Genomic DNA, 56,696 nt, shown 5'->3' with positions numbered 1-56,696 from the left:
GCTTCGGGGGCGCGGTCTTCGTCGGCGCGCGCTGATCGCGCTTTCTCTCGCGCCGCTCGCCGCCTGTCAGGCGACGGCGCCCGAGCGCGCCGAATTCGCCGATCCCCCCGCCATGGATCGCACGCTCGCGCAGGCCGGCGCCTCGTCTCGCGCCGGCTGGCCGGAAGAAAACTGGTGGCGCCGCTTCCGCAACGCGGAACTCGACCGCGTCGTCGACAAGGCTCTCGCCGACAGTCCCGGCCTGCACAAGGCCGCCGACCGGCTGCGGCAGACCGAAGCCGTCTCCGAGGTCGAGGGCGCGCGCCTTTTGCCGCTGCTCGATTTCGACATGGGCATGCGGCAGACCCGCATCCCCACGCATGGCGTCGTCGCCTCCTATAATCGCGCGCTCGCGGGAACCGAGCGGACGATGGCTTTCATCAATCCGCTGTCTTTCCGCTACGAATTCGACTTCTGGGGGAAGAACCGCGCGGCGCTCGACGCGGCGCTCGGCGAAACCGCCGCGCAGGAGGCCGAATATGCGCAGACGCGTCTGCTGCTGTCGGCGGGCGTCGCGCGCGCCTATTTCCGCGGCCGCGCGGCGGCGCGCCAGCTCGCCATCGCGCAGGCGATGACGAAGCTTCGCCGCGAGCTGGTCGCCATTGCGCAGAACCGCTTCCGCACCGGCGTCGACACGCAGGACGCGATTGCGCAGGCCACGGCCGAAGTCGAGGCGGCGATCAAGCGCGAAGCCGGCGCGAGCGCCCTGCTCGCCTTTCAACAGGATCTTCTCGCGCGGTTGATGGGCGAAGGGCCCGACGCCGCGCGCGACCTCTTCGCCGGCAAACATCTCGTCGCCTCTGTCCGTCTCGCGCCGCCGGCGAAACTTCCCGTGGAGATGCTCGCCCATCGCCCCGATCTTTCCGCCGCCATGCATCGCGCCGAGGCCGCGGCCGAACGCATTCACGCCGCCAAGGCGGAATTTCTCCCCTCGATCGACCTCGTCGGCTTCGCGGGGCTCGAGGCTTCTCGCAACAGCACGCAGATCAGCGAACTCGGGAAATTCCTCTTTCGCTCCTCGGCGTTCAGCTACGCCGTCACACCGGGTTTTCACCTTCCGATCTTTCAGGGCGGGCGACTCTCGGGGAGGCTCGAAGGACGGCGCGCGGAATATGACGAGGCGGTCGACTCATACAATGAAACATTGCTCGCGGCGGCGCAGCAGGTCGCCGACGCGCTCGCCAATGTGAAGCAGACGCGCACGGCGCTCGACGCGCAGAACCGGCTCGTCGCCGCGCGGCGCACGGAGCTCGACATGGCGCGTTCGCGCTGGCGCAACGGAATCAGGGATCGCCGCGAGATCGTGCTGCTGGCGCTCGGCGTGCTCGACCAGAGCTATGCGCAGGCGGCGCTCGAGGGCGACAATCAGGCCGCCACGGTGGATCTTTTTCAGGCGCTCGGCGGCGGCTATACGGAAGGCCCCATGCAGGCGCCGATCAACCCGGAGAAAGACAATATCACGCCTGTCGTCGACGTCATCCAATCCCTCGGCGGGGGCTGATGCAAACGCCCTTCGCCCGTAAATCCATTCGCGCGCGCCGCAACTTGCTGCTTGCGGGCGTCGGAGTCGTCGTTGCTCTCGCTGGACTCTTCTTCGGCGGGAAATGGCTCGTGAAGGATCGTTTTTTCGTATCCACCGACAACGCCTTCGTGACCGGCAATCTCATTCCGGTCTATGCCGACGCCACCGGCATCGTCTCCGACGTGCGGGTCGAGGAAACGCAGAGCGTGAAGAAAGGCGACGTTCTCATGCTGCTCGACAGGCAGCGCGCGGAAGCCTCGCTGCTTCAGGCCGCGGGCGATCTCGCGCGCACGACGCGCAATGTGGGCGCGCTCTTCGCCACGCGGCGGCAGGTCTGCGAGAAGATCGCCTCGCGCGCCGCGCTGCGCGACCGCGCGCGCCATGACCTTGCGCGCTACCAGCAGGCGGCGACGACGGGCTCGGTCTCCCAGCAGCAGGTGCAGAACACGCGAGACCAACTCGCCGCGCTCGAAGCCGATCTGCGCGAGTCGCGCGCCGAGCTTCACGCAATCGAAGCGCGCGTGAACGGCGTCACGCCCGCGACCCACCCGGATGTCGAAGCGGCTCGCGCGAAATATCTCGACGCGCATATCGAATATGTGCGCCAGCAGGTGCGGGCGCCGGCCTCGGGCTTCATCGCCAAGCGCAAGGCGCAGGTCGGCCAGCGCGTGAAGCCCGGCGACCAGCTGATGACCATCGTGCCGCTCGATCATCTGTGGATCGAGGCCAATCTCTGGGAGAACCGTCTCGAGCGGGTGCGGCCGGGGCAGCCGGTGGACATCAGGGTCGATCTCTATGGCGACAGCCCGCGCTTCCATGGGACGGTGGACGGCATCGTGCCGGGCTCCGGCAGCGTCTTCGCGCTCCTGCCGCCCGACAACGCCACGGGCAATTTCATCCGCATCGTGCAGCGCGTGCCCGTGCGCATCGCGCTGCGCCCGGATGAAATTGAAAAACATCCGCTGCGGCCGGGCCTTTCGACCAACATCACGATCGACGTGACGAACACCGAGACGCAGCCCAACGCCTCGAAAACGAAAACCGCCTCGCCCGAATACGCCACCGACGTCTACAGCAACGATCTGGCGCAGGGCAAAGCGACGGCGGCGTCGATCGTGAAGGAAAATCTTCCCGTCGCGATCGAAACATCCGAATGCGCCGCCGGCAATTGAAGTAAATCTATGAACGCACTTCGGACGCGTCGATGGCCTCCTGCGCCTCTGCGTCATGCGCGGCGAGCGCCTGCTCGATTTCATCCTTGGGCAGGTGATGGCGCGGCAGATAGAATCTGTTGGCGATCAGCGTCGGGACGACGGCCGTCGCGATGATCGCGGCGACGAGCGTCGAATATTGCGATTCGTCGATGATCCTGTTGGAAAGACCGAAGAGCGCGGAGATCGTGCCGAAGGTCAGGCCCGACGCCATCAGCAGCGTCGTATACATCGCATCCTTGTGCGGCGACCTGAAAGCGCGCGCGACGGGATAGACGCTGACGACCTTGCTCGCCATCTCCACCAGCAGAAAGACGATGACGCCGACAGGCGCCATGACAACCGCGGGCAGCGAGACGAAATAGCCGGCGCGGATGAAATAGAAGGGCGTCAGCAGGCCGATGGTGATGGTGCGCAGTCTGCGAACCAGCGCGCTGTCGCGCCCGACGCCGCCCGCGAGCGCCATTCCGACAAGATAGGCCGGCAGCACGGCTTCGCTCCCCGCCCATGTCGCGAGCGCGCCGAGCAGCATGAGCGCGAACAGGAGGAATTTCGCCTCGAACTCCGACGGGCGCCCGCCGAATTTTTCGAACGCGACGGGCGTGATCTTCGGAAGACCGACAAAGGCGGCGCCGAGCGCGGCGACGAAGATGAGCGTCTTCCATGTGAAAGGCGCGAAGACGAGGCCGAGCGTCACCACCGTGCCGAGATCGGTGATGAAACAGGCGGCGAGGATCGTCTTGCCGTAATCGGTGCGGTTGAAGCCATATTCCATCATCACCGTGTAGACGACGGCGACCGAAGTGGCGGCGAGCGCAATGCCGGCGAGGATCGCGGGCGACGACTCCCAGCCGAGAAGATAGTGCGCGGCGGCCCAGCACGCGACCGAGGGAACGAGGAAGCTCGCGCCGCCGATGGCCGCGGCCTCCTTCCATTTCATCTTGAAGACGTCGGGATCGAGCTCGGCCCCGGCGAGGAAGGTGAGGAAGATCGCGCCAATGCCGGCGAGCGTCTTCACCCATGGCTCGTTGACGGCGAAGACCTCCGCGCCCAGCGTCAGCCCCAGCACGGTCCGCGCGAGAAGGCCGATGATGATTTCAACGAGCGCGGTCGAGAGACGGAAGCGATGCGCGAAGAGGCTCGCGATCAATGCGAGCCCGAAAACCAGAGCGGCCTGCGCCCAGATCGGGGTCATTTCGCAGCCCTCCGCGAGAAGGCGGCCAGCTCTGTCCTACTCACCCGTCCGAAAGACGAGCGTGGCGCGAGCGTCGATTTCAAAAGGGCAAAGTTTATCGTTTTCATGCAGACTCCCGCCGTGCAGACATATGCAGGAGTCATCAGCCCCGAGGGCGGTTACAAGGCGAACCCCATCGCCTGCTTGCATTAAATCAAGCCGCAGCGAACATTGTCAACCGGCTCGGGGAGCCGGTTGACGAAGGCTCTTACTTCACGCCGACGAGTTCGACGTCGAACATCAGCGTCGCGCCCGGCGGGATCACGCCGCCTGCGCCGCGCGCGCCATAGCCGAGCTCCGGCGGAATGATGAGCGTGCGCTTGCCGCCCACCTTCATGCCGGCGACGCCCTCGTCCCAGCCCGCGATGACCTGCCCGCCGCCGAGCGGAAACTCGAAAGGCTCGCCGCGATCGCGCGAGCTGTCGAACTTCTTGCCCTTGGCTCCGTTATTGTAGAGCCAGCCCGTGTAATGCACCGAAACGGTCTGGCCGGACTTCGCGGCGGCGCCGGTTCCAACCTTGTTGTCGATGATCTTCAGGCCGCTCGCGGTGAGCGTCGTTTCGGGTTCGGCGCGGACCATGGTCGGCGCAAGCGCCAGTCCAGCCGAGGCGGCGACGAGCGCGACCGCCAGTGTCTTCGTGAAAGAACGCATCCTTTTCCTCCGATTATTGGTCTGATCGCTCAAGCCAGAACGCCATTGTCGCGCGCGAGCTGCAGAAGATCCTTCTGCGGGCGCGCGCCAACATGAGAGATGATTTCCGCCGCCGCAAGGGCGCCGAGCGCGGCGCTGCGCTCATGCGGCAGGCCCCGCGTGTAGCCGGCGAGGAAGCCGGCGGCGAAAAGATCGCCGGCGCCTGTCGTGTCGACGACTTCCTCGACCGGGAAAGCCGGGGCGGACAGCAGATTCGCGCTGTCGGCGACGATGCAGCCCTTTTCCGAACGCGTCACGACGCCGAGCAGATCCTTCTCCGCGCGCAGCGCGGCGATCGCCGTTTCGAAATCGGCGGTCTCGTAGAGCGCGTGCAATTCGCTCTCATTGGCGAAGACGATGTCGACGACGCGGTCGCGGATGAGCGAAAGGAACTCGCCGCGATAGCGATCGACGCAGAAGCTGTCGGAAAGGGTCAGCGCCACCTTGCGGCCCTTTGCGCGCGAAACCTTCGCGGCCTTCAGGAAGGCCTCCTTGGCGCCCGGCGGATCCCACAGATAGCCTTCCATATAGAGAACTTTCGCATCGGCGACGCGCGCCTCGTCGATGTCCTCCGGCGCCAGCGCCTGACAGGCGCCGAGGAAAGTGTTCATCGTGCGCTGGCCGTCGGGCGTGACGAAGATGAGGCAGCGCGCGGTCGCGGCGCCGTCGGCCGCCGGCGGCGTGTCGAAGGCGACGCCCGCCTTGCGGATGTCGTGCGTGAACTCGCGGCCGGCGTCGTCGTTCTTCACCTTCCCGACGAACCCGGCCCTGGCGCCCAGACTCGCGAGCCCCGCCATGGTGTTGGCGGCGGAACCGCCGGAAATGACCGTCGTCGGACCCATCTTTTCATAGAGCGCAGCAGCGCGCGCCTCGTCCACGAGCGCCATGGAGCCCTTGTTGAGGCCCGAGGCGACGAGGAGGTCGTCGTCGGCGCGGGAAATGGTGTCGACGATGGCGTTGCCAATGCCGAGGACATCGAGAGAAGTCATGAGGCGGCGATCCGGTTCAAGGGCGCATGCGCGAAAAACGAAACCGGCCGATCACGTACGGATCGGCCGGCCGGTTGTTTAACATTGCGTGGCGGGCGCGCCTAGAGCGGCGGCGCGCGTCAGTCGATCACGTAACGGAAGCCCAGACGCAACTGGTGGCTGGTCATGTCCCGCGAGATGCGCTGATTGTAGATGTCGAAGCCCTGCAGCTGACCGAGATTGATGAAGCGGTAGCCGAGGTCGATCTTCCAGTGCGAATCGATGTCGTAGCTCACGCCCGCCATGCCGGCGTAGGCGAAGCGCAGATAATCGCTCGAAACGCCGGTCGCGGGCGCGAAATTGACGTAAGGGTAGAAGGCCGGCGACCACATCACATTGTGCCGCTGGATGAAGAGATTGGCGCCGACGCCGGCGCCCACGTAAGGCGTGAACCCCCACCAGTTGCCGAGATCCAGATAGGCGTTCGCCATGAAGGAGATCGATTCGGCGCGATTCTTGACGCCGGGCGTGCAGATAGCGGGATAGGGCGCATTCACCACGATTCCGCCGGGACCGTAGATATCCATGCCGACGCAGGGCTGGCCGAACTGGAGGCCGTTGCGATCCCACAGCTCCTGATAATCGACCGTCGCATCGGCGCGCAGCCAGTTGGTGAACTGGTAGCCGCCGCCAAGGCCGATGGTCCAGTTCGACGGCCAGCTCGTCGACAGCCTCATGCCGTCGACGGTCGAGATATTGTGGTCTGCGGCGCCGACCTGGCCACGCAGATACCAGTTCGAACCCCATTCCACCGGACCCTCGTTCACGGGCGTGGGAGTCTCGACCGGGAACGGCATGTCGGCGGCCTGCGCCGCGGACGCGACGAGCGCGGCGGCCATCGCGGTGAAAATTGTCGCGCGGGCGCGCAAGAACGGGCGGACCATGGACTTCTTCCTTGCTATGCGCCGGCCGGTCGCGAGGGGCCCGGCGCGGGAATGAAGGAAGAGTGAACTGTTAAGCTTAATGCCCGCTTAATATGGCCACGCTTTAGACAATATTTGTACGCGCGTCAGGCAAAAAAAGACCGGCGCCCGTTGTCGCGGACGCCGGTTCGTTCAAGGGCCCTTGCGCTGCGGCGCGTCAGAACTTGATCGCCGAGAGCACGATCTCGATGACGAGGACGTAGAGCGCCGCAGTCACGAAGGCCGGGATCGGCCGCAGCGCGACATGGCGGAAGAGGAACGCGTACATGAAAGCCGTCCAGACGATGATCGGGAACAGCAGGAAGCGCGCAAGGCGATCCGTCGGCAGCGGCGGCGGGAGCGCGACGCCGACGATGAGGTGGAGGATGATGTAGGCGAGCGCGGCGACGGCGCCCATGGCGGCGAGCGCCGTCAGCGTGCGGACGAACTTTTCCTCCTGCTTGAGATAACGCAGCAGGTAGACGGTCGCGCCATAGAGAAAGGCGGCGCTGGCGACGCCATAGAAGATGCTGACCAGCAGCGAATGGCTGAAGAATTGCGCGCCGGTCTGCAACACCACATAGGCGACCAGCATTCCCTGCATCAGCTGCTTCGATTCCGGCAGCGACAGCTGCGACGCCTCCAGATTGAGCATCTTGAAAAATGTCTTGGGCGTCTGCTCGTTGATGAACGGAATATTGAGCGCCATGAATGCGGTCCCTTGATCGGCGCGCCGGGGCGGCGCGAGCGTCTTCAGTCAAAAGCCGCAGCCTCCGGAGCCCGAGAGCCCCGAAGGCGCGACCGATTGACGCCTCTCTAACATGCTTTCCCGAGCGGCGAAAACAGCGAAACCCGCCAAGTTGCGGCGCGCCGCCGGCCAGAGCGGAGGTCAAGGCTCACGGAAGGCGCCGCAGCCAGTCCTCATGCGCCACGACCTCGACAATGCGCCGCGCCGCCTCGCCCCAGGATGCGCCGAGCGCGCGGCCGGGATCGGCCGAAAGATCGCCGGCGAGAACGCCGCGGATCGTGCGCGCGAGCGCATGCGGGTCATTAACCCGGAAATAGATCGCGCCTTCCCGCCCCACCTCCCGAAACACCGGGATGTCGCTGCAGATCACCATGCGCCCGCGCAGCGCCGCCTCGACGATCGGCAGGCCGAAGCCCTCGGCGTAGGAGGGGAAGACGAGCGCTTCGGCGCGATCGTAAAGATAGGACAATTCGCCGTCGTCGACGTCGTCGAACCAGAACAGCCGCTTGCCGAATTCCGGGTGGCCGGCGATGGAGGCGGCCAGCGCCTCCTCGAACCAGCCGCGCCGTCCGACGACAACGAGTCTCGCGTCGACCCCCTGCTCCCAGAGTTCGTCGAAGGCGGCGAGCGCGACGCGATGGCCCTTGCGCGGCTCGAGGGTGCCGACCGCGAGAAAGGCGGGCGTCTCTCCCGCGACGGCGGCGGCGATCTTTTCCCGGGGCGTCGCGGTTGCAGGCGCAGCGATGTCGGCGCCGCAATGAAACCATCCGATCTTCAGATCGGGGCGATGCGGCAGGCCCGTCTCGACGACAAAATCGGCGAGTTCTCCGGCGACCGTGCGGGATATGGCGAGAAAGGCGTCGCTCTCGAGCAGCGCCTTGCGCAACCATGCGCGATAGCGCGGAACGGTCACTTCGTGACAGGCGTGCGGGTAAAGCTCGGGGATGAGATCGAAGATGCAGGTGACGATCTCGCCGCCCTGCGCGCGGATGCGCCCGAAGACCGGCGCAAGCTCCTCGAAGGCGTTCCAGCTGTCGGAGAGCATGAGAAAGCGGTCGCCGGGCGCGACGTCGACTTCCGTGTCGGGCCCCGTCTCCCCGCCCCCGAGCGACGCGGTGAAGGCGTTGGCGGTGTAGAGCCTGCCGTTCTCGCAGCGGACGGCGAAGGCCGGGATCTCGAAACGCGCGCCGCCGTGACAAGCGCGCACGACCTCCTTCACCACGCGCTGAATGCCGGTGCCGGCGTCGCGCTTGATCGTGCCCGTCACGTCGATGAGGAGACGGCGCGCCGGCAGGCGCAGGGCCGCGATCGGCGGGGGCGGCGCCTCGACGGGAGCCGGCGCGTCGGCGCGACTTGGGCGAAATTTCGCAAATAGCGCCGCGGCGGCGTCCGCGATCCGCTGTTCGATCGGGCGAAGGAAGCGATAGACATGGCCGGAGACCGAATAGATCATCCGGTAGCGCTCATGCGTCAGATGCAGCAGTTCCGCGCGCAGATAGTCGAGCTGGAATTCGAGCAGACGGATTCGTTCGCGCTCGGCCTCCCTAGCGGACGGATCCTCGCCGCTCATGCGCGGCCGCTCGCCTGCGCCGCACGCCATTGGTCGAGCAGCGCCTGCGCCATTTCTTCGAGCGGATGCTGCGGGCTCCAGCCGGTCGCCGCGCGCAGCTTAGAGGCGTCGCAGGCGACGCTGGGAATGTCGATCGCCGACGGGCGCAGCAACTGCTCTTCGACCTCGACCTCGAAAGGCTTGCGCGCCCGCGCCCGCAACACGTCGAGCAGCGACGCGATGCTGCGCGGCTGGCCCGAGGCGACGTTGAAGACCGACGCGCGGTCGGGCAGATCGCCCGCGGCCGCGATCAGCCGCATATAGGCGTCGATCACGTCGCGCACGTCGAGAAAGTCCCGCGCCTTGGAGAGATCGCCGACCCTGAGGCGCGGTTCGGCCCGCCCGGCCTCGATCGCGGCGATCTGCGCCGCGAAGGAGGCCAGGACGAAACTCCGGTTGCGCTGGCCGGGGCCCGAATGATTGACCGGACGCACGACGATCAGCCGAGCATCCTTCCCCAGCACGTCGGCGAGCGCGCCCTCCGCGGCGACTTTCGAACGGGCGTAGACGTCGAGCGGCCGCAGCGGCGCTTCTTCCGTCAGCACGCCCTCGCGAAAGCTCGCGCCATAGACCTGCGCGGTGGAGGCGAAGAGAAAGACCGCCTGCGGCGCATAGCGCGCCACCGCCGCTCCCAGCGCGAAAGAGCCGTGAAAATTCACCCGCCAGGTCTGTTCGGCGGATTTGGCGGCTTCCGTGATCGAGGCCTGTCCGGCGAGATGGACCACAAGGTCCGGCCGCCTTTTCTCGACCAGCCGGTCGAGAGCGGCTTCATCGAGGAGATCGGCCGTGAAGGTCTCGAAGGCCGGATGTCCGCCGCTCTCGCCGGGACGCATCAGCATTGCCCGGGCGGCCTGCGGATAGGCTTCAGCCAGAGCCGCGGACATGTGGGAGCCCACGAAGCCGGAGCCGCCCGTCACGAGAATGCTCTGGAAGGCCGCCATCGCCGCGCCCTGTCGAAACTAGACCGCCGCCTCGCGCCGCAGCCTTTCGAGATCCGCATCGACCATTTCGCGGATCATCTGATCGAGATTGATTTGCGGCTCCCAGCCCAGCACGCGCCGCGCCTTGCTGGAGTCGCCAAGCAGGACGTCGACCTCGGCCGGCCGGTAGAAGGCGGGGTCGATGATGAGATATTTGTCCATGTCGAGCCCGGCGTGGTCGAAGGCGATGCGGCACATGTCGCGCACCGTCGTGGTGACGCCCGTCGCCACGACATAGTCGTCCGGCGTCTCCTGCTGCAGCATCAGCCACATGGCGCGGACGTAATCCCTGGCGTGGCCCCAGTCGCGTTTCGCGTCGATATTGCCGAGACGCAGCTCTTTCGCCAGACCGAGCTTGATGCCCGCGACGCCATGCGTGACCTTGCGCGTGACGAATTCGACGCCGCGCAGCGGGCTCTCGTGATTGAACAGAATGCCCGATGAAGCGTGCAGGCCGAAGCTCTCGCGGTAGTTCACCGTTATCCAGTGGCCGTAGAGCTTGGCGACGGCGTAGGGGCTGCGCGGATAGAAGGGCGTCTTCTCGCTCTGCATCGGCTCCTGGATGAGGCCGTACATTTCCGAGGAGGAAGCCTGGTAGAAACGCGCGCCGGGCGCGCCGAGACGCATCGCTTCGAGCATGTTGGTCACGCCCGTGGCGGTGACATTCGCCGTCAGGATCGGCTGGCGCCAGGAAGAAGCGACATAGGACTGCGCCGCGAGATTGTATATCTCGTCCGGCTGGACGTCCTGAACCGTGCGCAGCAGGCTCGAAAGGTCGATCAGATCGGCGTCGTGCAGATGCACCTTCCCGCTAATGCCGAGCCAGCGCAGGCGATGGTCCTCGACGCCGCGATGCGAGGAGCGGCGAATCACGCCATGAACCTCGTAGCCCTTGTCGAGCAGAAACTGCGACAGATAAGCGCCGTCCTGTCCCGTGACGCCTGTCACCAGCGCGCGTTTGGCCATCTATCGTCCTTGTCGAATGCGCGCTTACATACGCCGGTCTTGCGCAGTGCGGGCGGTTGGAGCGCTATGAATTTATTTTCGCGATGCGCGTCTTGGCCGCTCGGGCCCGGAAGCCTCGCCGAGCCCCGGCGCGCCACCGGCCTTACAAAATCGTCGCGGCGGTGGCAAGGGCGCGCGAGGCGCCGTCCCGCCCTGTAAGACAAAGACCGCCGGCCCGAAATCACGGACCGGCGGCCAGGACACAGCTACGCGAACGCTACCCGAATGAAAATATGACCGGCGGTTTAAGCCTGATCCTTCGGCGGCAGCTTGCCCTCGGGCGTCGACTTGTCGATCGCGATCGGCAGATATTCGGCGAGGAGATCGCGCGCCTTGTCGTAATCGACGCCAGTGGCTTCCGCGAGTTTCTTCAGTTTTTCGACGCCGATCGCCTGTCCGACCTCGATGGCGTTGATCGCCTCGTTCTTGCCGGTGGAGACCCAGGAGTCGACCTGGCGCTTGAAGCCGCCTTCCTGAAAATTCTTGACGACGGCGTCGAGCCCGCCCTGCTTCTCGACATATTCCTTGATGAGGCTCAGGGCCTCGGCGCCGATCACGCCGCCGGCGATCGCTTTAAACCAACTCATTTTCGATTCTCCTTCCGAACTCATTTCGAATCCTCCGCATGAAAACTCGAGCGGCGCGGCGCCACCGCTGAAAAGATAGGGGGCGCCCGGAAGACTCTCAATGGCGCAGGCGGGGAATATTGTCGCAGAGCGGCAAAAGCGCTGTGACGATCGAAGCATAGCTTGTGAATTTCTCAACAGATCAGCGGCTCGCCGGCCTTTTCGCACCAGCTCAGAACGCCTTCCCAAATCTGTGACGCCGTCTCCGCGTACCAGAAAAGGTCACGATCCTCCGGATCGATGACGCCTTCGTCGACGAGGAAGTCGACGTCGAAGGCGCGCCGCCAGAAGGCCTCGCCGACGAGCACGACCGGAAGCGGCGCGATCTTGCGCGTCTGCACCAGCGTCAGCGTCTCGAACAATTCGTCGAAGGTGCCATAGCCGCCGGGAAAGGCGACGAGCGCACGCGCCCGCAGCAGGAAATGCAGCTTTCGCATCGCGAAATAGTGAAAACGGAAGCACAGGCCCGGCGTGACATACGGGTTGGGGAACTGCTCGCGCGGCAGGGCGATATTCAACCCCACCGAGGGCGCACCGACGTCGAAGGCCCCGCGATTGGCCGCCTCCATCGCCCCGGGGCCGCCGCCGGTGACGATGGCGATCCGACGTCCCGCGCCGCAGTCGCAGGCGGCGCCGACGAGCGCTCCGAACTCCCGCGCGACGTCGTAATAGCGCGCCTTTTCGAGAAGGCGCTCCTCGACGGCCAGCCTCTCGCGGGCCGCCGGGTCGTCGGGCGCGACCTTGCAGGCCTCGCGCGCCTCCAGGACGCGCATGCGCGCGGCGCTCGGCTCCCTGAGCCGGGTCGAGCCGAAGACCACGATGGCGTCGGTCAGCCCCTCGCGCTCCATGATCGTCTGGGGCTTGAGATAGTCGAGCTGGAGACGCGGACCGCGCGCCCTGTCGGCGTTGAGAAAATCGACGTCGGAATCCGCCTCGCGATAAGCGGGGTTCTCTATGATCGCCCGCACCCGCTCCGAGGCGGCGGGATCCTCGTGATCCGGCTTTGGCCGGGTTCCCGGCAGCGGCGTTCTCCGCTCGACGGGGTCGGGCGGCTCGGGGACGCATCGGCTCCGGGCGGACGTATCGTTTTCTGCGCTCATGGAAGAATGTGGTCCTTTTCTTTATTTCCGTTCCGCCCCGGCGTATATGACGCGCCGGAAAGCCTTCGGGGCGAATTCGAGAGGACATAGGGCGAAGCGAGATGGCCGGGCACAGTCAGTTCAAGAACATCATGCACAAGAAGGGCAAGCAGGACGCGATCCGCTCCAAGCTCTTCTCCAAGCTCGCCCGCGAAATCACCGTCGCCGCCAAGGCGGGCCTGCCCGACCCCAACATGAACGCCCGCCTGCGCGCCGCTGTTCTCGCCGCCAAGGCCGAGAACATGCCCAAGGACAATATAGACCGCGCGATCAAGAAGGCGTCGGGCGCCGACTCGGAGAACTACGACGAGGTGCGCTACGAGGGCTACGCCCCCGGCGGCGTCGCGGTCATCATCGAGGCGCTGACCGACAACCGCAACCGCACGGCCGGCGAAGTGCGCTCCTATTTCACCAAGGCGGGCGGATCGCTCGCCGAGACGGGCGCGGTCTCGTTCATGTTCGACCGCGTGGGCCTCGTCGAATTCGACAAGAAGGTCGCCTCCGAGGACGCGATGATGGAAGCGGCCATCGAGGCCGGCGCGGACGACGTCTCCACCACCGACGAAGCCCATGAAATCATCACTTCCGTCGAGTCCCTGCGCGACGTCGCCAAGGCTCTGGAAGAGAAATTCGGGGAGCCGCGCAAGGCGGCGCTCGTCTGGCGGCCGCAGAACACGATCAAGGTCGACGACGAGGCGGGCGAAAAAATTCTCAAGCTCGTCGGCGCGCTCGAGGACAATGACGACGTGCAGAACGTCTACGCCAATTTCGAAATCTCCGACGCGCTGATGGCCAAGCTCGCCGGCTGATTCTCTCACCAGGCGCTGATGATGACGGCGCTGGCGAAGGCGAAGGCGGCGAGGACGGCGACGAGATCGAGGATCTGGGTCTTTGCCATGGCGGCGCTCCTGTCGGCGGCGCCCGTGACGACGGGCGTAGACGGCGCGGTGTCGATGCAAGGTTAACGCCATTCGGCGCGTCCGCAACCCTGTTCTTCTGATCGGGGCGGCGGGATGACGCCGGCGCCCGGGGAAGAGGCGGCCAGTGCATCAGAAACGGCGCTATCATCACGGATCGCTCAAGCAGGCGCTCGTCGACGCGGCGATCGAGCTTCTCGCCGAGGGCGGCCCCTCGGCGCTCACGCTCGCGGAGGCGGCGCGCCGCGCCGGAGTCACGCCCGCCGCGCCCTACCGGCATTTCAGCGGCCGCGACGCTCTATTGGCCGAACTGGCGCGGCAGGGATTCGAGATCTTCGGCGAGCGCATCGAGGCCGCCTGGAACGAGGGGCGACCCGACGCAAAAAGCGCCATGCGCGCCATGTGCGGAGCCTATCTCAAATTCGCCCGCGAGGAGACGGGCCTCTACACGGCGATGTTCGGACAGGCGGCGACGCTGGCCGATCCACAGGCCGGCGGCGCGGCCGACCATGCGCTCGAAATTCTTTGGCGCGCCGTGGTCGCATGGCTGCAGGAGGCCCGCGCGCCTGCGCAGGGCGCGCGTCATGTCGCCTTGCAGGTCTGGGCGCTGGCCCATGGTGTCGCCATGCTCACGGTCTCCGGACATTTCGACCCCGCCCGCACCGCCGACCCCGCGCTGGTTCTCGAAGGCGCCGTGCAGGGCGTCATGGAAGCCGCCGTCGCAAGAGCCCGCGCCGCTCCGGCTTGAACCGCTCCTGCGCAGTGACGATATCGATCGGGCCGGCGAGAGACTTGCCGGACGCGATGTTAATGTTTATAACATTCACATCGCCGGACTGGCCCGAGGGTCCGCCCCGGCGTAATCGCAACGGAGCCGAACATGAGCTGCCATCGTTATTCCCGCATGTCGTCCTCGTCCGGGGACTCCCCTTGGGGACGCCAGGGGTGCGCGCATTGGAAGCCTTACGAAATCGCCGCGGTTGTCCTCGGCTTCTTCATCTTCTGGCCGCTCGGCCTCGCGATCCTGTGCTGGAAGGTCTGGCAGCGCGGCTGGGGCTATGAGGGCGACCTCTTTTCCTTCGCCAGCGAACAGGGGGCGCGGATGAAATCCGCCTTCGGAGACGTCTCCCGCGACGCCTCGCGCGGCTGGGGCGGCCCGTCCTTCATGCGCTCGTCGGGCAACGCCGCTTTCGACGAATGGCGCGAGAGCGAACTCGCCCGGCTCGAGGAAGAGCGCCGCAAGCTGGCGGAGGCCGAGCGCGAATTCGCCGAACATATCGAGGAGCTGCGCCGCGCCCGCGACCGGGCGGAGTTCGACTCCTTCATGCGCGCCCGCAAGGGCGGGACGCAGTAAAGATGCGTTCCACTGTGGCCGGGGCTCCCCGGCCACAGTCATGAAATATCTCACTATTAACTAAATTTTTCGACTTCGCATTAACGCCCGCGCCGCAGACTTCGCGGCATGGCCCGCCGCGTCTCGCTCCCCCTCCTCCTCGCGTTCCTTGCGACGCTCGCCGGCTGCTCCGCGCCCTTCAGGCCCCAGCGCCCCGCCTGGCGGACCCATGCCGAAAACGCCTGTATCGCGCAGAGAAAAGTCCACCCTTCCGAATTCATCGCCCTCGCCAATGAGGTCGACGGCCCCGGCATTTGCGGGCTGACCAAACCCTTCAAGGTGACCGCGCTGCAGGGCGGGGCGGTGACGTTCAACGCCACTGCGACGCTCGACTGCCCCATGGTGGCGGAGCTCGACCAATGGCTCGCCGATACCGTGCAGCCCGCGGCCCAGGCGCGCTTCGGCCAGAATGTCGTGCAGATCAACTCGATGGGCTCCTACGCCTGCCGGGGCATGAACAATATGCGCGGCGCGCAGCTCTCGGAACATTCCTTCGGCAATGCGCTCGACATCGGCGGCTTCGTGCTCGCCGACGGACGTCAGATCACGCTTGTGCGCGACTGGTGGCGCGGCGACGAGCAGACCCGCGCCTTTCTGATGGATGTGCATCGCGGCTCCTGCGGCCATTTCTCGACCGTCTTGTCGCCGGGATCCAACGCCTTCCACTACAATCATATTCATGTGGATCTGGCGCAGCACGGCCGCTCGGGCCGCACCATCTGCAAGCCCGCGCCGCAGGAAACCCTGCCGCCGCCGGATCAGTCGCCGCTCGTCGCGATGCAGAATGCAAAGGCCGGCGCCGGCGAGGAGACGGACAACGACACGACCGGCAAGCCGCCGCTCGCCGCCTTCGAGGGCGGAGGAGACGGGTTGGGCCCGATCAACGCGGCCGCGACGCCGGTTCCGCCGCGCCGGGATGCGCTCGAGGAAACGCCCGACGATCAACCCGATCTGACGTCGAGCATCAGAAGGCGGCGCTAGACCAACTTCGGCGAATTCCAATTCGTCGAATTTGGTCTCGCTTCATATCTTGTCTCGCGTTCGAACGGAAAACCGCCGACACTTTTCCTGAACGCGCTCTATGGCGGGATGAGCGCCCGTTCAGCGCTTGAATGCGGAAGTCGCTTCCGCCTTCTCACTCCGCTTGTCGAAGACGCAGACAACCTCTTGTTGCGACTTGTCGTATTTCGACGGGCCCTTGGCGATGGCGACGCCATAGCTTTCTGTGCCGAAGGGGTCGACCCAGATCGAGGGATTTTCCAGCTCCACGGCCGCAAGTTTCGCGCAGGCCTTCTTCACATTGGCGCGAAATTCTTCCCACGCGTCGGGGCTCGCCGCGACGGCGGGCGAGCCAGCGAGAACAAGTGAAAGAAAAACAGCGCGTTTCACCGCTTGCCTCCGCCGATATTCAGCAGTCGCAACACGAACCACGCCGGCACGACGAAGACGGCGCCGGCCAGCACATAGCTCGCGACCTCCTTCACCGCGCCGAAGCCCAATTGATAGATGCGGTCGAAGAAGGCCTGCACGCCGCGCAGAATGTCGATCGGCCGCAGCTCCAGCCACATCAGCAGCGCGCCGACGACGAGCGAGATGAAGAACAGCCGCACGAAGACGTTGAGCGGCGAGCCGCCGAGGAAATTTTCGAGCGCGTTGTTGTTCGACGCCATGGGTTCGGGTTCCGTTTCCGTAGAGCCGGGAAGGACGAGAAATTCGCGCTCCGGACGCGGCGGTTTTGGCTTGTCCAGATGCGGCCAGTTGGCGAAGGGTCCCTGATCCGTCACAGCCCGCCTCCCGCCGGCGCTTCCTCGCGGAAGAGTCGCATTATGCGTCGCAGAAACCGCTCGGTAAAGGAGAGCGCGCGCTCGAACTCCTCTTCGCCCGGCAGCGTCGAGGGACGGCCCGGCGCGGCGCTAGCCGCAGCCTTCAGTTGCGCGTTTTCCGCGCGCAGCCTCGCGATCTCGGCCTCCAGCGCCGCGCGTTCGTCGGCGCCCAGCCGGCACACGGAGACGCCGTCCTTCACCGAGCAATAGGAGATCGCCCCCGTGTCCTTGTTGAGCCGCAGGAAGCCGCCGTCGGCGGGGGTGAGCGTAAAGCGGTCGCCCTCGGGCGCGACGACGGGCGGCGGCTCCTCGGCGCGGGCGCTCCCGGCGAGAAACATCGCCGCAAGGACGAAAGAAACGGCAAGGCCCAGCCGCTGTTGCATGAGGACTCTTCGGGGCGCGAGAAACGATTGTCCGCAGATGGGCGCTCCGCGCCGCGCCGTCAATGGCGGCAATCTTGAACCGGCGCGCCCGCTCGGCCATATAAGTCGGGGCCGGGACGCCTGAAGGGTTCCGGGATTTGAGGCGCCAGAAGGGCTTCGCGACATGTCACGTCCGCCGCTTAATTCGCCATTTCTTTTGGGTTTCGACGAAATCGAACGCGCTCTGGACCGCGTCGCGCGCAGCGGCTCGGACGGTTATCCGCCCTACAACATCGAGCGCCTGCCGAGGAGCGAGAGCGAGCCGGAGCGGTTGCGCATCACGCTCGCCGTCGCCGGCTTCACCCGCGATCAGCTCGACGTCTCGCTCGAAGAGAACCAGCTCGTCATCCGAGGCCGGCAGGCGGAGGAGCGCGAGAGGCACTTCCTGCATCGCGGCATCGCCGCGCGCCAGTTCCAGCGCGCCTTCCTCCTCGCCGAGGGCATGCAGGTGCTGGGCGCCGATCTGGTGAACGGGCTGCTGTCGGTCGACCTCGTGAGGCCGGAGCCCGAGCGTGTGATCAAGAAGATCAATATTGCGACGCGGGACTGAACCTCGCCCTCACTCCGCCGGCGCCCGCACGGCTGCAGGCGGGCGCAGCGCCGTGAGTTTCGTCGCGGCGACGATCGCGACGATGGTCGCCACATAGATCACGACCTGCATTTGCGACGGCTGGTCCGCATAGCCGATCAGCGTGTGCAGAACGCGGCCTGCGATGCTCTTGTCCGAGAGAATCCAGGACGTGTCCCACAGCGTGTCGGAAAGCGCGGTGACGATCCCCGCCTGCTGCAGGAAGGCGACGCATTGCGCCGCGAGGCCCGCCGCGAGCAGCGTGATCAGCGTCGTGGTGACGGCGAAGAGATGGCGCGGCGGAATGGTGACGAGGCCATAGAAGGTCGCGACGCTGGTGACGGCGCCGAGGCCGAGGCCCGCGAGCCCGCCGGCGAAAACATCCCACGCCGACTCGCCCGAGGCGAGAACCCCATAGAGAAACAAGGCGACTTCCGCGCCCTCGCGCAGCACGGCGAGCCCCACGACCGTTGCGAGCGCAAACAGCGTGCGGTCGCCGCGCGCCACGGCGCGGCCGACGTCCGAAAGCTCCTGCGCAAGCTCGCGGCCGTGGCGGGACATCCAGATGTTGTGCCAGGCGAGCATGACGACGGCGAGCGCGAGCACCGCGGCGTTGAACAGCTCCTGACCGCTGCCGGCGAAGGATTGCGACAGGCGGTCGGCGAAGAAGGCGACAATCATCGCGCCGATGACGCCGGCCCCGACGCCGCCCGCGATGAAGCCGCGCGAACCGGCGACGCCGCGCGTCACGGCCGCGACGATGCCGATGATGAGGCCCGCTTCAATGGCCTCGCGGAAGACGATGATGAGCGCGCCGAGCATGGATTATTCCGCGACGATCTCGCCCTTGGCGCTGTCCTCGTGGAACTCTCCGAAGAATTTGTAGCGGCCGGCTTTCAGCGCGCGAATCTGGAAGGTCGCCTCGCTGTTCGCGGGCACGACCTTCTCGATGCGGAGCGGCTTCGATTCGAATTCTTCCGGCGTCGCGTCGAGATTCTTCACGACGAGCGTCGCCGCCTTGTCGGCGGGGATGCGCAGCTCCGCAGGATCGAAGCGATGGTCCTTGATGGTCAGCGTATAGGTCTCGGCGGCCGCGGCCCCTGCAAAACCCGCCGCGAAAAACGCCGCCGAAGCGACGCGCAAAAAAGACGCCTTTCCCGAATTACGCATCTTGGTTCCTTGTTGAGGCTGGCAACATCAACGTAGGCGCCGGAATCGCAAACGTCAAAGGGCCCAGTCTGGATTGTTTCCAGACTGTATTGATTGGCCTTTTTCTTACTTTCGACTGTCTTTTTTCCGACAAAAGCCTGTCAGCCCGGATAGCCGTGACGCGACTTCGAGGCGCGAACGAGCGAGAGGGCCTTGGCGTCCTGCCCCCCCGAACACGCGGAAGACGCTTCCGAAATCTCACCCTGGATCTGGTTGTAGACGCTCTGGTTCACATGGCCCATCGAATGATCGTTCTCGATGACCGAGCGATAGCGGCTGATCGCGCCGGCGCAGCCCGAGCCTTCCGGCGACTGGAAATCCGCCGCCGACGGCGCGCGCAACGGAGGGCCCGGCGGGATCGTCGCAACCTGCGGCGAGCGGCCGGCGTTGCAGCCGGCGAGCGCTACTGCGGCGAGTCCGGCGACGAAAAGCGGGTGAGCGCGCATGAAAATCCTCCACTGCTGCGTGCGAAGCCCTGTTTTCATAGCGGCTGAGACCCGCGCCCGGCAATGGCTTGCCGCCGCCCGGGAACGGCGCCACCATTGTCGACGCGCCGGCATAAGCCCAAGACCTTTTGTTCGCTCCCGAATTTGTTCTTCCGCGCGGCGCCGATTGGAGGGACCATGATCCGCAATGTCATTCTGCTCGACGGCACCTGGAACACGCCGCGCGACCACACCAATATTTCCACGCTCGCAGCGGCGAAACAGACCTTCGCCCGGCTCATTCTGCGCGAGAGCGGCGGGGTCGAGCAGCGCCTTCATTATTTCGACGGCGTCGGCTCGGACGGGCTCGTGCTCGAGCGGCTCCTCGGCGGCGCGATCGGCATCGGCCTGCGCAAGATCGTGCAGGACGCCTATGAATGCGTGATCGACAATTATCAGGACGATCAGGAGCTTTACATCTTCGGATTTTCCCGCGGCGCCTACGCCGCACGGGCGCTTGCCGGCTTGATTGGCGCGGCCGGCATCCCGAAGAGAAAGGACAAGAAGCTTCTCGACATCGCCTGGACCAATTTCCGCGCGCGCAGGGGAACGACCCCTCGCGGCCCCGACTACCAGACCAACAATCGCATCAAGCTGCTCGGCGTCTTCGACACGGTCGGCTCCTATGGCGTTCCGGCGGGCGTCGGCCTCGCGCCGCTCGCGCGCTACCTCTCGCTCGCGGTCTTCGGTTTTCAGGACACGAAATTCTGCCCCCAGGTCGACCATGGCCTTCACGCCATCGGCGTCGACGAACATCGCCGGCCCTTCACGCCGACCTTCTGGACGATCGAGAAGGACGCGCCCATGCCGGACAATGTCGAGCAGAACTGGTTCCCCGGCGTCCATTGCAATGTCGGCGGCGGCTATCCCAATCCGGGCCTCTCGGACATCGCGCTGCTGTGGATGATCGCCAGGACGCGCGCTCTCACCGGCCTCGCCTTCGACCTCGACGAGGTCCGCAATCTCGTGAAGCCCGACATCGACGGCGAAATCTACAATTCCTCCAGGGGCTGGGTGATCGACACGATGTTCCCGCGCTACCGCCGGATGTTCTCGCCCGACGCCCTCGGCCACAGCTATTTCACCAACGCCGGCGACGCGAAGGAGAAGCATATCAACGAGCGCCTGCACTGGAGCGTGCTCGCCAAGCTCGGCCGCCCCTGCCGCATCGACGACAAGGACGGCGTGGCCTATGATCCGAAGAACCTTCCGGCCGAGTTCAGGAGCGCCGCCGCGACCGGGCTCGCGGCGAAAATCGCGCCGCCGACCCGCGAGGAGCTGGAGATGCTGCCGGCGGAACTCGCAAAGCTCGCCCGCGCGGTCGCCTGAAGCGCGACCCGGCGGGACCTCTCGCTTTTCCACTTGGCGTATGGGGGCCGAGCAGCTATAAGCGTGTCCGAATACGTGGCGCGCGTCCGACAGGGCCCGCGCCGCGACTGTTTTGCGGCAGGCGTCGCCTGAAGGTTCAGGCGCAGGCGTCGGCGGCAGCTAGCGACCGGTTGAGCCAATGGTGAATCCGTTTCAATTCATGCAGGAAGTCCGCGCCGAGGCGAGAAAAGTCACCTGGCCGTCGCGCCGCGAGACGATGATCACCACCGGCCTCGTCATCCTCATGGTGCTCTTCGCCAGCCTTTTCTTCGTCATCGTCGACTCGGCGCTGCGCTTCGGCGTCGGCCTGATGCTGCGCGTCGGTCAGTAAGGTTTCATCTGGAGCTGATGTCGCCCTCATGAGCATGCGCTGGTATATCGTCCACGCCTATTCGAACTTCGAAAAGAAGGTCGCGGAGTCGATTCGCGAGGGCGCCGCGCAGCGGGGTCTGACCGACGCTTTCGAAGAGATCCTCGTGCCGACCGAGCAGGTGGTCGAGGTGCGCCGCGGCCGCAAGGTCTCGACCGAGCGCAAGTTCTTTCCCGGCTATGTGCTGGTGAAGTGCAATCTCACCGACCCGGTCTTCTCGCTCATCAAGAACACGCCGAAGGTCACGGGCTTCCTGGGCGCCGACAACAAGCCGATGCCGATCTCCGAAGAGGAGGCCATGCGCATCAAGGGTCAGGTCGCCGAGGGCGTCGAGCGCCCCAAGCCCACGATCAGCTTCGAGGTTGGCGAGACCGTGCGCGTCGCGGACGGGCCCTTCGCCTCCTTCAACGGCCTCGTCGAGGAAGTCGACGAGGCGCGCTCCCGCCTCAAGGTCGCAGTGTCGATCTTCGGCCGACCCACGCCTGTGGAGCTGGAGTTCGGACAGGTCGAGAAGGTTTAAAGGAATTCGGCGCGGTTCGCCGCGCCGGACAAACGTGGCGGGTCCGCCCCGACGCCATCGGGGGAACCGGACCGGACCACGAACTGCAACCGATGGTCCGCGTGCGTGAGCGCGCGGCGCCGTTATTCGTTGGAGAAAGCAAATGGCGAAGAAAATTGCCGGCTACATAAAGCTGCAAGTGCCGGCCGGCGCGGCGAACCCCTCGCCGCCGATCGGTCCCGCGCTGGGTCAGCGCGGCCTGAACATCATGGAATTCTGCAAGGCGTTCAACGCCAAGACCGCGCAGGTGGAGAAGGGGACGCCCATCCCCGTCATCATCACCGCCTATCAGGACCGCTCCTTCACCTTCGAGATGAAGCAGCCGCCGGTCAGCTTCTTCCTGAAGAAGGCCGCCGGTCTGAAGATCGGCAAGAAGCCGGCCTCCGGCTCCAAGACCCCCGGCCGCAACGTCGTCGGCAAGGTGACAAAGGCGCAGGTCAAGGAGATCGCCGAGAAGAAGATCGTCGATCTGAATTGCTCGTCGATCGAATCCGCGATGTCGATGATCGAAGGCTCGGCCCGCGCGATGGGCCTCCAGGTGGTGGAGTAAGACGATGGCCCATATCGGAAAACGCATCGCCAAGTCGCGCGAGGGCATCGAGCGCACGAAGCTCTACCCGATCGACGACGCCGTGAAGCTCGTGCGTGAGCGCGCCAAGGCTAAGTTCGACGAATCCGTCGAGATCGCCATGAACCTCGGCGTCGATCCCAAGCATGCGGACCAGATGGTGCGCGGCGTGGTCAATCTGCCGAACGGCACCGGCCGCGTTCTGCGCGTCGGCGTCTTCGCCCGCGGTCCGAAGGCCGACGAAGCCAAGGCCGCCGGCGCCGACGTCGTGGGCGCGGAGGATCTGGTCAATACGGTTCTCGCCGGCACGATCGAGTTCGACCGCTGCATCGCGACGCCGGACATGATGCCGCTCGTCGGCCGCCTCGGCAAGGTTCTCGGCCCGCGCGGCATGATGCCGAACCCCAAGGTCGGCACGGTGACGATGGACGTCGCCGGCGCGGTCAAGGCCTCGAAGGGCGGCGCGGTCGAGTTCCGCGTCGAAAAGGCCGGCATCGTGCAGGGCACGGTCGGCAAGGCCTCCTTCGACGACGGCAAGCTCGTCGAGAACATCAAGGCCTTCGTCGACGCGGTGGCCAAGGCCAAGCCGCAGGGCGCCAAGGGCACCTACATCCAGCGCGTCGCCATCTGCTCGACCCAGGGTCCGGGCGTGAAGGTCGACGTCTCGAGCCTCGGCGCGACGACGGCATAAGCCGGCCGACAGTCCGAAATACGAAAAGCCGGCGGGTGACCGCCGGCTTTTTTGTTTATGCGGCCGTATCTTGGCCTGCGCGCTGCGCGGCAATTTTTGTCGGCGCCCGGAACCACGATCATTGGCGCGCGTTTACCGTCCGCGGCAAGTTTATCGGCGCGCCGTCCGGGAAGAACCAGATCGAGGCTTCGCTCCCGGACGAGATTTTTCGCAGCCAGTATTTATTGGGACGGTTTGACATGAGCATTAGAAAGCATTTTCGAGTTGCGTCCGTCGCGGGCGTTGCGATCGTGGCGGCCCTCGTTTCTCCATCCGCAGGGGTTCAGGCGCTCGAACGGGTCGATCAGGGGATCGGCTGGACCGAAGGGGCGTGGAACGACTTTTACAGCCGCGGCCAGGGTTCGCGCCTCATCCCCTGGGACTGGATCAAGGCGCTGAAACAGCCCAACGGCCAGTCCTTCACGGCCGACGGACTCGCCCGTTACGGCTACCTGCCCAATCCGGCGAGCCCGACGCCGGGCCTGCCCGTCGGCTTCGTCGTCGCGGACGGCTACCTCGGCCCGACCTGCGCCGCGTGCCACACCCGCGAAATCGAGGTGGACGGGAAATCCTGGCGGATCGACGGCGGCCCCGCGCTCGCGGACATCGGCGCCCTGTGGGCCGACCTCGATACGGCCGTCGGCAAGATTCTGGGCGATGGCGCCGCCTTCACCGACTTTGCGAAGGCGGTTCTCGGCGCCTCTTACTCGCCGCAAAGGGAAACGGCGCTTCACAGCGATGTGGATGCTTGGTTCGCGCGTCACAACGCCATCACCAAGGGCGGACTTCCCACGGACAAGCCCTGGGGGCCGGGCCGTCTCGACGCCGTCGGCATGATCCTCAACCGCGTGACGGGCCTCGACATTGGTCCGCCGCCCTCGCACATGATCCCGGAGAATATCAGACGGGCCGATGCGCCGGTTCGCCCGCCCTTCCTGTGGAACGCGCCGAAGCAGGACCACACCCAATGGCCCGGCTTCGCCGACAATGGCGACCGCATCCTCGCCATGGCGCGCAATCTCGGACAGGTCTATGGCGTGTTCGGCGAGTTCTTCCCGAGGAAAGACGCCTCGCATCTGCTCGGCTTCAATTACGTCGACAATAACTCCGCGGATTTCATGGGGCTGATCGCGCTGGAGCATCTGGTCGAGAAAATGGGTCCGCCGAAATGGCCGTGGCCGGTGGACAAGGCGCTCGCCGAAAGAGGCAAGGAAATCTTCGAGCGCAGCGTCGAGGACGACGGCTGCGCCGATTGTCACGGAATCAAGCCCGGGCAACCGCGCGTCCTGAACAAGGACACCTGGTGCACGCCCGTTCAGGACGTCGGAACGGATTCGCGGGAATATAAATATCTGGCTCCCGAATATACGGCGAAGACAGGCGCGCTGACCGGCGCGGCGATCCCCTTTATCTCCCCGCCGCTGAAGCCGGTCGATTCCGCGGTCGCGGTGCTGTCGACTTCCGTCAAGGGCGCGATCCTTCAGCATTTCCTTCCGGTCACGCTGAATCCGGCGGAGCGTCTGAAGGCCGATCTGACGCTGAAGCTGCTGCAGCCGGTGATCGAGGAGCTGAAGGGTGTCTACAAGCTGCCCGACCAGTCCTCGGGCGCCAAATGGACCTGCGCGGCGCCGCAGACGGAGGGCAAAATCAGATATGAAGCGCGCGTTCTCGAGGGGATATGGGCCGCCGCGCCTTACCTCCACAATGGTTCGGCGCCCAGTCTCGCCGAATTGCTGAAGCCGGCGAAGGACAGGGTCGCGAGCTTCAAGGTCGGACCGGCCTATGACGTGGTGAATGTCGGACTGGCGGCGGATCAGCCGAAGTCCGCTTACACCATGAAGACCACGGATTGCTCGGACCGGAACTCCGGCGACAGCCGTTGCGGCCATGAATACGGGACCACGAAGCTGACGACGGAAGAGAGGAAGGCGCTGCTCGAGTATTTGAAGACGCTTTAGCGCGCGCCGGAAAAAACCGGCGCGGAGAACTTTGATCTTTTGGCGCGGCCCCTACGGCGCGCCGAACTTTTCGAGAGCGAAACCCATGAAAAAGACGCTTGCATTCGTTGCTATCGCCGCGACGACCGCCGTGGGCGGCGCCCGCGCCGCAGAATTCACGCCCACGAAATTCGAGGCGGTTCCGCCCGGCGAAAGCGCGCAGATCGCCGAGATCGTCGATCTCACCGGAAAGCTGCTGGAGCAGCGCTACGGGACCCTTTCGGGCCAGAGCGCGGGCGACACGATGGCGCGACGCGCCGTGCATCCCAAGGCGCATGGCTGCGTCAAGGCGGATTTCGTCGTCAACGCCAACATTCCCGAGAATTACAGGGTCGGCGTCTTCGCGACTCCGGGAAAGAAATACGAGGCCTGGATCCGCTTCTCCAACGCGACGGGCACGGTGACGGCCGACGTCGGGAAGCTCGGCGCGTCGAGCCGCGGCATGGCGATCAAGCTCATGGGCGTGGAGGGCGAGACGCTGCTCGGCGAACCCGGCGCGAAAACCCAGGATTTCCTGCTGATCAACCAGCCGATGTTCGCCTTTCCGGATGTCCCGGAATATCTCGCCGGCACGAAAGTCCAGTTCGAGAACAAGGAAAACCTTCTGCCGTTCCTTGCCAACCCGGCGCACAAGACGACCGCGGAGATCGTGACCAAAATCATCGCGCCGACGCAACTGGCCAATCCGCTCGACGCGACCTATCATTCCGGTTCGCCGTTCCTTTTCGGCGCGGACAAGGTCGCCAAATTCGCCGCCCAGCCAAGAAACCCGGCGAATCCCTCGCTGACGCCGAAGAATCCCTCTCCCGACTATCTGCGCGAGGCGATGAAAAAAAGCCTTGAGCTCTATAGCGGACGCCCCGTCACCTTCGATTTCCAGGTGCAGTTGCGGCCCGACGGGCTGCAGCCGATGGACAGCGACTACCCCATCGAGAACGCCGCGAAGAAATGGGAGCCGAAAAGCGACGGAACGGCGAAATTCCAGAATGTCGCCGAGATCACGATCAAGCCGCAGGATTTCGACCATCCGCTGCAGGCGACCGAATGCGAACATCTCGTGTTCACCCCCTGGCACGGCCTGACCGTCCATCAACCGTTGGGCGGCATCAACCGCCTGCGCCGCGACGTCTACATCGCCTCATCGAAGCGCCGCGCGCAGACCACGGAGCCGTCGGGTTATCCGCAATGGCCTAAATAGGCGCTCCCGCGGCGCGGCGTTGACGAGCCGGCGGGGAACCGCCGGCTTTTCCGTCCGGGGCCGGGTTTTGACGCGTAAATGGACAGGAATGCTCCCGCGCCTCTTTTTTCATCGCGGCGGCCTGTCGCATGGGCGCTTTCCGCCTTGTAAGGCGGCGCTCTTCTAAATAATTTGGCCGCGCGCGAATAATCGCCGCGATGACGCCTGAACGCCGCTTCGGCGAGGGTCTCGTCGCTTTTCCGCCGCCGTCGTTTCCTTAGGATTTCGCTTCATGTCCGTGCTGATCGACAAGAACACCAAAGTCATCACCCAGGGTTTCACTGGCAAGACCGCTACTTTCCATTCCGTGCAGGCGATGGACTACGGCACCAAGATGGTCGGCGGCGTGTCCCCGGGCAAAGGCGGCTCGACCCATCTCGATCTCCCCGTCTTCGACACGGTCGCCGAGGCCCGCGAAAAGACGGGCGCCGACGCCTCCGTCGTCTATGTGCCGCCGCCGGGCGCGGCCGACGCCATCTGCGAGGCCATCGAAGCCGAGATCCCGCTGATCGTCTGCATCACCGAGGGCGTTCCGGTGCAGGACATGATCCGCGTCAAGCGCGCGCTCTGCGGCTCCAAATCGCGCCTCATCGGCCCGAACTGCCCGGGCGTCGTCACGGCTGGCGAAAGCAAGATCGGCATCATGCCGGGCAACATCTTCTCGCGCGGGTCGGTGGGCGTCGTGTCGCGCTCCGGCACGCTGACCTATGAGGCGGTGTTCCAGACGACCCGTGAAGGTCTCGGTCAGACCAGCGCCGTCGGCATCGGCGGCGATCCGGTCAAGGGCACGGATTTTATCGAGGTGCTGGAGTTGTTTTTGGCCGACGAGGCGACCAAATCCATCATCATGATTGGCGAGATCGGCGGCTCGGCCGAGGAGGAAGCGGCCCAATTCTTGAAAGATGAAGCAAAGCGCGGCCGCAAGAAGCCCATGGTGGGCTTCATCGCCGGCCGCACGGCGCCTCCCGGGCGTCGCATGGGTCACGCGGGCGCGATCATTTCCGGCGGCAAGGGCGACGCCGAAAGCAAGATCGCGGCGATGGAGTCGGCGGGGATCAGGGTTTCCCCTTCTCCCGCGCGGCTCGGCAAAACGCTGGTCGAGGTGCTGAAGGGCTAGGCGCTGGGGCGCCTTCTCTCCCGCCTCGACGAATTTGAATCCGAAGGGCGGCGCCGTGATTGGCGGCGGCGCTCCAACGAGCTTCCGGCGGCGGGCTTTTTCCGGGCGAACGCGCTGTCGGCGGCTTTGAGAGAAGCGAGAAAATGGCGCGTCTTGAAACCAATGGCGGCGCGGGGCCTGCGGCCCCCGTCGTCACCCGAACTGCTCAAAACGACTCTTTCGCAAACACTTCTTTCCTCCAGGGCGCAAACGCAGCCTATATCGAGGCATTGCTTTCGGCCTATGAGGCCGATCCCGCCTCGGTAAGCGCCGACTGGCGCAAGTTCTTCTCCGAGATGGGCGTAACCCGCCGGCCCGATGGCGCCGGCGAGGGCCCGTCATGGGCGCGGCGCGACTGGCCGCCCGCCGCCAACGGCGACTGGGTGAGCGCGCTCACCGCCGACTATCCCGCGCCCGCCCCGGGCGCGAAAGCGCCGATCGCCGCGCCGACCGCAGCAACCTCGGAAGACGTGGTCCGCGCCACGCGCGATTCGGTGCGCGCGCTGATGATGATCCGCGCCTATCGCATGCGCGGACATCTCCACGCCAATCTCGATCCGCTCGGCCTCGAGCAGCGCCACGACCATGGCGAGCTGCATCCCGAGACCTATGGCTTCAGTGACGAGGACTACGACCGCAAGATCTTCATCGACGGCGTGCTCGGCCTGCAATACGCCAGCGTCTTCGAGATGGTGACGATCCTTCGCCGCACCTATTGCGGCTCGATCGGCTTCGAATTCATGCACATCTCCAACCCCGAGGAGAAGGCCTGGCTGCAGGCGCGCATCGAGGGCCCCAAGAAGGAGATCGTCTTCACCCGCGAGGGCAAGCGCGCGATCCTCAACAAGCTCGTCGAGGCCGAAGGCTTCGAGAAATTCCTCGACGTCAAATACACGGGCACCAAGCGCTTCGGCCTCGACGGCGGCGAATCCATCGTCCCGGCGCTGGAGCAGATCATCAAGCGCGGCGGCGCCCTCGGCGTTCAGGAGATCGTGCTCGGCATGGCCCATCGCGGCCGCCTGAACGTGCTCTGTCAGGTTATGGGCAAGCCCCATCGCGCCCTCTTCCACGAGTTCAAGGGCGGCTCCTTCCTGCCCGACGAGGTGGAAGGCTCGGGCGACGTGAAATATCACCTCGGCGCCTCCTCGGACCGCGAGTTCGACAACAACAAGGTGCATCTCTCGCTCACCGCCAATCCGTCGCATCTGGAGATCGTGGACCCGGTCGTTCTCGGAAAGGTCCGCGCCAAGCAGGACCAACATGGCGGCGACCGCCGCGCGGTTCTGCCGCTGCTCATCCATGGCGATGCGGCCTTCGCGGGCCAGGGCGTGGTGGCGGAATGCTTCGGCCTCTCGGGGCTCAAGGGCCATCGCACCGGCGGCTCGCTGCATTTCATCATCAACAACCAGATCGGATTCACTACATATCCACGCTATTCGCGCTCCTCGCCCTATCCGTCGGATGTCGCGAAAATGGTCGAGGCGCCGATCCTCCATGTTAACGGCGACGATCCGGAAGCGGTGGTTTTCGCGGCCCGCGTCGCAACCGAATTCCGCCAGCAGTTCCAGAAGCCTGTCGTCATCGACATGTGGTGCTACCGCCGCTTCGGCCACAATGAGGGCGACGAGCCGGGCTTCACCCAGCCGCTGATGTATAAAAAAATCCGCGCGCACAAGACGACGCTCGATCTTTATGGCGAGAAGCTGATCGCGGAGGGTCAGGTTACCCGCGCCGACGTCGACAAAATGAAAGAGGACTGGCGCTCCCGTCTCGAGCAGGAGTTCGAGGCCGGCCAGACCTACAAGCCGAACAAGGCCGACTGGCTCGACGGCCGCTGGTCGGGCATGAAGCCCGGCTATCAGGTTTCCGAGGACGAGCGCCGCGGAAAGACGGGCGCGCCGCTGGAGACGCTGCGCGAGATCGGCGCGAAGCTCACCACGACGCCGCCGGATTTTCATCTTCACCGCACCATCCAGCGTTTCCTCGACAATCGCAGGAACGCGATCGAGGAAGGTCTCGCGATCGACTGGGCGACCGCCGAGGCGCTGGCCTTCGGCACGCTGCTCAAGGAAGGGCATGGCGTGCGCCTGTCCGGCCAGGATTGCGAACGCGGCACCTTCTCGCAGCGCCATAGCGTGCTGATCGATCAGGACACGGAAGCGCGTTACGTTCCTTTCGATCACATTTCGCAGGGACAGGGCCGTTTCGAGGTCATCAATTCGATGCTCTCGGAAGAGGCGGTGCTGGGTTTCGAATACGGCTATTCGCTCGCCGAGCCCGACACGCTCGTGCTGTGGGAGGCGCAGTTCGGCGATTTCGCCAATGGCGCGCAGGTCGTCTTCGACCAGTTCCTCTCCGCCGGCGAACGCAAATGGCTGCGCATGTCGGGCCTCGTCTGCCTGCTGCCGCATGGCTATGAGGGACAGGGACCGGAGCACTCGTCCGCCCGCCTCGAGCGCTTCCTGCAGCTTTGCGCGGAAGACAACATGCAGGTCGCGAACTGTTCGACGCCAGCCAATTATTTCCACGTCCTGCGCCGCCAGCTGCATCGCAACGTGCGCAAGCCGCTCGTGCTGATGTCGCCGAAGTCGCTGCTGCGCCACAAGCGCTGCGTCTCGCGGCTCGGCGAGATGGGCATGGCGTCGAGCTTCCAGCGCCTTCTTCTCGACGACGCCGAGACCGCGCCGACGGAAAAGCCGGCGCTGCAAGGGGACGAGAACATCCGCCGCGTGATCCTGTGCTCCGGCAAGGTCTATTACGACCTTCTGGAAGAGCGCGAGAAACGCGGGATCGACGACGTCTATCTGCTGCGCGTCGAACAGCTTTATCCCTTCCCGCTCAAGGGCCTCGTCACCGCTCTGGCGCGTTTCAGGACCGCCGACGTCGTCTGGTGTCAGGAGGAGCCCAAGAACATGGGCGCCTGGTTCTTTGTCGAGCCCTATCTCGAATGGGTGCTGACGCAGGTCGGCGGCAAGGCGAAACGCGCGCGCTATGTCGGCCGCCCCGCTTCGGCCTCCACCGCCGCGGGCACGATGTCGAAACATCTCGCGCAGCTGAAGGCCTTCCTCGAAGACGCCTTCGCCGTCTGACCGCCATTCTCCGTCGCGGCCCGGGCCGCGGCCTCCATTCGACGAAATGAGACGCCAATGACTGATATTCGCGTTCCGACGCTGGGCGAATCGGTGAGCGAGGCCACTGTCGGCCGCTGGTTCAAGAAGGCCGGCGAGGCGGTGCGGGCGGACGAAACCCTCGCCGAACTCGAAACGGACAAGGTGACGCTGGAAGTCAACGCGCCCGCTACGGGCGTTCTGGCTGAAATCGTCGCGAAGGAGGGCGAGACCGTCACGCCGGGCGCGCTGCTCGGACAGATCGCCGAAGGCGTCGCGGCCCCTGCGCCCGTCGCGGAGGCGCCCGCGCCAAAACCGGCTGCGCCGCCGGCGGCCGCGGCGCCCGCGACCGCCATGCCGCCCTCCCCCGCCGCGGCCAAGATCGCCGCCGAGCAGGGCATCGACCTTTCGCAGGTGACGGGCAGCGGCAAGCGCGGACAGGCGCTGAAGTCCGACGTGCTGGAGTTCGCCGCCCGCGCCCCGGCTGCTCCCGCGCCCGCCCCTGCGCCTGTCGAGGCCCGCGTCGAGCCGCCGCCGCCCGCCCCGCGGGCGCCCGTTCCGCAAGAGGATGGCGCGCGTGAAGAACGCGTGAAGATGACGCGGCTGCGCCAGACCATCGCGCGCCGGCTGAAGGAGGCGCAGAACACCGCGGCCATGCTCACGACCTTCAACGAGGTCGACATGTCCGCGCTGATCGCGCTGCGCGCGCGCTACAAGGATCTTTTCGAGAAGAAGCACGGCGTGAAGCTCGGCTTCATGGGCTTCTTCGTGAAGGCCTGCTGCGGGGCGCTGGAGGAAATTCCCGCCGTCAACGCGGAGATCGACGGAACCGACATCGTCTACAAGCATTTCTGCCATGTCGGCGTAGCGGTCGGCACGGACAAAGGCCTCGTGGTGCCGGTGGTGCGCGACGCCGACCGCATGTCGATCGCCGAGATCGAAAAGGCCATCGCCGCGCTCGGCAAGAAGGCGCGCGACGGCGCGCTCGACATCGCCGATCTGCAAGGCGGAACCTTCACCATATCGAACGGCGGCGTCTACGGCTCCCTGATGTCGACGCCGATCCTCAACGCCCCGCAGTCGGGCATACTCGGCATGCACAAGATCCAGGAGCGGCCGGTCGCCGTGGACGGCAAGATCGAAATCCGCCCGATGATGTATCTCGCGCTCTCCTACGACCATCGCATCGTCGACGGCAAGGAGGCGGTGACCTTCCTTGTGCGGGTGAAGGAAACGCTGGAGGACCCGGCGCGGCTCGCCCTTGCCCTGTAACGGCGAGCCCCTTCAAATTCCACGAAACATGCACATCTAATCTTTCAGACGGCGCGCTCCCGAGGGGAGGCGCACGGCAGGCGGGTCGAGTTGAACGCCTCAGGAGGGATGTCATGGACGCGAAAAACACTTTTGAAGCCAAGGCGCCGGCGCTGACGCCGGAGCAGTTCGCCCATCTCGGCGACGGCGTGATCGCCTATGTGCGGCCGATGCGCTCGGAAGACATCAACCGTCTTTATCCGCAGGCGCCGGAAATCGCGCCCGGCCTGACGATCTTCGCGCTGATCGGCGCGGATGGCGCGCCCATTCTGCTCGCCGACTCGGCCGACGCAGCGATCGGCAATGCGCGGGAGAACGATCTTCAGATGGTGAGCCTGCATTAAGGCAGGGATCTTGCTTCCATCGCGAGGGCGCCGCGCGCGCCCCGCGATGGAGCCGCCATGTCCACGACCGAAATCTTCGCCGTCTGTCATGTCAATGACGTCGCCAAGCGCGGCGCTGTCGGATTCGTTCTTGCGCGCCGCGACGGCGACAGCACTGTCCCCTTCCCGGTCGTGATTGTCCGCCAGGGCAGGAACTACCACGCCTATCTCAACCGCTGCCCGCATCAGGGGACGCGGCTCGACTTCCAGCCGGGCCAGTTTCTCGACCAGGGTCATCGCGCCATCGTCTGCGGGAAGCATGGCGCGCTTTTCGACATCGCCACCGGCCATTGCCACGACGGCCCCTGCGCCGGCGCGGCGCTGGAGAAGATCGAGGTGGTGGTGGACGGCGACGACATCTGCCTCGCGGGCGTCGAACTCGCCGAGGAAGACGGGCTCGACCGGCCGGAGAACGACGAGATGCCGCAGATCGTCATCCAGCCGGACTGAAACTCAGCCGCCGCCGAAAAGCTTCTCGACGAAATTTCGCTCGTCTTCCTCCACCGAGGGAGGCGACGGCGCGCGCTCTCCGCGATGGGGGCGGGCAGGGGCCGGGGCGGCGCCGGGAATGTCCTCGGGCGGCAGCAGATCGTCGATCGCCTGCGGCCGTGCGGCGCGCGGACGGGGAGGCGGCGGCGCCGGGATCGTCGCGGTCTCGTCGGTCTCGGGAGCGGTCTGCGCCGTGGGCTTCTCGTCCCTCAGGCGCTCGGCGGCGGGCGCCGGACGCGCGGCGCGCGATTCCCGCGGCGGCTCCGGCTGGCGCGCCGCGCCCGTGAATATTCCGATGAGATCGTCGAGCGGCTTGGCGACGACCTCGTCGACTGCCGCCGCCGTTTCCGGACGCCACGCGCCCGACGCCAGCCCGGCGACGGGAACGCCCTTGTGGGCGATCGTCATATAGCGGCTCCAGATCTCGACCGGCAGATTGCCGCCCGAGGCTTTCTTCGTCGGCGAATTGTCGTCATTGCCGAGCCACACGCCGGTCACGAGCCGGCTCGTGTAGCCGACGAACCACGCGTCGCGGAAATCCTGGCTGGTGCCGGTCTTGCCCGCCGCCTGCCAGCCGGGCAACTCCGCCTTGCGCGCCGTGCCGGTGAGGAGCGTCTCCTGCATCATCGTGTTCATCATCGCCACATATTGCGGCTCGATGACCCGGCCGAAGGAGGCGGCCTTGCGCTGGTAGAGCGTCTTGCCGGCCGCCGTCTTCACCTTTGTGATGATATACGGCTGCACGCCTATGCCGCCATTGGCGAAAGGCGCATAGGCGGCGACGAGTTCGAGCGGCGTCACCTCCGACGTGCCGAGCGCGATGGAGGCGTTGGGCTGCAACTCCGACTGTATGCCCAGCCGATGCGCCGTCTTCACGACGGTCTTTGCCCCGACTTCGAGCCCCACGCGCACGGCGACCGTATTGAGTGAGAGCGACAGCGCCCGGGTGAGCGTGACGGGGCCGAAATATTCGTGGCTGTAATTCTCCGGCTGCCAGCCCTTCACGTTCAGGGGCCCGTCCTCGCGCACGGTATCCGGCGTCAGCCCGTGTTCGAGGCCGGCGAGATAGACGAAGGGCTTGAAAGCCGAGCCCGGCTGGCGTTTCGCCGAGACCGCGCGGTTGAACTGACTCTCCGAATAGTCGCGCCCGCCGACGAGCGCGCGGATCGCGCCATTGGGGTCGAGCGAGACGATCGCGCCCTGCGTGACGCCGAATTTGGCGCCCTTTCTGTCGAGTTCCTCCTTCAGCGCGCCTTCCGCGACGGTCTGCAGCCGCTCGTCGATGGTCGTGGTGACGACAATGTCCTGATCGATCGCGCCGATCGTGTCGTCGAGCATGTCCATGACATAGTCGGCGGCGTAGTTTATCGACCCCGCGCCCGTGTCGTGGCGCGCGCGCGCCGGATGGGCGAGCGCGGTCTTCGCCATCGCCTCGCTGATATGGCCTTCCTGCGCCATGGCGGCGACGACCTGCGCGGCGCGTTCGGTCGCGCCCTGGGGATTGCGGTCGGGCGCGAGCTTGCTCGGCGCCTTCATGAGACCCGCGAGAACCGCCGCCTCCGACAGCGTCGCGGTCCTGGCGCTGTGGCCGAAATAGCGTTCCGACGCGGCCTCGACGCCATAGGCGCCCGAGCCGAAATAGACGCGGTTGAGATAAAGTTCGAGGATCTGGTCCTTGGAAAATTTATGCTCCAGCCAGAGCGCGAGAATCGCCTCCTGAATCTTGCGCGAGATGGTGCGCTCCTGCGTCAGGAACAGGTTTTTCGCAAGCTGCTGCGTGAGCGTGGAGCCGCCCTGCATGCCGCCCCGCCCCGTGACGTTGCGCAGGAGCGCGCGGCCGATGCCCTGTGGATCGACGCCCCAATGCGAATAGAAGCGCCGGTCCTCGATGGCGATGAAGGCTTTGGGCAGATAGGGCGGCAGGTCGGAGATGCGGATCGCCGCGCCGCCCGTGTCGCCGCGATTGGCGAGAAGTTCGCCCTCGGCCGAAAGAATGGCGATGTTCGGCGGGCGTTTGGGAATCGCGAGCTGGTCGATCGGCGGCAATTGCGAGCCGTAATAGACCGCAAGCGCCCCGCCCCCGATTGCGCCCCAAAGTCCCAGCGTGAAGGCCCAGTAGATGAGCGAGCCGAAAAGCGAGCCGGAAGAAGCCCGGCGCGCCTTCGCCTTCTTCTTGGCGCGGGCGCGCGGCGGCGGCCGCCGTTCGGCGCGAAGCTCGCCGTCGTCGTCGCTGTCGTCGAACCGCGGTTCCCGACGTCTGTCGTTACGCGCCATACGCTTCACCCTGGCCGCGCCTCGATCAGCGGCGGCGACCGTCCGAATTCCGAATGTTGAAACTTAAGGAAGGCCGTTTAAGGGCCGGTTAAGCGTTCGCCGCACTGCGGCAAATGGGATTTGTTCACAAGCTCGCGGCCCGCGCCCCTTGCGATTTGCCGCCCGGCGGGCCAAAGTTTTCGCCCCCGCGCGGCGCCGCCGCGCAAAATGCGGAAACGGTTTTCAGGCGATGAAGGTCACGATCGAGAGAGCGGCGCTTTTGCGGGCGCTCGGCCATGTTCACCGTGTAGTCGAACGGCGCACCACGATCCCCATTCTCGCCAATGTCCTCATCGACGCGCGGGACGGCGCGCTGACGCTGAAGGCGACCGACCTCGACCTCGAAATCACCGAGAAGGCGCCCGCCGAAGTCGGCCAGCCGGGGGCGACGACGCTCCCCGCCCACACGCTCTACGACATCGTACGCAAGCTCCCCGAGGGCGCGCAGGTCTCGCTCGACGCCTCGGGCGAAGCGGGCCAGCTCACCCTGCGTTCGGGCCGCTCGCGCTTCAACCTCTCGACCCTGCCGGAAAGCGACTTCCCGGACGTCACCTCGGGCGATTTCAGCCATCGCTTCCAGCTCGCCCCGGCCGATCTCAAGCGACTGATCGAGAAGACGCAATTCGCAATCTCCAGCGAAGAGACCCGTTATTATCTAAACGGCATCTACATTCATGCGATGGACGTCGACGGCCAGCTGATGCTGCGCGCCGTCGCCACCGACGGCCATCGTCTCGCGCGGCTCGAACTGCCGGCGCCCGCGGGCTGCGCCGGCATGCCGGGCGTGATCCTGCCGCGCAAGGCGGTGACGGAGGTGCAGCGTCTCATCGAGGACGCGCAGGGCGACGTCTCGGTCGAGCTCTCGACCAACAAGATGCGCTTCTCCTTCGGCGACGCGCTGCTGACGACCAAACTTATCGACGGCACGTTCCCGGATTACTCCCGCGTCATCCCCGCCGGCAACGACAAGCGCCTCACCGTGGAGCGCGACGTCTTCGCCAAGGCGGTAGACCGCGTCTCGACCATCTCCTCCGAGCGCGGCCGGGCCGTGAAGATGGCGCTGACGGAAGGAAAGCTCGTGCTCTCCGTCACCAATCCCGATCAGGGTTCGGCGGTCGAGGAGCTGGAGGCCGATTACGACGGCGCGCCGCTCGACGTGGGCTTCAACGCCCGCTATCTGCTGGACATCACCCAGCAGCTCGACAGCGACACCGCGCTCTTCAAACTCGCCGATCCCGGCTCGCCCACGCTGATCCAGGACCGCGACGGCGCGAGCGCGCTCTATGTGCTGATGCCGATGCGGGTTTAGCGGCCCCGCCCCGGCTTCACGAAGAAGCCGGCGACGAGCCCGAAGCCGAAGCCCGAGAGGTGAGCCGCGAGGCTCGACATCGGCAGCAGGAAATCCGCGCCGATCTGAACCAGGATCGCAAGGGCGAGAGCCGCCGTGCGGAAGGCGTCGAGGCTCGCGCGATGACGCAGCCAGTCCCTGACGCGCAGCGCGCCGACGACGCCGAAAAGCGCGAAGATCGCGCCCGAGGCGCCGACGTAAAGGCCATAGGCGACGAAGCCGAAAGCCATCAGCCCCAATACGAAGGCGGACGAGAAGAGCGCGCCGCCGAGATAGAGCGCGAGCGTGCGAATTGCGCCGATCTCATGCTCCACGTCGCGTCCGATGAGCGCCAGCATCAGCATGTTCAGCGCGAAATGCATTCCGCCGAAATGCAGGAAGGCGGAGGTGAGGAGGCGCCAGTCCTCGCCCTGCTGCAGGACGAGCGGCGCCCATAGCGCGCCGAGCGCCACCAGCGTCCCGAGGTTCTGCGAGCCGCCGAGCGCGATTTCAGCGACGAAGACCAGCGCGTTGACAGCGACGAGCGCGAAAGTGACGCGCGGCAGGCGCCAACCCCGCGCGTGACGGGCGCATTCCGCATTCACCCGCGCGGCGACCTCCTCGACCGTCTTCCGCGCCGCCGGCGATAGCTTGGCGGGCGGCGGCCATCCCTTTTCGAGCTGACGGCGGGCGGCGGCCGTCGCCGGCCGGTCGGCAGGGCCGGCGGCGAGACGCTCGAATTCGGCGCGCGCCGTGGCCTGTTCCCCCGCCTGCCCGCGCGCGACGGCGAGCCAGTAGGCGACCGTGTCGGCGTCGAGCCTCAGGGTCTGGGCGGCGAGCCGCTCGACCTCCCGCGGCCGGCCGCCGAAGGCGAGAACGAAGAGCCAGCCAAAAACCGTCTGCTCGACCGGCGTGCGATCCTTCGTGCGCTCGTAGTCGCGCATCAACTCCTCGACCTGCCCCGTCTCGCCCAGGGCGCGCAGACGATAGCCGGCGAGCCGCCGCTCGTTCCCGTCCGCTGCGGCGAGGGCGAGAAGCCTCTCCCACTCCCCGCGCTCCGCAAGGAGCCTCGCCTCGATCGCCGATCTGTGCGCCGGAGGCGCCTCCTTCGCGAGCGCGGCGAGGGCGCGCGCCTTCTCCTGCGGGTCGGAAAGCGCGGCGGCGCGGGCGAAGGCGGCGGTAAACCTCATGGCGGCGGTCGGATGAAACAAGGCCGCGAGCGCTGCAAGCCGCGCCGCCGCCTCGAGCCGTCCCGCGCGGGTCATGCGCGCCTGCAGGGCGGTCAGCGCGACCGGCGCAGCGACGAAGGGCGTGAAGACCAGCGCGACGATTGCGCCGACATATTGCGGAAGCCAGTAGAGCGCCGCGGCCCCGGCGACGATCACCAGCGCGTTGACGACGGCGAAGGGCGCCATCTCGCTTCGGCGCTGCAGCAGCGCAAGCAGCAGGGAAAGGGCGGAGAGCGCCATCAGATTGACGGCGACGATGAGTTGAACGTCCATCGGCGTCTGCGGCCTTTCGCTGTGGACGGCGGCGTTGCGCTTCTCGGTCGCGCCTGTCAGATTGTCAATGCCGCGCCCCGGACGGATCACGCTCCAGCTTGCCTTCCAGGGCGCTCAGCACCAATTTTCGAGTTCCGCACGGGCGGCCGCCCGCAGGCAGAACGGCGCGTCATGCTGGACTTTCTTTTTCACCTCCGCTTCTGGCTCGTGGTCTGCGTCGCCGTCGGCGTTCTGACCGGCGCGCTCGTCCAATACAGACCGGCGAAGGGGGGTCCTGCGCGCTGGCTGATCTGGACGGCGCTCGCCTTTTGCGCCGGCGCCGTCGCCGCCGCGCTCGGCGCCTTGCAGGGCGCGGCTGGCGTTTTCCTCGAAAGCGCCCTCGCCTTCTATGCGACCTTCCTCATCGGCGCGGCGGTCGGCGCCCTGGGCTCTGGCGGATCGCTCGCCGCGCATGAGGGCTGGGCGCTGGGACTCATACCGGCCGGCCTCGTCTGGTGGGGCGCGACCCTTTTCGCGCAGCCCGCCTATCAGGCGGAGTTGCAGCGCCGCGTGACGGCCCTCGCGGCGGCCGCGAACGTCGATGCGTCGGGCGTCGGCGTTTCCGGCCGCGACGTGACCGCGCCGGCCGCAATCGCTCAGAACCCCGCCCTGATGTCGCAGATCGCCTCGGCCCCCGGCGTGCGGCGCGTGATCGCGGCGGCCGCGCCCATTGCGACGGCCGCAATCCAGCCGACGGCTCCTTCGACGCCGACAACGCAAGCGCCTGCGGAAACGCCGCCGACTCCAACCGGGACGCAAGCGCCGGGCGACCCCGGCGCGATTCTCGCCGCCCTGCCGTCCGGCGCGCTCGACGCGGCGGAATGCCAGCGCGCGCTCGACGCCGTCGCGGTCGTCGATCGCGTCGAGTTCCGTGAAGGAAGCGCCGCCATCACGCGCCAGGCGGCGGAGGCGCTCGACAAGGCGGTGGCGCTGATTCGCCGTTGCCCCGATGTGACGATCGAGGTGCGCGGACATGCCGACGATGTCGGCGCCGACGACGACAACGAAGCGCTTTCGGTGCGCCGGGCGCAGGCCGTCGCGCGCTATCTGCGCCGCGAGGGCCTTGGCGGCCGCCGCGTCGTCGTCGCGGGGCATGGCGCGCATCGCGCCAGAACCGCGAAGGCCGAACTGGACGCGCGCGCGAAATTCCGCACCATCGACTACGCGATTCAGTGACGCCCGTTTATTTCGCAACCATGCCGAAAGTTTGATCGCTTGCGGCCGCTCCTGCGCGCCGGATGGCTGTTTACCCCCGCGCCGCGAATGCTCTAATCTGAAGACGCGCTTTCGCCATGCGCGCCGCGCAGCGCGCTCGCCCCGGGCCGCGCCCGCCGAAGAAGATCGACAAGAAAGAACATCTTGAACGCCATCGACACGAAAGCTCCCGCCTATGCCGCAACGGTCGCGGCGCTACGAGAAGAAGTTCAGCGCCGCCTCACCTTCACGGTCGGCAAGGACAACGCGTCGGCAAGCCCGCGGGACTGGTTCATCGCGACGGCGCTCGCGACGCGCGACCGTGTCGTGTCGTCCTGGCTCGCCTCGACGAAACGAAATTACGAAGAGGACCGCCGCCGCGTTTATTATCTGTCGCTCGAGTTTCTCGTCGGCCGCCTGCTGATCGACGCGCTCACCAATCTCGGGCTGACGGACCCGATGCGCGACGCGCTGGCGGAGCTTGGCGTCGATCTCGACAGGCTTCGCGCGCTCGAACCCGACGCCGCCCTCGGCAATGGCGGCCTCGGCCGGCTCGCCGCCTGTTTCATGGACAGCATGGCGACGCTGGAAATCGCCGCAATGGGCTATGGCATCCGTTACGACCATGGCCTTTTCTGCCAGACGATCAAGGACGGGTGGCAGCACGAATATCCGGAGGACTGGCTCTCCTTCGGCAATCCGTGGCAGTTCCCGCGCCCGGAGATCACCTATGACGTCTGCTTCGGCGGCCATGTCGAATCCGCCCGCCTCACCGACGGCATGCTCGCGCATGTCTGGCGCCCCGGCGAAACGATCGTGGCCGTCGCCTATGACACGCCGGTCGTCGGCTGGCGCGGCAGGCATGTGAACACGCTGCGTCTGTGGTCGGCGCGCGCGCCGGACCCGCTGCGGCTCGACGCCTTCAATCAGGGCGACCATGTCGGCGCGCTGACCGAGCAGGTGCGCGCCGAAGCGATCTCGAAGGTTCTCTACCCGAGCGACTCCACGCCCGCCGGACAGGAGCTGCGGCTGCGGCAGGAGTATTTCTTCGCCTCCGCCTCGCTGCAGGACCTCATCCGGCGCCACATGAAGCAGACCGGCGACATAATAAAACTCGCCGACAAGGTCGCGATACAACTCAACGACACGCATCCGGCGATCGGCGTCGCCGAGTTGATGCGGCTTCTCGTGGATGTGCATGGCGTCGAATGGAAGGAGGCGTGGCGCATCACGCAGGCGACCTTCTCCTACACGAACCACACGCTGCTGCCCGAGGCGCTCGAAACCTGGCCGGTGTGGCTGATGGAGAAGCTGCTGCCGCGCCACATGCAGATCATCTATCTCATCAACGCCATGCATCTCGACGGGTTGCGCGAGCAGGGCGTCAGCGACGCGCCGACGCTATCCTCGGTCTCGCTCATCGACGAGCACAACGGCCGCCATGTGCGCATGGGGCATCTGGCGTTTCTGGGTTCGCACAGGATCAACGGCGTTTCGGCGCTGCACAGCGAACTCGTCAAGGAGACCGTGTTCAGCGACTTCCACCGCCTCTATCCCGACCGCATCGTCAACAAGACGAATGGCGTCACCTTCCGCCGCTGGCTGCTGGAGGCGAATCCCGCGCTGTCGCGATTGCTGGCCGAGACGATCGGACCGGCCGTCTTCGACGACCCCGAAAGGCTCATCGAACTCGAAAATTTCGCGGACGATCCTTCCTTCCAGAGTCGCTTCGCGGCGGCCAAGCGCGAGAACAAGGATCGGCTTGCGGAGCTGATCGCGCAGAACCTCGGCGTGAGAGTCGATCCTTCCGCGCTCTTCGACGTGCAGATCAAGCGCATTCACGAATACAAGCGGCAATTGCTCAATGTGCTGGAGACGGTCGCGCTCTATCACGACATCAAGGCGCAGCCCGCCCGCGATTTCGTTCCTCGCGTGAAGATTTTCGCCGGGAAGGCTGCGGCGAGCTATCACCAGGCCAAGCTCATCATCAAGCTCGCCAATGACGTCGCGGCCGTCGTCAATTCAGATCCGCGGGCGCGCGGCCTGCTGAAAGTCGTGTTCCTGCCGAACTACAATGTCAGCCTTGCCGAGACGATCATTCCCGCCGCCGATCTGTCCGAGCAGATTTCGACCGCGGGAATGGAGGCGTCGGGCACCGGCAACATGAAGTTTGCGCTCAACGGCGCGCTCACCATCGGCACGCTCGACGGGGCCAATGTCGAGATAAGGGAGCGCGTCGGCGACGACAACATCTTCATCTTCGGCCTCACCGCGCAGGAGGTGGAGAACAGCCGCACGCAGGGCATCGACGCCCGAGAAACCATCGCCGCAAGCCCGCGCCTGACGGAAGCGCTGCGGGCGGTGGCGAGCGGGGCGTTTTCACCCGACGACAGGCACCGCTATGCGCAGCTCGTCGACACGCTGACCTATTACGACCATTTCCTGGTCTCGAAGGATTTCGACAGCTATTGCGACGCGCAGCGCAGGGTGGACGCCCGCTGGCGGGACCAGAAGGCGTGGCGGCGCGCCTGTATCCTGAACACGGCTCGCGTGGCGTGGTTCTCGTCGGATCGCACCATCCGCGAATATGCGCAAGACATCTGGAATGTGCCGGTTTGAGCGCGCGATCCGGGCGGGTGAGACGAAACGCGCGCTGGCGACGGCGCGCGTTTTTCGTTAGGCTCCAGACTTCAGAAATCGCATCGCGCGAGACACCGTGAGCCCAGCCGCGACGCAGCCCGATTGGCGCGCTTCACAAGAGGACATCGCCGCGATTTTGTCCGCGCGACACGGCGACCCTTTCTCGGTGCTCGGGTTGCATCGGACGACGGACGGATTCGTCATTCGCGCCTTCGCGCCGGGCGCAGAAACCGTCGAGGCCCTCGCGCCCGGAGGCGATCTCGTCGCGACGCTGGAGCGCGTTCACGCGGACGGATTCTTCGAAGGCCGCGCAAATCTCGAATCCCGCGCCCCCTATCGGCTGCGCGCGTCGAATGGCGCTGCGCAATGGACATATCACGATCCATACGCTTTTCCGCCCATCCTGGGAGCGCTGGACGATCATCTCTTCGTCGAGGGCGCGCATCAAAAACTATACGAAAAGCTCGGCGCGCATGTAATCGTTCATGAAGGCGTCGAGGGCGCGCATTTCGCCGTCTGGGCGCCCAATGCGCGGCGAGTCTCCGTCGTGGGCGACTTCAACCAGTGGGACGGGCGCCGCGCGCAGATGCGCAAGCGCGTCGACAGCGGAGTCTGGGAGATTTTCATTCCGCAGGTCGGCCCCGGCGCCAGATACAAATATGAAATCATCGGCCGCAACGGCGACCTTCTGCCGCTGAAGGCCGACCCGCTCGGATTCGAGGCGGAGCTGCGTCCCTCCACCGCCTCCGTCGTAGCGTCAAACGCGCCCTATGAATGGGGCGACGCGATTCATATGCGCGAACGCAGCAAATATGAGCCGCGCCGCGCGCCCATGTCGATCTATGAAGTTCATCTTCCCTCATGGCGGCGCGGGGAAGGCGGACGCTTTCTCGACTACGACGAACTGGCCGACCAGCTCGTTCCCTACGTCGCCGATCTCGGCTTCACCCATATCGAATTGCTGCCGATCAACGAGCATCCGCTCGACGCCTCATGGGGCTATCAGCCGATCGGGCTTTTCGCGCCCACGCGCCGGCACGGCGATTCATACGGCTTTCGCCGCTTCGTCGACCGGGCGCATCAGGCCGGCCTGAGCGTCATACTCGACTGGGTGCCGGCGCATTTCCCGACCGACGAACATGGGCTCGCGCAATTCGACGGCGGGCCGCTTTATGAACATCCCGACCCGCGCCGCGGCTTTCATCCCGACTGGAACACGGCGATCTATGATTTCGGGCGTCGCGAAGTCTCCAACTTCCTCATCGCCAGCGCGCTTTACTGGCTCGACCGCTTCCACATCGACGGTCTGCGCGTCGACGCCGTCGCCTCCATGCTCTATCTCGATTACTCGCGCAAGGCGGGGGAATGGGCGCCGAATCCGGACGGCTCCAACGACAATCGCGACGCCGTGCGCTTTCTTCAAAGCTTCAACGAACGCGTCTACGGACTTTATCCGGGCGTCGTGACCATCGCCGAGGAATCGACCACCTGGGCGGGCGTCACGCGCCCGACGAGCGCGGGCGGTCTCGGCTTCGGCTTCAAATGGAACATGGGCTGGATGAACGACACGCTGCGCTACATGTCGTCCGATCCGGTCTATCGCAAATGGCGACACAATGAGCTGACCTTCGGCCTGCTTTACGCCTTTGCGGAAAATTTCGTGCTGCCGCTGTCACATGACGAAGTCGTGCACGGCAAGGGCTCGATCATCGGCAAGATGCCCGGCGACGACTGGCGCCGCTTCGCGGGCGCGCGCGCCTATTACGGCTTCATGTGGGGCCATCCCGGCAAGAAGCTCCTGTTCATGGGGCAGGAATTCGGACAGATGAGCGAATGGAATTTCGCCGGCTCGCTCGACTGGGATTTGCTGAACCACGCGCCGCATCGCGGCCTGCGCGACTTCATCCGCGACCTCAATCGCCTCTATCGCGAGCGGGAGGCGCTGCATCGCCGTGATTGCGAGAGCGAGGGATTCGAGTGGATCGTCGTCGACGACGCCGCAAGCTCGGTCTTCGCCTTTGCGCGTTTCGGCGCCGACCGGTCGCGGCCCGTCGTCGTCGTCGCCAATTTCACCCCCGTGCCGCGCGGGGCCTATCGCCTGTGTCTGCCGCGCGCCGGCCGCTGGCGCGAGATATTGAACTCCGACGCGCTGGCCTATGGCGGTTCGGGAATGGGCAATCTCGGGGCCGTCGACGCGCGCGAAGAGCCCTGCGGCGCTTTCCCCGCCTGCGCCGACATTCTCCTGCCGCCGCTCGCTACTTTGTTCTTCGAAATCGAAAGCGATGGTCTAGAATGAAATTCGAATCGGACGCCATCGAACAGGATTTCGAGTGATGGCCGCCTTTGAAAATGCGCCTCTCGCGCGTCAGGCCATGGCCTATGTTCTCGCCGGCGGCCGCGGCTCGCGGCTGATGGAGTTGACCGACCGGCGCGCGAAGCCGGCTGTTTATTTCGGCGGCAAGTCCCGCATCATAGACTTCGCGCTCTCCAATGCGCTGAACTCCGGCATCCGCCGCATCGCGGTCGCCACGCAATACAAGGCGCACAGCCTCATTCGCCATTTGCAGCGCGGCTGGAGTTTCCTGCGGACCGAGCGAAACGAGAGTTTCGACATCCTGCCCGCGAGCCAGCGCGTGTCCGAAGACCACTGGTACCTCGGCACGGCCGACGCAGTGTTCCAGAACCTCGACATCGTCGAAAGCTACGATCCCAAATATATCGTGCTGCTCGCGGGCGATCACGTCTACAAGATGGACTATGAGCCCATGCTGCAGCAGCATGTGGATCAGGGCGCGGACGTCACCATCGGCTGTCTCGAAGTCCCGCGCAGCGAGGCGTCGGGCTTCGGCGTGATGCATGTCGATCACGACGACCGCATCATCTCCTTCATCGAAAAACCCAAAGACCCGCCGGCCATGCCGGGCCATCCCGACCGCGCGCTGGTCAGCATGGGCATCTATGTCTTCGAGGCGAAATTCCTCTACGACCAGTTGCGCCGCGACGCCGAGGAAACGAGCTCCACGCATGACTTCGGCAAGGACATCATTCCCTATATCGTGAAGCACGGGAAAGCGGTTGCGCATCACTTCTCGCGCTCCTGCGTGCGTTCGGAAAGCGAGCAGCACGCCTATTGGCGCGATGTGGGGACCGTCGACGCCTATTGGGCGGCGAATATCGACCTCACCGATTTCGTGCCGCAACTCGATCTCTACGATCGCAACTGGCCGATCTGGACGCACGCCGAGATCACGCCGCCTGCGAAATTCGTGCACGACCAGGTCGGGCGGCGCGGACAGGCGCTTTCGTCCCTCGTTTCCGGCGGCTGCATCGTCTCGGGCGCGACGCTGCGCCGAAGCCTGCTGTTCACCGGCGTGCGCGTCAATTCTTACGCGACGGTCGAGAACGCCGTGGTGCTGCCCTATGTCGACGTCGGCCGCTCCGCGCGGCTCACCAATGTCGTCATCGACCGCGGCGTGCAGATCCCGCAGGGCCTCGTCGTCGGCGAAGATCCGGAGCTCGACGCGAAACGCTTCCGGCGCAGCGATCAGGGCGTCTGCCTCATCACGCAGCCGATGATCGACAGGCTCCAGCCATGACACGGCTGCGCGTTCTCGCCGTCGCCTCGGAAATGAGCCCGCTGGTGAAGACCGGCGGCCTCGCCGATGTCGTCGGCGCCCTGCCCGCGGCGCTCGCCGCCGAACATGTCGAAACGCGCACGCTCATTCCCGGCTATCCGGAGGTCCTGGCGGCGCTGCGCGTCGGGGACACGGCGCACGCCTTCGAGGATCTCTTCGGCGGTCCGGCGTGGATTCATGCGGCGCAGCTCGGCGACATCGACATTTACGCGCTCGTGGCGCCGCATCTTTATGCGCGCGAGGGCGGGCCATATGCGGGGCCGGACGGCGCCGATTATCCCGACAACGCCTTTCGTTTTGCAGCGCTCGGCTGGGCCGGCGCCGAGATCGCGCAAGGCGCCGTGCGCGGTTTCAGGCCGGACGTGTTGCACGCGCATGACTGGCAGGCGGCGCTGGCGCCGGCCTATCTGCATTACGGCGGAAAGCCGCGCCCCGCGACCGTTCTCACGGTTCACAATATCGCCTTTCAGGGCCAGTTCTCGAAAGAGCTGCTCGAAGCGCTGCGCCTGCCGCCGCAATCCTTCACGCTGGACGGCGTCGAATATTACGGCGCGATCGGTTTCCTGAAAGCCGGCCTGCAGCTTTCCGACCGCATCACCACCGTCTCGCCGAGCTATGCGCAGGAAATCGAGACGAGCGAATTCGGCATGGGGCTCGATGGTCTGCTGCGCGCGCGCGCGGACGTCGTCAGCGGCATCCTCAATGGCGTCGATGTGACGGAATGGAATCCGGCCAAGGACCCGCGCATTGAATCGCGTTACGATCATTTCAGCCTCGTGACGCGCGTCAAGAACAGGGTCGCGCTGCAACGCCGCATGCGCCTCGCGGCGGACTCCGAAGCCTTCCTGCTCGGCGTCGTGAGCCGCCTGTCGTGGCAGAAGGGTCACGACATGCTGCTCGCCGATTTGCCTGCGCTGATGGCGCGAAATATCCAGCTCGCATTGATCGGAACCGGCGACAGGACGCTCGAGGAAGGATTCCTCGCCGCGCAGGCCGCCTATCCCGGCCGTGTCGCCGTCGAAATCGGCTACAGCGAGGACATGGCCCATCTCATCCAGGCCGGCGTCGACGCTTTTCTCGTCCCGTCGCGTTTCGAGCCTTGTGGACTGACGCAACTCTATGCGCTGCGTTACGGCGCCGTGCCCATCGTCTCGCGCGTCGGCGGGCTGAAGGACACGATCATCGACGCCAATGAAATGGCCCTGCAGGCCGGCGTCGCGACGGGCTTCCAGTTCTCGCCGCCCGTCGCCGACGCATTCGGCGCCGCGCTGCGTCGGGCCGAGCATCTGTTCCGGGACAAGGAGACGTGGCGCAAACTGCAGATCAACGGCATGAAGACCGACGTGTCTTGGCGCCACCCCGCGCGACGATACGCAGAGCTTTATCGCGAAGCCGTTGCGGCGCGGGCGCAGTGAGACCGACGTGAGCGGCGTCGCCGACGGCGCGCCCGGTCCGCTCGGCGTGACGCCGGATGAGACGGGCGCCAATGTCGCGGTCTGTTCCGAACATGCCGAGGCAATCGAGATTTGTCTCTTCAGCGAAGGAAACGACGAGGCTGCGCGCATAAAACTTCCCGCGCGCAGCGGCAATGTGTTTCATGGTTATGTAGAAGGATTGAAGGAGGGAAGCCGCTATGGCTTTCGCGCCTATGGGCCCGATGCGCCGGGCGAAGGCCATCGCTTCAATCCATCGAAACTCCTGATCGATCCTTACGCGCTTGCGATTGACGGCGCGTTCGCGCTGCATCCGGCCATGTTCGCACATGGCGCGGCGGCGCATGAGGACAGCGCGCCGCATGTTCCCAAATGCGTCGTCACACGCCCGCAGCAGGCGCCAGCGACGCGGCCGTTTCACGAATGGCGCGACACGATCGTCTATGAGCTGCATGTCAAAGGTTTCACCGCGGCGCATCCGGATATTCCGCCGCCGCTGCGTGGAACTTTCGCGGGGCTCGCGCATGAGGCGGCGATTGCGCATCTGAAGAAACTCGGCGTCACGACGATAGAGATATTGCCCTGCGCGGCGTGGATCGACGAGCGTCATCTGCCGCCGCTCGGATTGACGAATTACTGGGGCTACAACCCCGTCGCGCTGATGGCGCCCAATCCGCGTCTCGCGCCGGGCGGCTGGGACGATGTGCGAGCGGCGGTTTCCGCGCTTCACGCGGCGGGGCTCGAAGTCATTGTCGACGTCGTGTTCAATCATACGGGCGAGAGCGACGAATTGGGTCCGACCCTGTCGCTGCGCGGCCTCGACAATGCGACCTATTACCGCCTCGCGGAAAATCGCGCGCATTATGTGAACGACGCGGGCTGCGGCAATATTCTCGCTTTCGACCGCGCGCCTGTCGTGCGTCTCGCCATGGACGCGCTGCGGGCCTGGGCGACTTATGGCGGCGTCGACGGTTTTCGTTTCGATCTCGCGACGACCCTTGCGCGACGCCGGACCGGTTTCGATCCCGACGCGCCCTTTCTTGCGGCAATTCTGCAGGATCCCGTTCTGCGCGATCTGAAGCTCATCGCGGAGCCATGGGACATTGGCCCCGGCGGTTATCAATTGGGAAATTTCCCGCATCCTTTCGCGGAATGGAACGATCGCTATCGCGATTGCGCCCGCCGCTTCTGGCGCGGCGATGCGGTGGGCGTCGCGGAGCTTGCGACGCGTTTCGCCGGCTCGCAGGATTTCTTCGCGCGCCGCAGGCCATCGCGCGGGATCAATTTCATCACCGCGCATGACGGCTTCACGCTGCGCGATCTCGTCTCCTACGAGCGCAAACATAACGAAGCGAATGGCGAGAACAATCGCGACGGAACGGACGACAATTGCTCATGGAACAATGGCGTCGAGGGAGCGACCGGCGACGAGGGCGTGATATCCGCCCGCGCGCGGGATCAGCGCAATCTGCTCGCGACGCTTCTTCTCTCGCGCGGGACGCCCATGCTCGCCATGGGCGCGGAGCTGGGACACACACAGCACGGCAACAACAACGCCTATGCGCAGGACAACAGGCAAAGCTGGATCGACTGGTCGAACAGGGATCAGGCCCTGATCGACGTGACGTCGCAGCTCGTCGCGCTGCGAAGATCTCACGTCGCGCTGAGCGACGATCGTTTTCTCGATGGCGAGGCGCATGACGGATCGCTCATTCCGGACGTCGAATGGCTGAAGGCCGACGGCGCGCCGATGCACGAGGAGGATTGGCGCCGCGATGACGCGGAGACATTGATCGCAGCGCTATACGTGTCGAATGATCGCGTATTGATCATATTTCATCGCGGCCGTGTGGCGCTCGATGTGAGACCACCAGCGCCGCGCGAAGATTTCGGCTGGCGCGTCGCGTTCGATTCTTCGGGCGAAAGGACAAGCGAAGCGATCGAGGAATATGTGACGATTGCGCCGCGTTCCGTTGCGCTTCTCGTGGAGGAAAGAGCCGCGAAGCGCCGTCCGGCGCCCGCCGCCGGCGACGAGCTGCTGTCACGCCTCGCTCACGCCGCTGGCGTTGCGACGCAATGGCGGGACGTTGACGGCGGCGCGCATCACGTTCCGGGAGACACGATCGCCGCGCTTCTCGAAAGCTTCGGGCTGCCTGCACGAGGGCTCCATGACGCGCGCGAGAGCCTTGCGCGCCTCGCCGAATTGCGGGATCGTCGCGCGTTCCCCGAAAGTCTTGTCGCATGGGACGGCGAAGCGACGACATTGCGTCTCGCGTCACGCCATGGCCGAACGCCGGCGCGCCTCTTTCTGACGCGCGAAGATGGAAGAGAAGAGCGCGTCGCGCTTCGATCGCTAGAGCCCTTTTCGTGGCGCGGCGTAGACGGCCGCATGGTCGAAGGCGCGCGCGCGCAATTGCCGCCATTGCCGATCGGACGGCATTTGCTGCGGACCAAAGACAGCGAAACGATTTGCCGCCTCACCGTCGCGCCGACGCAATGCTATCTGCCGGATGACGCGCGCCGCGATTTCGGATTTTCGGCGCAGCTCTATTCCCTGCGCCGCGCCGGCGATCAGGGGGTCGGCGATTTCACGACGCTGGCGCAGCTCGCGCAATCGGGCGCCGAGGCTGGCGCTTCTCTCGTCGCGATCAATCCGCTGCATGCCTTGTTCGCAAATGATCGCTCGCGCGCGAGCCCCTATTACCCCTCCGATCGTCGTTTTCTCGATCCGCTCTATGTCGATATCGCCGATCTTTTCGGCGACGGTTTCGATGAGGCGACGGCGGCGGCGCTATCGGAGCGCGACGCGGTCGACTATCCCGCCGTTCACGCGCTCAAGGCGCGCGCCTTCGAGGCGGCCTTCGCGCGCTTCGAGGAGCTTGCGCGCAATCGCCCCGACGCCGCGCCTGTCGCCGATTTTGCGCGCTTCGTCTCGGAAGGCGGCGAGGCGCTCGCGCGCTTCTCCTGCTTTGAAGCGATCATCGAAACGCGCAAGGGAGAAGCCTGGAGGAGCTGGCCGCAGCCGTTGCGCGACGCCGAGGCCAACGCCTTGCGCGATTTCGAGCGTCGACACGCGGCGCGCATTCGCTTTCATCAGTTCCTGCAATGGCTCGCCGACCGCCAATTCGCCCAGGCCGCGCAATCGGCGCGCGACGCTGGTCTCTCCATCGGCTTCTGCCGCGATCTCGCCGTCGGCGCCGCGCCCGACGGGGCGGAAAGCTGGAGCAGGGCCCGTGGTCTGCTCGACGGCTTTTCCATCGGCGCGCCGCCAGACGCCTTCAGCCGCGACGGCCAGAACTGGGGCCTGCCCGCGCCCGATCCGCTGCGGATGCGGGCGGACGGCGGGGCCGATTTCGCCGGGCTCCTGCGCGCCAACATGCGCCACGCTGGCGCGCTGCGCATCGATCATGTGATGGGGCTTGCGCGGCTCTTTCTCGTCCCGGCGGGCGAGAAGGCGAGCGCCGGCGCCTATGTCTCCTACCCGCTCGAGGCGCTGCTCGCGCAATTGGCGCTGGAGAGCGCAAGGGCGCGCTGCATCGTCGTCGGCGAGGATCTCGGCACGCTGCCCTGGGGTTTTCGCGAGCGGCTCGATGCGGCCAATGTGCTCAGTTACCGTGTCGTCTGGTTCGAGCGACGAGGCGCCGGCTTCATTCCCCCGCAGGATTATCCGCGCAAGGCCATGGCCTGCGTCTCGACGCATGACCTGCCGACATTGGAGGGCTGGTGGCGGGGGGCCGACATCGACGAGAAGGCGGCGCTCGGGCTCCTGTCTGCGCAGGCGGCGGCGGACGAGCGCGACGCCCGCGCCGCCGACAGGCGCGCGCTGCTCGACGCGCTGCGCGGCGAAGGTCTGATCGGGGAGGCGAAGGCCGACGCCGCCTTCGACGACGCTCTGGCGCGGGCGCTGCACGCTTTCGCGGCGCGCGCGCCGGCGCTTCTCGCCGTGGCTCAGATCGACGATCTCGCGGGCGAGACAGGCGCGGTCAATCTCCCCGGCACGGACCGCGAGAGGCCAAACTGGCGACGAAAAATTGCATTGCGAACGGATGAACTTTTCGCAACGTCCCGCGCGGCCGCGATTATCGCCGGACTTCGCCGCAATCTGGTCTAGATTTCGGCGGCATATCTCACGCTCCGCGGCGAGGCCGAACTGCGTAGGCGTGAATGAGGATTGCGATCGAGCGATTTCGATCAGGCGACGGACGAACGCCGGCGCTCGCCATTGCGCTCGCCGTCATAGCGCTCTCCGCCCAGGCCGAGCCGAACGCCCCTGACATTTCCATCAAGCGCGAAGAGTTGCGCGGCGTCGAGGAGACGATCGGCGAGACGCAGGAGCGCGCGAAGAAGCTCGAAGGCGAGATCAGCTCTCACGCCGCCGTGCGCGAGAATCTCAACAGGACGCTGCTCGACGCCACGCGCAGGCTGCAGGACACCGAAGCGCGCGCCGCCGAGATCGAGGAGCGCCTCGGGAAGCTCTCGGAGGAGGAGCGGAAGATCCTGACGTCGCTCGCCGACCGGCGCGCGCTGATCGTCGAAATTCTGACCATTCTGCAGCGCATGGGGCGCCGCCCCCCGCCCGCCCTTCTGGCGCGGCCGGAGGATATTCTGGAGGCGGTGCGCGCCTCCCTGGCGCTCGGCCAAATGCTGCCGCAGATGCGCGCCGAGACGCAGGCGCTGCAGAGCGACCTCGCCGAGCTGGTTCGGCTGCGCGACGACATGCGGCGGGAGCAGGCGCGCCTCGCGACCGAAAAGACCAATCTGAACGATCAGCGCGCCCGACTCGCGCCGATGATCGCGGCGCGGCAGGAGGCGCTCGCCGCCGCGCAATCGGCGTTGCGAATGGAGTCCGAACGCGCCCAGACGCTGGCGCGGCAGGCGACGACCCTGAAGGACCTGATCGGCCGCATGGAGGCCGAGAGCGAGGCCGCGCGCAAGGCTGCGGAGGCGGCGCGCAAGGCCGACGAGGAGCGCGCCGCCGCCCAGGGGCGGCTGACGGAAGAGCAGCGGCGCAAGGCGCTCGCCGCGCCCTTCAAGGACGCCGCCCGCCTGGCCCCGGCCGCAGCCTTCGCCGATCTAAAGGCGAAGCTGCCGCTTCCGGTCGCCGGCGCCATTCTCAAGCGCTACGGCGCGCCCGACGGATATGGCGGAAAAGAAAAGGGAATTTCCATCGCCGCGCGGGAGAACGGCCTCGTCGTCGCGCCCTGCGACGGGTGGATCGCCTTTTCGGGGCCTTACCGCTCCTATGGTCAACTCTTGATCATTAACGCTGGCGGCGGCTATTATGTGGTCTTGGCCGGCATGAGTCGCACCAATGTCAACGTCGGGCAGTTCGTCCTGGCGGGTGAGCCGGTGGCCAGCATGGGAGACGGAGCCGCGCAGACCGCGGCGACCATCGCGATCGGCGCGAAACAGCCCATTTTATATGTCGAGTTCCGGAAGGACGGAGCATCGATCGACTCGAGCCCATGGTGGGCGAAGTCAGACAGTCGGAAGGTCGGCGGATGATTCGCAAAACTGCCCTTATCGCTACAGGAATCGCCATTGGCGCCGGATGCGCCACGGTCGGCCAGCAGGCGCGCGCCCTCATCGGCACGCCCGCGGTCGCGGCCACCGCTGACACCTACAAATATCTCAGCCTCTTCGGCGACGTGTTCGACAAGGTCCGCGGCGATTATGTCGAGAAGCCCGACGAGCAGAAGCTCGTCGAGAACGCCATCAACGGCATGCTCACCTCGCTCGACCCGCATTCGAGCTACCTCGACGCCAAGGGCTTCAAGGACATGCGGACCCAGACCGAGGGCAAGTTCGGCGGTCTGGGCATAGAGGTGACGCAGGAAGACGGGCTCGTGAAGGTCGTCACCCCGATCGACGACACGCCCGCCTCCCGCGCAGGCATCATGTCGGGCGATCTGATCGGCGCCATCGACGACGAGAGCGTGCAGGGCATGACGCTCAACCAGGCCGTCGACAAGATGCGCGGCCAGATCAACACGCCGGTGAAGCTCACCATCTACCGCGGCAAGGACAAGGACAAGATCGACCTCAAGCTGACCCGCGCCGAGATCCACATCAAATCGGTGCGTTCGCGCAAGCAGGACGACGACATCTCCTACATCCGCATCTCCCAGTTCAACGAGGAGACCGCGGACGGCCTGCGAAACGCGATGGCCAAGGCGCAGCAGGAAATTCCCGCCGACAAGTTCAAGGGCTACATCATCGATCTGCGCAACAATCCGGGCGGCCTGCTCGACCAGTCGATCCAGGTGGTCAACGCCTTCATCGACAAGGGCGAGATCGTCTCGACGCGCGGCCGCAACGCCGACGAGACCCAGCGCTACAACGCGCGGCCGGGCGATCTCTCCAAGGGCAAGCCGGTCGTGGTGCTGATCAACGGCGGCTCCGCCTCGGCCTCCGAGATCGTCGCCGGCGCGCTGCAGGACCACAAGCGCGCGACGCTGATCGGCACGCGCTCCTTCGGCAAGGGGTCGGTCCAGACCATCATCCCGCTCGGCGGCAACGCCGGCGCGCTGCGCCTCACGACGGCGCGCTACTACACGCCGTCGGGCCGTTCGATCCAGGCCAAGGGCATCGATCCCGACATGATCATCCTGCAGGACGTGCCGGATGAGCTGAAGGGCAAGGATGACACCAAAGGCGAGGCCTCGCTCAAGGGCCATCTCAAGAATGGCGACGACGAAAAGACCGGCTCGCAGGCCTATGTGCCGCCGGACGAGAAGAAGGACAAGCAGCTGATCGCCGCCATCGAACTGCTGCACGGCAAATCGAAGGCCCAGATCATGGCCGAGCAGACCAAGGACGTCGCCAAGGACTCGACAAAGCCGGCGACGAAGGCCAATTAATCAGGCGGACCAGAGAATGGCGGACGGGTCGCGAAAGCGGCGTCCGCCATTCGCTTATTGTAACGAGTCGGCGCCGATGCCCAATTTTCTCGACTACGCCAATCCCACGCGTTTCCTGCGCTTCGCGCAGATCGTCCTGCCCTGGCTCGGCGGACTGACGCTCATCCTTCTCGCCGTCGGCCTTTTCGGAGCCTTTACCGCGCCCGCCGACTATCAGCAGGGCGAGACGGTTCGGATCATGTATATTCACGTCCCCTCGGCGTGGCTTGCGATCTTCGCCTATGTCGTGATGACCTCCGCCTCGCTGGGCGTGCTCGTCTGGAAACACCCGCTCGCCGACGCCGCGCAGAAGACCGCGGCGGGGCTGGGCGCAGCCTTCACTTTCGTCTGCCTCGTAACCGGCTCGCTCTGGGGCAAGCCGATGTGGGGAACCTATTGGGTATGGGACGCGCGGCTGACCTCGATGCTGGTGCTCCTCCTGCTCTATCTCGGCCTCATCGCCGTGCGGCAGACGATGGACGACACGCCGCGCGGCGCGCGCGTCGCCTCGATCATGACGCTCGTCGGCGCGATCGACATCCCGATCATCAAATATTCCGTCGACTGGTGGAACACGCTGCACCAGCCCGCATCCGTCTTCCGCATCGGCGGACCGACGATCTCGGGCTCCATGCTGTGGCCGCTGCTCGTCATGGCGCTCGCGGCGACGCTGCTTTTCCTTACCCTTCACTTCATGGCGATCCGCAACGAGATCCTGCGCCGCCGGGTGGCGCGCCTCTCCATGCGCGCGCTTCAGGAAGCCGCGCGCGGCGAGGAAGACGAAGCGCTGGAGGCCGCGCAATGAGCGAACATGCAAGCTTCATCATCCTCGCCTACGGCGTCGCCTTCGTCGTGATCGGCGGCGTCGCGACGCGCATCATCCTCGACTACCGGCGCCTGCGCTCCGAACTCGCGCGCTTCGGCGCCGCGGGCCAGCGCGATGAGGGAGACGCTGCGTGACCGGGCCGTCCGTGACGCCGCAGGAACCGCGCTCGACCCTGCGTTTCCTGCCGCTCGCGCTGTTTGCGCTGCTCGCGGGACTGTTCCTCATCCGCCTGTTCGCGGGCGACGCCTCGCGCATTCCCTCCGCGCTTATCGGAAAGCCCGCGCCGACTTTCGACCTGCCGGCGCTCGAGGGCCTCGCCGACGTTCCGGGGCTGACGACCGAAGACCTGCGGAAGGGCCATGTCAGCGTGGTCAATGTCTTCGCGAGCTGGTGCGCGCCCTGCCGTCAGGAGCACCCGGTCCTGATGTCGATTGCGCGAGACGAGGCGCTGAAGGCGAAGGGCGTCGAAATCTATGGCCTCTCCTACAAGGACGAGACCGCCAATGCGCTCGCCTTCCTGCAGGGTGTCGGCAATCCGTTCCAGCGCGTCGGCGTCGATCCGGCGGGGCGCACGGCGATCGACTTCGGCGTCTATGGCGTGCCCGAAACCTTCGTCGTGAAGGGCGACGGAACCATCGCCTACAAATTCGTCGGCCCGCTGACGCCTTCCGCCGCCGCGACGACGCTCATCCCGGAAATCATGAAGGCGGCGGGGAATTAACCTCCGATCAGGGGAGTTTCTTCGCCGACTTTTCGAATTCGACGCCGACCTGGGTCTGGCGGCGCCAGATCACATGCGCCGCGTGCTTCGCCGCGCCGACATGCAGCGTGAATCGCTCCGGCAGCGTCGCCTGGCAGTCGAGCTTCGCCCCTCCGCCGGAAATGTCGATGACCTTGCAGGGTATCGCCGGCTCCATTCCGCCTGGGTCGGCCCAGGCTTCCGCATAGGCTTTCAGGCGGGCGGCCGTCCGCCTTTCGTCGACGGGGGAAACTTTGGACTTGCCTTTTTCTAGGGAGGGTGCGGGCATGGCGGTCTCGGTCAACGCCTCTTCTTGAGGCGACTTCACCTTAACTTTGGAAACCTTGCCGTTGTCTGACCAGCGGGTGTCAAATTGCGTTGTTTCGACGCTTCACCCCGCCTTGATGAACAGACCCACTGTCAACGCCGCGCCGATGACGATGATGAAGGCGCGCAGAATCTTCTCGTCGATGTGATGGATGAGGCGCCCGCCCGCGACGCCGCCGATCGTGGCGCCGGCGGCGGTGATCAGCGCCTGCGTCCAGTGCAGATCGGGCGAAAACAGGAAGATCGCGACCGCCGAGGCGTTCATCACGCCCGCGAGCACATTCTTCGTCGCGCTCGCGACACGCACGGCCTGCCCCGCCATGGTCAGGGCCGCGACCATGAGGAAGCCCGCGCCTCCGCCGAAATAGCCGCCATAGGTGGCGATGAGAAATTGCGCCAGACCCGCGCCCGGCGCAGAGAGATGCGCATGGCTCTCGCCGGGTTTGCGAAGGAAGCTGCCCCAGGCGAAAATTCCGGTCGCGAACAGCACGAGCCAGGGCACGAGCCGCGCGAAAAGGCCGCGCGGCGTGCCGAGCAGAATGACGGCGCCGATGGCCCCGCCGACGATGCTGATGGCGAAAAGCCCGCGCAAGGAGAGCGGGCCGACGCCCGCCGCGAGCCGACGCCCGGTCCAACCGGTCGCGAGCTGCGCGGGAAACAGCGCCACGCAGGAGGTGATATTGGCGGCGAGCGCGTCCATCCCGGTGAACATCAGCGTCGGCAGGATGAGAAAGGAGCCGCCGCCGGCGAGCGCATTTTGCGCGCCCGCCCAGATCGCGACCGCGAAAAGAAGAAGATAGGTCATGCGCGCCTATGTCAGCTCGCGCCGCTCAAGGCAAGCGGCCCGTCTCCTGCGAGAGGCCGGCGGCGACGAGGCGCACCAATGTCTCCAGCTGCGCGTCTAGCAGCGCCGGCGGCGTATCGGCGAGCTTCTCCTCCAGCCCCAGCGCGACGACGCCGTGCACGGCGGAAAACAGCGTGCGCGCCAGCCGCGCG

General features: G+C 65.9%; 53 protein-coding genes and 1 riboswitch (2 of these 54 cut by a window edge). Of the genes, 32 read left to right on the top strand and 21 right to left on the bottom strand.

All coding sequences use genetic code 11. The annotated features are described in order from the left end of the window. Both LG047_RS11415 and LG047_RS11410 read left to right on the top strand, forming a co-directional pair. A protein-coding gene (locus LG047_RS11415; protein WP_227968480.1) for an efflux transporter outer membrane subunit crosses the window boundary here: on the top strand, window positions 1-1,540 show its 3' portion. It extends 2 nt beyond the left edge of the window; only the last 1,540 of its 1,542 coding nucleotides appear in the window; the start codon is cut by the window's left edge — 1 of its three bases falls inside, at window position 1; it ends in the stop codon at window positions 1,538-1,540. Continuing rightward, window positions 1,540-2,733 carry an HlyD family secretion protein gene (locus tag LG047_RS11410; RefSeq protein WP_227966779.1) on the top strand — a complete coding sequence of 398 codons (1,194 nt, stop codon included), beginning with the start codon at window positions 1,540-1,542 and terminating at the stop codon, window positions 2,731-2,733. The genes LG047_RS11415 and LG047_RS11410 overlap by 1 nt, the downstream gene beginning before the upstream one ends. A 7-nt stretch (window positions 2,734-2,740) precedes the next feature. Here LG047_RS11410 and LG047_RS11405 read toward each other — a convergent pair whose 3' ends face one another. The 10 genes from LG047_RS11405 to LG047_RS11360 form a co-directional block, all read right to left on the bottom strand. Then, window positions 2,741-3,967, bottom strand: coding sequence for a cation:proton antiporter (locus tag LG047_RS11405; protein WP_227966778.1), 1,227 nt, complete (start codon window positions 3,965-3,967; stop codon window positions 2,741-2,743). Between the two features lie 126 nt (window positions 3,968-4,093). Continuing rightward, window positions 4,094-4,156, bottom strand: a riboswitch (Fluoride riboswitch). Window positions 4,157-4,214: 58 nt separating this feature from the next. Next, window positions 4,215-4,658: an FKBP-type peptidyl-prolyl cis-trans isomerase gene (locus tag LG047_RS11400; protein WP_227966776.1), complete on the bottom strand. Its 444-nt coding sequence runs from the start codon at window positions 4,656-4,658 to the stop codon at window positions 4,215-4,217. Window positions 4,659-4,687: 29 nt separating this feature from the next. Further along, on the bottom strand, window positions 4,688-5,686 hold the full coding sequence (locus LG047_RS11395) for an adenosine kinase (RefSeq protein ID WP_036284883.1): 999 nt from the start codon (window positions 5,684-5,686) through the stop codon (window positions 4,688-4,690). A 119-nt stretch (window positions 5,687-5,805) separates the two neighbouring features. Next, window positions 5,806-6,609: an outer membrane protein gene (locus LG047_RS11390; protein ID WP_084679173.1), complete on the bottom strand. Its 804-nt coding sequence runs from the start codon at window positions 6,607-6,609 to the stop codon at window positions 5,806-5,808. A 196-nt stretch (window positions 6,610-6,805) separates the two neighbouring features. Further along, the gene (locus LG047_RS11385) at window positions 6,806-7,336 is read right to left on the bottom strand and encodes a hypothetical protein (protein WP_036284877.1); all 531 of its coding nucleotides are present in this window, start codon (window positions 7,334-7,336) and stop codon (window positions 6,806-6,808) included. 187 nt (window positions 7,337-7,523) lie between these two features. Then, entirely contained in the window at window positions 7,524-8,945 is a 1,422-nt protein-coding gene (locus tag LG047_RS11380) for a glycosyltransferase family 1 protein (RefSeq protein WP_227966774.1), read from the bottom strand. After that, window positions 8,942-9,925 carry an NAD(P)-dependent oxidoreductase gene (locus LG047_RS11375; protein ID WP_036284871.1) on the bottom strand — a complete coding sequence of 328 codons (984 nt, stop codon included), beginning with the start codon at window positions 9,923-9,925 and terminating at the stop codon, window positions 8,942-8,944. The genes LG047_RS11380 and LG047_RS11375 overlap by 4 nt, the downstream gene beginning before the upstream one ends. Window positions 9,926-9,943: 18 nt before the next feature. Continuing rightward, window positions 9,944-10,930, bottom strand: a complete 987-nt coding sequence (gene gmd, locus LG047_RS11370; RefSeq protein ID WP_227966772.1) for a GDP-mannose 4,6-dehydratase — start codon at window positions 10,928-10,930, stop codon at window positions 9,944-9,946. A gap of 284 nt (window positions 10,931-11,214) precedes the next feature. Further along, entirely contained in the window at window positions 11,215-11,556 is a 342-nt protein-coding gene (locus LG047_RS11365) for a YidB family protein (protein ID WP_227966770.1), read from the bottom strand. Between the two features lie 173 nt (window positions 11,557-11,729). Beyond that, entirely contained in the window at window positions 11,730-12,695 is a 966-nt protein-coding gene (locus LG047_RS11360) for an LOG family protein (RefSeq protein WP_051134289.1), read from the bottom strand. A 101-nt stretch (window positions 12,696-12,796) separates the two neighbouring features. Here LG047_RS11360 and LG047_RS11355 point away from each other — a divergent pair, with 101 nt between their 5' ends. From LG047_RS11355 to LG047_RS11335, 5 genes are all read left to right on the top strand, one after another. Continuing rightward, window positions 12,797-13,543 (top strand): YebC/PmpR family DNA-binding transcriptional regulator, encoded by a 747-nt coding sequence (locus LG047_RS11355; protein ID WP_036284865.1) that lies wholly within the window; start codon window positions 12,797-12,799, stop codon window positions 13,541-13,543. Window positions 13,544-13,561: 18 nt separating this feature from the next. Next, window positions 13,562-13,699, top strand: coding sequence for a hypothetical protein (locus LG047_RS11350; protein WP_227966767.1), 138 nt, complete (start codon window positions 13,562-13,564; stop codon window positions 13,697-13,699). Between the two features lie 79 nt (window positions 13,700-13,778). Beyond that, a complete protein-coding gene (locus LG047_RS11345) occupies window positions 13,779-14,399 on the top strand; it encodes a TetR/AcrR family transcriptional regulator (RefSeq protein ID WP_227966765.1) in 621 nt (206 codons plus the stop codon). A 132-nt stretch (window positions 14,400-14,531) separates the two neighbouring features. Next, the gene (locus LG047_RS11340) at window positions 14,532-15,005 is read left to right on the top strand and encodes a DUF2852 domain-containing protein (protein WP_370635047.1); all 474 of its coding nucleotides are present in this window, start codon (window positions 14,532-14,534) and stop codon (window positions 15,003-15,005) included. Window positions 15,006-15,113: 108 nt separating this feature from the next. Further along, complete coding sequence (locus LG047_RS11335; RefSeq protein ID WP_036284857.1) at window positions 15,114-16,025, top strand: extensin family protein; 912 nt, start codon at window positions 15,114-15,116, stop codon at window positions 16,023-16,025. 120 nt (window positions 16,026-16,145) lie between these two features. On the opposite strand, the gene LG047_RS11330 is transcribed toward LG047_RS11335, so the two are convergent. The 3 genes from LG047_RS11330 to LG047_RS11320 are packed head-to-tail and all read right to left on the bottom strand — an operon-like array spanning window position 16,146 to window position 17,250. Further along, window positions 16,146-16,433: a hypothetical protein gene (locus LG047_RS11330; RefSeq protein WP_227966763.1), complete on the bottom strand. Its 288-nt coding sequence runs from the start codon at window positions 16,431-16,433 to the stop codon at window positions 16,146-16,148. Next, the gene (locus LG047_RS11325) at window positions 16,430-16,828 is read right to left on the bottom strand and encodes a DUF6460 domain-containing protein (protein WP_036284855.1); all 399 of its coding nucleotides are present in this window, start codon (window positions 16,826-16,828) and stop codon (window positions 16,430-16,432) included. Before LG047_RS11325 ends, LG047_RS11330 begins: the two co-directional genes overlap by 4 nt. Beyond that, window positions 16,825-17,250 (bottom strand): hypothetical protein, encoded by a 426-nt coding sequence (locus LG047_RS11320; RefSeq protein WP_227966761.1) that lies wholly within the window; start codon window positions 17,248-17,250, stop codon window positions 16,825-16,827. Before LG047_RS11320 ends, LG047_RS11325 begins: the two co-directional genes overlap by 4 nt. Window positions 17,251-17,413: 163 nt before the next feature. Here LG047_RS11320 and LG047_RS11315 point away from each other — a divergent pair, with 163 nt between their 5' ends. Continuing rightward, window positions 17,414-17,839 (top strand): Hsp20 family protein, encoded by a 426-nt coding sequence (locus tag LG047_RS11315; RefSeq protein WP_036284851.1) that lies wholly within the window; start codon window positions 17,414-17,416, stop codon window positions 17,837-17,839. A 9-nt stretch (window positions 17,840-17,848) separates the two neighbouring features. Here LG047_RS11315 and LG047_RS11310 read toward each other — a convergent pair whose 3' ends face one another. The 3 genes from LG047_RS11310 to LG047_RS11300 form a co-directional block, all read right to left on the bottom strand. Then, window positions 17,849-18,679, bottom strand: a complete 831-nt coding sequence (locus LG047_RS11310; protein WP_227966759.1) for an FTR1 family protein — start codon at window positions 18,677-18,679, stop codon at window positions 17,849-17,851. Between the two features lie 3 nt (window positions 18,680-18,682). Next, window positions 18,683-19,027 (bottom strand): cupredoxin domain-containing protein, encoded by a 345-nt coding sequence (locus LG047_RS11305; protein ID WP_036284847.1) that lies wholly within the window; start codon window positions 19,025-19,027, stop codon window positions 18,683-18,685. A gap of 140 nt (window positions 19,028-19,167) precedes the next feature. Continuing rightward, window positions 19,168-19,512, bottom strand: coding sequence for a hypothetical protein (locus tag LG047_RS11300; protein ID WP_036288593.1), 345 nt, complete (start codon window positions 19,510-19,512; stop codon window positions 19,168-19,170). Window positions 19,513-19,689: 177 nt separating this feature from the next. Here LG047_RS11300 and LG047_RS11295 point away from each other — a divergent pair, with 177 nt between their 5' ends. The 12 genes from LG047_RS11295 to LG047_RS11240 all read left to right on the top strand — a co-directional run bounded on the left by LG047_RS11295 (window position 19,690) and on the right by LG047_RS11240 (window position 32,787). Beyond that, a complete protein-coding gene (locus LG047_RS11295) occupies window positions 19,690-20,880 on the top strand; it encodes a DUF2235 domain-containing protein (protein ID WP_227966758.1) in 1,191 nt (396 codons plus the stop codon). A gap of 178 nt (window positions 20,881-21,058) precedes the next feature. Next, on the top strand, window positions 21,059-21,250 hold the full coding sequence (gene secE, locus LG047_RS11290; protein ID WP_036284845.1) for a preprotein translocase subunit SecE: 192 nt from the start codon (window positions 21,059-21,061) through the stop codon (window positions 21,248-21,250). A gap of 28 nt (window positions 21,251-21,278) precedes the next feature. Beyond that, window positions 21,279-21,809 (top strand): transcription termination/antitermination protein NusG, encoded by a 531-nt coding sequence (nusG, locus tag LG047_RS11285; protein ID WP_036284843.1) that lies wholly within the window; start codon window positions 21,279-21,281, stop codon window positions 21,807-21,809. Between the two features lie 142 nt (window positions 21,810-21,951). Further along, window positions 21,952-22,398: a 50S ribosomal protein L11 gene (rplK, locus tag LG047_RS11280; protein ID WP_036284841.1), complete on the top strand. Its 447-nt coding sequence runs from the start codon at window positions 21,952-21,954 to the stop codon at window positions 22,396-22,398. 4 nt (window positions 22,399-22,402) lie between these two features. Next, window positions 22,403-23,107 carry a 50S ribosomal protein L1 gene (rplA, locus tag LG047_RS11275; protein ID WP_036284839.1) on the top strand — a complete coding sequence of 235 codons (705 nt, stop codon included), beginning with the start codon at window positions 22,403-22,405 and terminating at the stop codon, window positions 23,105-23,107. A 239-nt stretch (window positions 23,108-23,346) separates the two neighbouring features. After that, window positions 23,347-25,104, top strand: coding sequence for a di-heme-cytochrome C peroxidase (locus tag LG047_RS11270; protein WP_227966757.1), 1,758 nt, complete (start codon window positions 23,347-23,349; stop codon window positions 25,102-25,104). Between the two features lie 85 nt (window positions 25,105-25,189). Next, window positions 25,190-26,341: a catalase family protein gene (locus tag LG047_RS11265; protein ID WP_227966756.1), complete on the top strand. Its 1,152-nt coding sequence runs from the start codon at window positions 25,190-25,192 to the stop codon at window positions 26,339-26,341. Window positions 26,342-26,612: 271 nt separating this feature from the next. Beyond that, window positions 26,613-27,497: a succinate--CoA ligase subunit alpha gene (gene sucD, locus LG047_RS11260; protein ID WP_036284836.1), complete on the top strand. Its 885-nt coding sequence runs from the start codon at window positions 26,613-26,615 to the stop codon at window positions 27,495-27,497. A 143-nt stretch (window positions 27,498-27,640) separates the two neighbouring features. Further along, window positions 27,641-30,625 (top strand): 2-oxoglutarate dehydrogenase E1 component, encoded by a 2,985-nt coding sequence (locus LG047_RS11255; RefSeq protein WP_227966755.1) that lies wholly within the window; start codon window positions 27,641-27,643, stop codon window positions 30,623-30,625. Window positions 30,626-30,682: 57 nt separating this feature from the next. Then, window positions 30,683-31,915: a 2-oxoglutarate dehydrogenase complex dihydrolipoyllysine-residue succinyltransferase gene (gene odhB / locus LG047_RS11250; RefSeq protein WP_227966754.1), complete on the top strand. Its 1,233-nt coding sequence runs from the start codon at window positions 30,683-30,685 to the stop codon at window positions 31,913-31,915. Window positions 31,916-32,028: 113 nt separating this feature from the next. Beyond that, window positions 32,029-32,298: a DUF1150 domain-containing protein gene (locus tag LG047_RS11245; protein WP_227966752.1), complete on the top strand. Its 270-nt coding sequence runs from the start codon at window positions 32,029-32,031 to the stop codon at window positions 32,296-32,298. 57 nt (window positions 32,299-32,355) lie between these two features. Further along, window positions 32,356-32,787, top strand: a complete 432-nt coding sequence (locus LG047_RS11240) for a Rieske 2Fe-2S domain-containing protein (RefSeq protein ID WP_227966750.1) — start codon at window positions 32,356-32,358, stop codon at window positions 32,785-32,787. A gap of 3 nt (window positions 32,788-32,790) precedes the next feature. On the opposite strand, the gene LG047_RS11235 is transcribed toward LG047_RS11240, so the two are convergent. Next, window positions 32,791-35,100 carry a transglycosylase domain-containing protein gene (locus tag LG047_RS11235; RefSeq protein ID WP_227966748.1) on the bottom strand — a complete coding sequence of 770 codons (2,310 nt, stop codon included), beginning with the start codon at window positions 35,098-35,100 and terminating at the stop codon, window positions 32,791-32,793. Between the two features lie 229 nt (window positions 35,101-35,329). Here LG047_RS11235 and dnaN point away from each other — a divergent pair, with 229 nt between their 5' ends. Next, on the top strand, window positions 35,330-36,448 hold the full coding sequence (gene dnaN / locus LG047_RS11230) for a DNA polymerase III subunit beta (RefSeq protein WP_227966747.1): 1,119 nt from the start codon (window positions 35,330-35,332) through the stop codon (window positions 36,446-36,448). On the opposite strand, the gene LG047_RS19750 is transcribed toward dnaN, so the two are convergent. Continuing rightward, window positions 36,445-38,058, bottom strand: a complete 1,614-nt coding sequence (locus LG047_RS19750; protein WP_227966746.1) for a rhomboid family intramembrane serine protease — start codon at window positions 38,056-38,058, stop codon at window positions 36,445-36,447. The two genes, dnaN and LG047_RS19750, sit on opposite strands and share 4 nt — an antisense overlap. A gap of 81 nt (window positions 38,059-38,139) precedes the next feature. Between LG047_RS19750 and LG047_RS11220 the strand changes: the two genes are divergently transcribed. From LG047_RS11220 to LG047_RS11170, 11 genes are all read left to right on the top strand, one after another. After that, window positions 38,140-39,183 (top strand): OmpA family protein, encoded by a 1,044-nt coding sequence (locus LG047_RS11220; protein WP_227966745.1) that lies wholly within the window; start codon window positions 38,140-38,142, stop codon window positions 39,181-39,183. Between the two features lie 192 nt (window positions 39,184-39,375). Next, window positions 39,376-41,820, top strand: a complete 2,445-nt coding sequence (locus tag LG047_RS11215; protein ID WP_227968478.1) for a glycogen/starch/alpha-glucan phosphorylase — start codon at window positions 39,376-39,378, stop codon at window positions 41,818-41,820. 97 nt (window positions 41,821-41,917) lie between these two features. Further along, window positions 41,918-44,137, top strand: a complete 2,220-nt coding sequence (glgB, locus tag LG047_RS11210; RefSeq protein ID WP_227966744.1) for a 1,4-alpha-glucan branching protein GlgB — start codon at window positions 41,918-41,920, stop codon at window positions 44,135-44,137. Window positions 44,138-44,174: 37 nt separating this feature from the next. Beyond that, window positions 44,175-45,437, top strand: a complete 1,263-nt coding sequence (glgC, locus tag LG047_RS11205) for a glucose-1-phosphate adenylyltransferase (protein WP_036284817.1) — start codon at window positions 44,175-44,177, stop codon at window positions 45,435-45,437. Then, on the top strand, window positions 45,434-46,891 hold the full coding sequence (gene glgA / locus LG047_RS11200; RefSeq protein ID WP_227966742.1) for a glycogen synthase GlgA: 1,458 nt from the start codon (window positions 45,434-45,436) through the stop codon (window positions 46,889-46,891). Before glgC ends, glgA begins: the two co-directional genes overlap by 4 nt. 7 nt (window positions 46,892-46,898) lie before the next feature. After that, the gene (gene glgX, locus LG047_RS11195; protein ID WP_227966741.1) at window positions 46,899-51,020 is read left to right on the top strand and encodes a glycogen debranching protein GlgX; all 4,122 of its coding nucleotides are present in this window, start codon (window positions 46,899-46,901) and stop codon (window positions 51,018-51,020) included. A gap of 53 nt (window positions 51,021-51,073) precedes the next feature. Further along, the gene (locus LG047_RS11190; protein ID WP_227966740.1) at window positions 51,074-52,414 is read left to right on the top strand and encodes a murein hydrolase activator EnvC; all 1,341 of its coding nucleotides are present in this window, start codon (window positions 51,074-51,076) and stop codon (window positions 52,412-52,414) included. After that, window positions 52,411-53,769: a S41 family peptidase gene (locus LG047_RS11185; RefSeq protein WP_227966739.1), complete on the top strand. Its 1,359-nt coding sequence runs from the start codon at window positions 52,411-52,413 to the stop codon at window positions 53,767-53,769. The genes LG047_RS11190 and LG047_RS11185 overlap by 4 nt, the downstream gene beginning before the upstream one ends. 76 nt (window positions 53,770-53,845) lie before the next feature. After that, on the top strand, window positions 53,846-54,613 hold the full coding sequence (locus tag LG047_RS11180) for a heme ABC transporter permease (protein WP_036284807.1): 768 nt from the start codon (window positions 53,846-53,848) through the stop codon (window positions 54,611-54,613). Then, a complete protein-coding gene (gene ccmD / locus LG047_RS11175) occupies window positions 54,610-54,768 on the top strand; it encodes a heme exporter protein CcmD (protein ID WP_227966738.1) in 159 nt (52 codons plus the stop codon). The genes LG047_RS11180 and ccmD overlap by 4 nt, the downstream gene beginning before the upstream one ends. Then, on the top strand, window positions 54,765-55,355 hold the full coding sequence (locus tag LG047_RS11170) for a DsbE family thiol:disulfide interchange protein (protein WP_227966737.1): 591 nt from the start codon (window positions 54,765-54,767) through the stop codon (window positions 55,353-55,355). The genes ccmD and LG047_RS11170 overlap by 4 nt, the downstream gene beginning before the upstream one ends. A gap of 7 nt (window positions 55,356-55,362) precedes the next feature. On the opposite strand, the gene LG047_RS11165 is transcribed toward LG047_RS11170, so the two are convergent. The 3 genes from LG047_RS11165 to LG047_RS11155 all read right to left on the bottom strand — a co-directional run. Then, window positions 55,363-55,662 carry a PilZ domain-containing protein gene (locus LG047_RS11165; protein ID WP_144259676.1) on the bottom strand — a complete coding sequence of 100 codons (300 nt, stop codon included), beginning with the start codon at window positions 55,660-55,662 and terminating at the stop codon, window positions 55,363-55,365. A gap of 102 nt (window positions 55,663-55,764) precedes the next feature. Then, complete coding sequence (locus LG047_RS11160) at window positions 55,765-56,505, bottom strand: sulfite exporter TauE/SafE family protein (RefSeq protein WP_036284797.1); 741 nt, start codon at window positions 56,503-56,505, stop codon at window positions 55,765-55,767. Window positions 56,506-56,530: 25 nt separating this feature from the next. Next, window positions 56,531-56,696, bottom strand: the end of a protein-coding gene (locus tag LG047_RS11155) for a TetR/AcrR family transcriptional regulator (protein ID WP_036288557.1). The gene runs 461 nt beyond the window's last position; 166 of the gene's 627 nt are visible here — the last part of the coding sequence; its start codon lies beyond the right edge, outside the window; the stop codon is at window positions 56,531-56,533.

The sequence above is a fragment of the Methylocystis sp. WRRC1 genome (assembly GCF_020733155.1).
Taxonomy (GTDB): domain Bacteria; phylum Pseudomonadota; class Alphaproteobacteria; order Rhizobiales; family Beijerinckiaceae; genus Methylocystis.
This window is presented reverse-complemented; position numbering and strand designations above follow the sequence as displayed.

Excerpts from the sequence above, each read along its gene's own strand:
- LG047_RS11240 (WP_227966750.1), top strand. The coding sequence starts at position 32,356 with ATGTCCACGACCGAAATCTTCGCCGTCTGTCATGTCAATGACGTCGCC.
- dnaN (WP_227966747.1), top strand. The coding sequence starts at position 35,330 with ATGAAGGTCACGATCGAGAGAGCGGCGCTTTTGCGGGCGCTCGGCCAT.
- secE (WP_036284845.1), top strand. The coding sequence starts at position 21,059 with ATGGTGAATCCGTTTCAATTCATGCAGGAAGTCCGCGCCGAGGCGAGA.
- LG047_RS11355 (WP_036284865.1), top strand. The coding sequence starts at position 12,797 with ATGGCCGGGCACAGTCAGTTCAAGAACATCATGCACAAGAAGGGCAAG.
- LG047_RS11310 (WP_227966759.1), bottom strand. The coding sequence starts at position 18,679 with ATGCTCGGCGCGCTCATCATCGTCTTCCGCGAGGCCATTGAAGCGGGC.
- LG047_RS11190 (WP_227966740.1), top strand. The coding sequence starts at position 51,074 with ATGAGGATTGCGATCGAGCGATTTCGATCAGGCGACGGACGAACGCCG.
- LG047_RS11335 (WP_036284857.1), top strand. The coding sequence starts at position 15,114 with ATGGCCCGCCGCGTCTCGCTCCCCCTCCTCCTCGCGTTCCTTGCGACG.
- LG047_RS11365 (WP_227966770.1), bottom strand. The coding sequence starts at position 11,556 with ATGAGTTGGTTTAAAGCGATCGCCGGCGGCGTGATCGGCGCCGAGGCC.
- LG047_RS11320 (WP_227966761.1), bottom strand. The coding sequence starts at position 17,250 with ATGCAACAGCGGCTGGGCCTTGCCGTTTCTTTCGTCCTTGCGGCGATG.
- LG047_RS11305 (WP_036284847.1), bottom strand. The coding sequence starts at position 19,027 with ATGCGTAATTCGGGAAAGGCGTCTTTTTTGCGCGTCGCTTCGGCGGCG.
- LG047_RS11295 (WP_227966758.1), top strand. The coding sequence starts at position 19,690 with ATGATCCGCAATGTCATTCTGCTCGACGGCACCTGGAACACGCCGCGC.
- LG047_RS11405 (WP_227966778.1), bottom strand. The coding sequence starts at position 3,967 with ATGACCCCGATCTGGGCGCAGGCCGCTCTGGTTTTCGGGCTCGCATTG.
- sucD (WP_036284836.1), top strand. The coding sequence starts at position 26,613 with ATGTCCGTGCTGATCGACAAGAACACCAAAGTCATCACCCAGGGTTTC.
- odhB (WP_227966754.1), top strand. The coding sequence starts at position 30,683 with ATGACTGATATTCGCGTTCCGACGCTGGGCGAATCGGTGAGCGAGGCC.
- LG047_RS11265 (WP_227966756.1), top strand. The coding sequence starts at position 25,190 with ATGAAAAAGACGCTTGCATTCGTTGCTATCGCCGCGACGACCGCCGTG.
- LG047_RS11185 (WP_227966739.1), top strand. The coding sequence starts at position 52,411 with ATGATTCGCAAAACTGCCCTTATCGCTACAGGAATCGCCATTGGCGCC.
- LG047_RS11220 (WP_227966745.1), top strand. The coding sequence starts at position 38,140 with ATGCTGGACTTTCTTTTTCACCTCCGCTTCTGGCTCGTGGTCTGCGTC.
- LG047_RS11245 (WP_227966752.1), top strand. The coding sequence starts at position 32,029 with ATGGACGCGAAAAACACTTTTGAAGCCAAGGCGCCGGCGCTGACGCCG.
- rplA (WP_036284839.1), top strand. The coding sequence starts at position 22,403 with ATGGCCCATATCGGAAAACGCATCGCCAAGTCGCGCGAGGGCATCGAG.
- ccmD (WP_227966738.1), top strand. The coding sequence starts at position 54,610 with ATGAGCGAACATGCAAGCTTCATCATCCTCGCCTACGGCGTCGCCTTC.
- LG047_RS11165 (WP_144259676.1), bottom strand. The coding sequence starts at position 55,662 with ATGCCCGCACCCTCCCTAGAAAAAGGCAAGTCCAAAGTTTCCCCCGTC.
- LG047_RS11235 (WP_227966748.1), bottom strand. The coding sequence starts at position 35,100 with ATGGCGCGTAACGACAGACGTCGGGAACCGCGGTTCGACGACAGCGAC.
- LG047_RS11390 (WP_084679173.1), bottom strand. The coding sequence starts at position 6,609 with ATGGTCCGCCCGTTCTTGCGCGCCCGCGCGACAATTTTCACCGCGATG.
- rplK (WP_036284841.1), top strand. The coding sequence starts at position 21,952 with ATGGCGAAGAAAATTGCCGGCTACATAAAGCTGCAAGTGCCGGCCGGC.
- LG047_RS11410 (WP_227966779.1), top strand. The coding sequence starts at position 1,540 with ATGCAAACGCCCTTCGCCCGTAAATCCATTCGCGCGCGCCGCAACTTG.
- LG047_RS11180 (WP_036284807.1), top strand. The coding sequence starts at position 53,846 with ATGCCCAATTTTCTCGACTACGCCAATCCCACGCGTTTCCTGCGCTTC.
- LG047_RS11375 (WP_036284871.1), bottom strand. The coding sequence starts at position 9,925 with ATGGCGGCCTTCCAGAGCATTCTCGTGACGGGCGGCTCCGGCTTCGTG.
- LG047_RS11360 (WP_051134289.1), bottom strand. The coding sequence starts at position 12,695 with ATGAGCGCAGAAAACGATACGTCCGCCCGGAGCCGATGCGTCCCCGAG.
- LG047_RS11380 (WP_227966774.1), bottom strand. The coding sequence starts at position 8,945 with ATGAGCGGCGAGGATCCGTCCGCTAGGGAGGCCGAGCGCGAACGAATC.
- glgA (WP_227966742.1), top strand. The coding sequence starts at position 45,434 with ATGACACGGCTGCGCGTTCTCGCCGTCGCCTCGGAAATGAGCCCGCTG.
- LG047_RS11340 (WP_370635047.1), top strand. The coding sequence starts at position 14,532 with ATGAGCTGCCATCGTTATTCCCGCATGTCGTCCTCGTCCGGGGACTCC.
- LG047_RS11255 (WP_227966755.1), top strand. The coding sequence starts at position 27,641 with ATGGCGCGTCTTGAAACCAATGGCGGCGCGGGGCCTGCGGCCCCCGTC.
- LG047_RS11395 (WP_036284883.1), bottom strand. The coding sequence starts at position 5,686 with ATGACTTCTCTCGATGTCCTCGGCATTGGCAACGCCATCGTCGACACC.
- LG047_RS11400 (WP_227966776.1), bottom strand. The coding sequence starts at position 4,658 with ATGCGTTCTTTCACGAAGACACTGGCGGTCGCGCTCGTCGCCGCCTCG.
- LG047_RS11300 (WP_036288593.1), bottom strand. The coding sequence starts at position 19,512 with ATGCGCGCTCACCCGCTTTTCGTCGCCGGACTCGCCGCAGTAGCGCTC.
- nusG (WP_036284843.1), top strand. The coding sequence starts at position 21,279 with ATGAGCATGCGCTGGTATATCGTCCACGCCTATTCGAACTTCGAAAAG.
- LG047_RS11385 (WP_036284877.1), bottom strand. The coding sequence starts at position 7,336 with ATGGCGCTCAATATTCCGTTCATCAACGAGCAGACGCCCAAGACATTT.
- glgC (WP_036284817.1), top strand. The coding sequence starts at position 44,175 with ATGGCCGCCTTTGAAAATGCGCCTCTCGCGCGTCAGGCCATGGCCTAT.
- gmd (WP_227966772.1), bottom strand. The coding sequence starts at position 10,930 with ATGGCCAAACGCGCGCTGGTGACAGGCGTCACGGGACAGGACGGCGCT.
- LG047_RS11160 (WP_036284797.1), bottom strand. The coding sequence starts at position 56,505 with ATGACCTATCTTCTTCTTTTCGCGGTCGCGATCTGGGCGGGCGCGCAA.
- LG047_RS11350 (WP_227966767.1), top strand. The coding sequence starts at position 13,562 with ATGATGACGGCGCTGGCGAAGGCGAAGGCGGCGAGGACGGCGACGAGA.
- LG047_RS11270 (WP_227966757.1), top strand. The coding sequence starts at position 23,347 with ATGAGCATTAGAAAGCATTTTCGAGTTGCGTCCGTCGCGGGCGTTGCG.
- LG047_RS11315 (WP_036284851.1), top strand. The coding sequence starts at position 17,414 with ATGTCACGTCCGCCGCTTAATTCGCCATTTCTTTTGGGTTTCGACGAA.